Source organism: Mesorhizobium sp. M0968 (assembly GCF_040319065.1).
Classification (GTDB): Bacteria; Pseudomonadota; Alphaproteobacteria; order Rhizobiales; family Rhizobiaceae; genus Mesorhizobium.
This window is the reverse complement of record NZ_JAMYNL010000019.1, coordinates 57,672-98,853: the sequence shown is the minus strand read 5'-3', so window position 1 is coordinate 98,853 and position 41,182 is coordinate 57,672. Positions and strand designations below refer to the sequence as shown.

The following is a 41,182-nucleotide window of genomic DNA, read 5'->3' as shown; positions in this document are numbered from 1 at the left end:
CCCCCCCCCCAACCCCCCCAACCCTGGGTCCACAAATTAACCACAAAAACCCCGGGCCCCCCCCCGGGGCGGCCGGCGATTTCCTGCCTATTGCGGAGTCATCGATGTCCAGCCCGGAAAATCCGATCCTGTCGGTCAGTCGCGTGGAGGCCGTCTACAACGGCGCCATCGCCGCCCTGCACGGTGTCGACCTGTCGGTCGGCAAAGGCGAGATCGTCGCACTGCTCGGCTCCAACGGCGCCGGCAAGACGACGCTGCTACGCGCCGTATCCAATCTCCTCCCGGCCGAGCGCGGCACTGTTACCGCTGGTCGGATCACTTTCGACGGCGAGGATGTCTCCAGGGCAAGCCCCTCTCACCTCGTCCGCAAGGGTCTGGTCCAGGTCCTCGAGGGCCGACACTGCTTCCGCTCGCTGACGGTCGAGGAGAACCTTCTGACCGGCGCGCTCGGGCGTTCGTCCTCCCGCACCGGCGTCAAGGCCGACCTCGACCGCGTCTATGCGCTTTTCCCCAGGCTCACCGAGAAGCGGCGAACCCGGTCCGGCCTCACCTCCGGCGGCGAGCAGCAGATGACGGCGATCGGCCGCGGTCTGATGTCGCGGCCGAAACTCTTCGTGCTGGACGAGCCTTCGATGGGGCTGGCGCCGCTGATCGTCGACGAGATTTTCAGCGCTTTGAAGCGGCTCAATCGGGACGAAGATCTTTCGATCCTTGTCGCCGAGCAGAATTCGGCAGTGGCGCTGAAATATGCCGACCGCGCCACCGTGCTCGAAAACGGAAAGAGCGTGCTGGAAGGGTCGGCCGCCGACCTGCGCCAGCGCGACGACATCAAGACCTACTATCTCGGCGGCACGCCGCTTCCATCGCAACATTTTCCCCAGGAGACCGCAGCATGACCATCCAATCGAAGCAGCCGTCCGATATCCGCAGCGCCGTCCCCCCGGTTGAGCGTCCGTCGGCCAGAGCGCATGTCATCAAGACCGACGCCGAGGCGATCGCTGTGGCGGAAAAACTGGCCGCAGACTTCGCCAAGGACGCCTCCAGGCGGGACCGCGAGCGCATCTGGCCGAAGGAAGAGCTCGATGCGTTTTCGCAGAGCGGCCTGTGGTCGATCAACGTGCCGAAGGCCTATGGCGGACCGGAACTCTCCTATGTGACGCTGTCGAAGGTGATCACAATCATCTCGGCGGCCGATCCGTCGCTCGGCCAGATTCCGCAGAACCATCTCGGCGTCGTCGCCGCCATCCGCACCGTCTCTGATGAGGCCCAGAAGCAGTTGCTCTTCGCCGAAGTTCTGTCCGGCACGCGGTTCGGCAACGCGTTCTCGGAATTCGGCTCCAAGCGGGCGGCCGACTTCGAGACCAAATTCGTCGACGCTGGCGACCACGTCGTGGTCAATGGCCAGAAATTCTATTCCAGCGGCGCGCTGCTCGCCCATCTGGTGCCGATCGTGGCGCTCGATGACGAGGGCCGGGCCTGGTATGCCATCGCCGATCGCGGCGCGCCCGGACTGACGGTCATCGACGACTGGTCGAGCTTCGGCCAGAAGACGACGCTGTCCGGCACAGTCCTGCTGGACAATGTGAAAGTGCCGAAGACGCATCTCGTCCCCGGCTACAAGGGCTATGACCGGCCGACCGCCGACGGCGCCATCTTCCAGATCATCCAGGCTGCTGTCGATCTCGGCATCGCCAACGCGGCGATCGACGAAACCGTCAGCTTCGTGCGCACCAAGTCGCGCGCGTGGATCGACAGCGGCGTCGATCATGCCTGGCAGGATCCCTACACGATCCAGGCCGTCGGTGACCTTCGCCTGCGGGCCAATGCGGCGCAGGCCGTTCTGGACAAGGCCGGCCTTGCGGTCGACCGCGCCGTGGCCGATCCGAACGATAGGACCGTCGCGAAAGCGCAGATCGCGGTTGCCGAATCCAAGATCCTCACCACCGAGATCGCCATCAACGCCACCAACAAACTGTTCGAACTCGCCGGCACGCGATCCACACTGGCCGAGCACAATCTCGACCGGCACTGGCGCAACGCCCGAACCCACACGCTGCACGATCCGGTGCGCTGGAAATACGCGATCCTCGGCAACTATTACCTGAACGACGTCAATCCGCCGCTACACGCCTGGAGCTGAGCGAGAACGCCGTAAAGTCATAGAGGACTGTTCATGAGCACTGCCATCCCCGACAGGATCAAGGTCCTGTGGTTTCTTCCGACCCATGGCGACAGCCGCTATCTCGGCACCTCCGAGGGGGGCAGGGCGGTCGACCTGCCCTATCTGACCCAGGTCGCCAAGGCCGCCGACGCCATCGGCTATTACGGCGCGCTGCTGCCGACCGGCCGAAGTTGCGAGGACAGCTGGGTCGTGGCGTCGGCGCTGGCGCCGTTGACGCAGCGGCTCCGCTTCCTCGTTGCCGTCCGTCCCGGGCTGCAGTCGCCGACGCTCGCGGCGCGGATGACCTCGACGCTCGACCGCATTTCGGGCGGGCGCCTGCTCATCAACGTCGTCACCGGCGGCGACCCGGTCGAGAACAAGGGCGACGGCATCTTCCTCAGCCATGACGAGCGCTATGAGGTGACGCGGGAATTCCTCGATATCTACAAGGCCGTGCTCAGCGGCGAGACCATTGCCTTCGAAGGCAAGCACTTCCGCATCGAGGACGGAAGGCTGCTGTTCCCGCCTGTGCAGACGCCGCATCCGCCGCTCTATTTCGGTGGTTCGTCGGAGGCGGCGAATGCAGTCGCCGCCGAGCAGATCGACAAATATCTGACCTGGGGCGAACCACCGGTCGATGTCGCCGCAAAGGTCGACCATGTGCGCGGCCTTGCCGAGAAGGCGGGACGCGCGGTGAGCTTTGGCATCCGATTGCATGTCATCGTCCGTGAAACCAATGACGAAGCCTGGGCCGATGCCGATCGGCTGATCAGCCGTCTGGACGACAAGACGATCGCCGAGGCGCAGAAGGTGTTCGCGCGCATGGACTCGGTTGGCCAGTCGCGCATGAGCCGGCTGCATGGCGGCCGCCGCGACAAGCTGGAAATCAGCCCGAACCTGTGGGCTGGTGTCGGCCTGGTGCGCGGCGGTGCGGGCACCGCACTGGTCGGCGATGCGGCTACGGTGGCGGCACGGATCGATGAATACCGGCGCATAGGCATCGATACATTCATCCTGTCCGGTTACCCGCATCTGGAGGAAGCCTATCGCTTCGGCGAACTTGTGTTGCCGCAGTTGCCACTCGATCACGAGATCTCAACGCGGCCGACGGCCGTCAACATGGGCCCCTTCGGCGAAACCGTGGCCGGCGACCATCGCCCGTCGGCGATGCGCGCGAGCCAGTCTTGAGCGCCAGCGCACCGATCATAGCGATTGTCGGCGGCGGCTTTTCAGGTGCGGCGACTGCGTTTCATCTGGCGCGACTGCTCCCGGCCGGTGCATCCGATATCGTGGTCGTCGAGCCCCGCGAGGGGCTCGGCTATGGTCTGGCTTATTCCACGGCCGATCCGGCACATCGCATCAATGTGCCGGCGTCGAGAATGACGCTGATCTCCGGGCAGGACAGCCACTTTGCCGACTGGCTGGAGCAGACCAGAGCCATTGTAGACGATGCCGAGGCTATTGCCGCCTACGGAGCACTCTACCCGCAGCGTCGCGTTTTCGGGCGCTATGTGGGATCTCATCTCCGGCCCTTCCTTCTCAGCAAAACGATCCGCCATGTCAGGTCCGCCGTCGCATCGGTCGAGCGCACCGGCGAGGGCTACCGTCTGATCCTCGCTGATGGCGGGGCGCTCGCTGCCGACGCCGTGGTGATTGCGACGACGCATCCGCCGCCGGCCTTGCCGATGCCCCTGAAGTCCGTGGCTGGCACAGCCGGGCTGGTGGCCAATCCCTATGATCTCGAGAGGCTGGAAGCGATCGGCCGCGACGACCGTGTCCTGGTCGTGGGCACCGGACTGACGTCGGCGGACGTGATTGCAACGCTCGACCGCAAGGGGCATCGTGGCCACATCGTCGCGCTGTCACGCCACGGCTATCGCTCGCGCGGCCAAGCCGCGATGCTGGCCGATTCAATTGGCGATTTCACGACCCTGCCTTCACGCAGCGCAACGGCACTATTCAGGCGCATCCGGGTAACGATCCTTGATGCCAAGCGCCGGGGCGAAGACTGGCATCCGGTGCTCGATGCTGTCCGACGTCAGGGACAAACCATCTGGCAGGCCTTGCCGCTGGCCGAGCAGCGACGTGTGGCACGCCATCTTCGTGCGCTCTGGGACGTGCATCGCTTCCGCCTCGCGCCGCAAGTTGCGGACGTGCTCGATCGATGCGTCGCCGAGGGCAAGCTTGCCTATCGCGCCGCAACGATTGTCGGCGCCGAACAGGTCGACGGACGCATTTGCGTCAGGCAGCGACTGCGTGGCCAACGCAGCCTCGTTGTCGATGCTTTCGACAGTGTGATCGTGACGACCGGACCGGCGCACGCCGATATCTTGCGGACCAACACGGCGATTGCGGCGCTCGCGCGGATGGGATTGGTCCGGCTCGATCCGATTGGTCTTGGTTTGGATACGGACAGCCAAGGCCGTGCGGTCGGCACATCCGGGCGCCCGACCGACAGCATTTTCGTCAGCGGGCCATTGGCGCGAGGCAGCGTCGGCGAACTGATGGGAATTCCCGAAGTCACCGCACATGCCGAGCGCATCGCCGCCGAAATTCACCAATGGTTGGGATACCAAACGGCGTTGCGTCGCAAGGCATCGTGAAGCTGCAAACACGATGAGGCTATCCAGATGACACTGACCGAACGCGTTCCCCTAGTGGAAACCTTAGTGGAAACCCGGGTTCCCCTGAAATTTGCGATGCGACACCTGGCCGGAGCTGTCTCCGTGGTCACCGCAGGTGTTGGCGACGAACGGACGGGCGCAACCGTTACCACCGCCCATTCCCTATCGGTCGAACCAGAGGTGATGGTTGTCAGCATCAATCTGAACTCGTCTACCTGGGCAGCCATCTGCCGGCATCGGCATTTCTGCGTGAATGTGCTGCGTGCCGACCAGATCGCGATTGCCGACCGCTTTGCCGGGCGCGGTGGCCTGAAGGGGTCGGCGCGCTACGAGGGCGCTCGCTGGTCCAGCCTTGCAAGCGGCGCACTGGCACTCGACGAGGCGCTTGCCGCGGTCGACTGCACGGTTGAGGATACTATTATTCGCCACAGCCACGCGCTGATCCTCGGCAGCGTCCGGCATGTGGTGAGCGGAGAGCCCGGCCCGGCGCTGATCTATCATCACGGCGCATACGGATCGTCGTAAACGTATTTCGGTTCCTGGTGCTTGACGGCGCAGTGAAGGTCCAGGCATTCAAATGAAGGCTTGATCTAGAATGCCTTGGAGAGAAAACAGTAAAGGCGAGGCGGGTCTTTTGGCATCCCGCCAGAACCGCAGGCTAGAAGTGATTCCCAGCCATTTTGTCGCCCGTCACGACGTTACAAAACTCATCGTAAGTAATTGATTTTCTTAGGGACACTTAGCGTTCAATCCTCTCTCGCAGCACCAGATTGTTTCGCTGGCGCATCTTCCAAGGCCTCCTTGACCTGCTCGACGATGATTGTGCGCGGTTGGCGAGGTCGCCGAAAAATATGGCGCGCCGCGACCTGCCGAGTGACACGCGCACAGGCTCGTCAAAAGCTGTGATCTTGCACACTCACCTCACGGCGCTCGCATGCGCCATGATGCGTGGGGAATGCATTCTGGTCTGCCCTTGCTGCAGGCGGCTTAACAAAGCTTGCAGCCGGGAACAATCGTTCAACGACTCGCGTTTCTTGCCAAGGCCCGCTTCTTTTGCAACGGGGCGGCGGGCGTTGAAGGCTCGCAAATGTCGCGCCGGCGTTTCAATCGCACTCGCCTCAGCCCTCACGATTTGGCTATTTGTGAACGCGTGTTTGATCAGGTTTGCGCAGATGAGCACATTGACCCTCTAAGCCTGGATGCCGAAGCCTTAGCGGTGATGATTGTCGCAATCTTCCGAAACGTGACTACCAATGAGCGCGAACTGCTGGAGGAAGTTAGGTCTCTTCGTCGCTCAAAAGGGGCAGAGAAGGCGCACTAGCTTGGCGGGCGTTCCGAGGCGAATTGGCCTAGTCCCGCTTTGGCACAGCCGTTTGGCATCTGAATTGCCCATTGAGAATCGCCAGAGTGTAGCCACCGAGCTTGCGAAGGGGACGGAAATGGGCTTAGCCGAAGACTTATCGGATGTCGCGCTCACATTCGAATGTCCGGATTGCTTGCATCCGGCGGTAAGAAAGGGCTCTGCACTAAGAACAATCGCGCACTTCAGATGCGACGGGTGCAACGCCAAGGTGCGGATGACCTATCCGCAGAAGCTCGCGATCTTCGAAAAGCACAGGCTATTGGCCGCAGGCGACCGCCGCCAGCGAGGTCAGGAACACTACGGTGCCCGCAACATCGATCGGGTCGCCGATGCGGCCGAAGTGGCTTCGCGACCTCTGCCGCGTGCGGCGACGCGTGCTTAAGCCTTCCTCATCCGCGCGACCTTTACGCATGTTGACCATGACAATGCGGTCAATCGGAATAATTCGGGCGAAGGGCTCGTTAGTTCTTTAGGCGGTGCTAAAATACGGAAAAGTGTCCGAATGCCATTTCATGAAGCCCGCCAGACAGGCTGCGGCTCGCTCTGGCCTAACCTCGAAGGGAACCAGGGATGAAAATTTCGACTTCTCTGACAAGACGAAGTGTTGTCGCCGCGCTGGCGCTGGCCGCCGCATCGACGTCGGTATTGCCTGCCGACAAGGCGCTCGCGCAGACGAAGAAAACCACATCCGAGAAAAGTCTGTATGAGCGGCTGGGCGGCGTGTTTGCCATCGCAGCGGTGATCGATCACTTCAGCGACGCCGTCGTGAGGAACCCGATCGTCGGCCAAAAGTCCAAGAATCCGCAGCTGCGCAAATGGCACACCAAGAACCTTGAAAGGTTGCCCGGCCTCAAGTTCATGCGCACGCTGTGGGTCTGCGACGTTTCTGGCGGGCCCTTCAAGTTCGTCGCCACCAAGCCCGGCACGACGCCGCTCGGCCTCGAGGAGGCGCATCGCGACCTGCGGATTTCCCCCGCGGAATTCGATGAGGTCGCAGCCGAACTCGGGCGGACCTTGGATCATTTCAAGATTCCGAAGCCTGAGAAAACCGAAGTCCTGGAAGCTTTCGCCGCCCACAAGGACGAGGTCACCGCCGGCTACGTCAAGCGGGGCTGAAGCGCTTATATCGCGCGGGCATTCGTTCTGAGCATGGCGCGCGTCGCCGTGAGGCGCGGCCGCAGCTCAGCGCGCAATTTTCCGATGGTTCCTACTCCGAACCTGCCCGAGCTGTCTCCACTCTGAGCGACCCTACCGGCAACGGCCGCAGGAGTTCAGCCTCGGACCTCGTGAGATGGATCCAGGCCGCCCAGTCCGATGGCCGCAGCACAACCACTTGCCGGTTGTGATATGGCGCCACGTCCGGCCCTGGCTCGCTCGTCAGCATCGTGAACGTCGGCGGCTTGTTGCCGACACCCTCGCGCCACAGCCCGGCAATCGCCATGAACGAATGGCCATTCAGCGTGAACCTGTGCTTGGTTTTTGGATATTTCGTTCCCGTGAATTCGAAGAATGCCGACGCCGGAACGAGACAGCGCTTGCTGTTGCTGAACTGCCGGCCCTCCGAGCGAAAGTTGAATACAGGTCCGCCTTTTGGCCCGGCCGGGGGAAAGCCGAATGTCATCGACGCCAGTTCGATTGCGTCGCCGGCGGCGCGCATTACAGGTGCGGGGTCGTTGATGTGGATGTCATCCGCCTGCGGCAGATCCAGTTCGGTTTGATGGCTGGGGATTTTGAGCGCCAGCGATTCCATCGTCCGGCAGTATTCGGCCCAGGCGATGTGCTGCTCGTAGTCATTGCACATGGAAAGGCTCCGTACGCTCGACCGAGATCAGTTCAATATAGCGTTTATCGGTTGGCGCCGATTGCTGGCGGATTTGATATAAGCCTATTTGGGCCGGCGTGCGGCAGCGATGGCCTGCAACAGATTGATGCTGTTCACGTCGGGTTCGCTGGATGCGGCAACGGCAAGTGCGGCGGCCTCGGCTATTTTGGCGACGTCGTCGCTGCTGATCGTTCCGCGCTTTTCCAGCAGATTTACGAGTTCGACAACGAGAAGAAAGGCGTTCACACCATATCGTTCGGCTCTGAGCTCGAACTCGCCTCGAGCCAATTTCTCCGCGTCTCCTTCAGCCCGTTTGTCCACGTTGGCGTCCTCTCCTATGGCTACAAGCTATTAACGCTTAGCACGAATGGTTTAATCCTTCGAACTGGCCACAACCTTCGCCAATTGCCGGGCATAGTGTCGCCGGTGGCAAGGGCATGGGTTCAGCCAAGGATGAGACCAACCAACAGAACGGTAAGAATAAAGGACAACACGACGGCAAGTAGCCCGCATGCTTCCAAAGTGTTGGTTTGCCAAGCTTTCGTCGGGCGCCTCCGGTTTGAATTGCCGTTTCGCGAAACAACTTCATCGGGCACCAGATCGGACGCGGAGCCGGCTTGAACTTGGCAAAGCGCTCCTCTTCATCGGCCCGGAAGGCATCTCCGCGAAACTCCGGAGCACCGTATGCGCGGCGCCGGCCTGCCTTTCATCGACGCGGGCCATCACCAGTACGACACCTTCTGCGATCTTCGGCTTGCGCGGCTTCTGGGCAGAATTGGCGAAAGTTCCGAGAAGCACGCCGGCAAAGCCGCCCCACGCCGCACCGACCAGGGCCATGCCGGTCATCCCCGCGGGATCAACGTCTTGAACTCCAAAAGCGCTGAAGCCGGCCAATAGACCAGCCGTGGCGCCAAGTGCGGCACCAGCAATCGCACCCCGCCAGAGAGCGCTCATCTCATCGTCGTAATATCCAGCAACGCTGATCGGTTCATCATTGTCGTTGTAAGATCCGACCACGCTGATCTGGCGGCGGCGAATCCCGGCAGCCTGAAGTCTGGCCACGGCACGTGCTGCCTGGGCATGGGAATTAAACAGTCTGCTGATTGTTTGCATTACGCCCAGGCCCGACGCCTGTTCGGAGCGTCGGGCCTCTCCTCCCTGGCTTTGAACTCTTCCGCCCGGACGCATCTTCGTCGCGCCAAAGCTCACCACAACGTGAACCAGCCGGCTACGTTCCTCAGCGGGGGCTTCGGTCCAATCCTGGAGTATCCTGCTTGGGACCTAAGTCTGACCAGCTTGGGCGCGCTGAGGCCATGCCGAGCGGGGACGGTCGCCGGCTCGAAGAGAGGGTTCAGATGCTATCGCAGACCCAAAAAGCTCAAAATGGCGATTACGATCACGATCGCGCCGACCAGCCAGATAATGTTGTTCATCATTGCACTCCTTCGCCTCCGGGCGGGGCGCACGCCGGGGCGAAGCCCGCCACGCAAGTAGAATATTAGATACGGCTAAAGGTTCCTCGCGGGGGCCTCACTGTCGAAAGAGCCCACCGCACCAGTCGGCACGGCGGGCGACGCAAAGTTTCACCCCGGTGGGGGCAGAAGACGGAGTTGCGTCCAGGCTCAGCTGATGCTCCTGGACCAGTTATCAACCTGGCGCTCTGCCTCTTCCTTGGCGATGCCATATCGCTCCTGGATACGCCCCAAGAGCTGGTCCCGGTTGCCCTCGATCCGATCAAGATCATCGTCGGTGAGGTCACCCCACTGCTCTTTCGCCTTGCCTTTGAACTGCGTCCATTTTCCCTTGATTTGATCCCAGTTCATATGTTCCTCCTTGCTTCCTAGGCCCGCACTGAAGCGGAGCGCGGACCGATCAGCATTCGATCTCGGTAATGCATGAAGATTAGCAGCCGCTAAAGGTTCCGGTGCCGGCGCAAAAAGCCCGCCGTGCCCGTGCCTGACTGCGAGCTGATGTTGATGATGTCCGGAGCTTGATGCTCTTTCGCGGCACTATCTTATGCCGTTGAAGGCGCTGACCTTCTTGCCGGTTGGCCTTGGCTGGCAAGCCTCGAAAGGCTACCCGGCAGCATTGTTCTGTCCTTGCCGATCATCAGCACGCCGCTGTCGGGCGCCAACAGTGCCGAGAACGGCAGCATCGCCGCGCCGATCGGCGAGGCCTCGGGGCCGAATTGTCCCGAGACGATTTCCGGCGCCACGATGCCGATGGCGCTGATCCTGTTGAACTGGGTCTGCACCTTTGCCAGCAGCTCGAGATGGATCGGCCGCGGCAGGATGCTGTCGAGGACGATCGCCTCGATGTCGATGACGGAGGTGATGGCGATGATCGCCTCGACCAGCGCATTGGCGCAATCGTCGATCCATTCGGACAGCGGTTCGCGCGCCCCTGGCGGCAAGGGGTCGAGTTCGCGCACGCGGTTGATCTCGATGCCGCGCGATTTGAGATGATTGACCAGCACATAGATCGAAGCGCGATGCAGCAGGCTCTGGTAGCGCGCCGGCTTGGCCGCCACCGAATCGAGGCTTGAAGGCGAGACCGGCAAAGGACCGAGCGCGGCGCTGTTGCCGTGCGGCCCGGTGTGGACCTTGCCGCCTTGCACCAGTCCGCCGCCGACAAAGGTGTCGATCGAGATATGCATGAAGTCCCGGAACCGCGCGCCGGTCCCCTGGATGAGCTCGGCGAGTGCGGCCGATGACGCGTCGTTTTCCACGAAGACCGGGGTCTTCGGCTTTGTGGCAAAAAATGTCGTCAGATCGATTGCTTCCCAGCGGCTGCCGAGATCGTCGGGAAAGCCGAGTTCCTCGCTCCAGCCGCCGAGGAAATATGGCGAGGCGATGCCGACGCCGACGATGCTGGCATCGCCAAGCCCCTCGACCAGCTTGTCGAAATTGGCCAGGGACATGTTGCCGGCCTTGAGCACCATGTCGGGATCCGGAAAGCGATATTCGTGCGACTCGCGCGAGCGGACCTCGCCGGCAAAGTCGACGAGCACGGCTTCCAGCGCGCGCCGGCCGATCTTGATGCCGACGCTGTAGATACGCTCAGGTGCAAGTCGGTAGAGAGTGGACGGCGATCCGCGTTGCCCGAACCTTTTTCCCACTTGCTTTACGAATCCGGAAGATTCCAGCCCGTCGACAATGGTGGCGACCGCGGCCGGCGTCAGATTTGCGGCGCGCGCCAGATCGGACTTGGATGCCTCCTTCAGGCGGCGAATGGCATCAAGCACGAAGCGCTCGTTATAATGCCGAACCTTGACCGAATTGCTGCCTTTTCCGGACAAAACCGGCGCCTCCCCATTCATTCCCGCAGAGCCATTCCATCCGCTTGCAGCTTTGAGGCTGCCGCGGGGTCGAGCACTCCAATCGCACCCGTGCGCGACGCGACAGTGCCCTTCGCGGCCATGGAAGTCAATTTTCCAGTTGCGGCATTCGGCCATTTAATATAGCAAATTGAAAAAACAGGACCAGGGAGGAAAGGTGCTGCACTTGGGCGCATTAGGCGAAGCCGACGCCATGGTGAAGAGCGACGCGGCTGTCCCCGTTGCCCTGGTTCAGGCGACAAAAGCCTTCGGCGGCACAATCGCCCTCAAGGACGCGTCCTTCGAATTGCGCTCAGGCGAGGTGCTGGCTCTGCTTGGCGAAAACGGCGCCGGCAAGAGCACTTGCGTAAAGCTGCTGGCCGGCGTGTATCTCCCGACCGGCGGCCATGTCGAAGTCGATGGCAAGCCTGTGGTCTTCCATTCGCCGCACGACGCCCAGGCTGCCGGCATCTCGGTCATGCACCAGCACCCCGGTCTTTTCCCTGATCTTTCGGTGGCGGAAAACATCTATCTCGGCCATATGCCGCGCGACCGCTTCGGCGGCATCGACAGCGCCGCCATGCTTGCCGGCGCGCGCAGGGTGCTGGCGACAGTCGGCCTCGACGTGCCGGCCGAAACCCGGCTCGGAACGTTGCGCACCTCCGAACAGCAACTGGTTGAGATCGCCCGCGCCCTGTCGCTCGACGCGCGGGTGCTGATCATGGACGAGCCGACGGCCGCCCTGTCGCAGCGCGAGGTCGAGCGGCTGTTCACCGTCGTCGCCGACCTGCGGCTGCACGGCGTCGCGATGATGTTCGTCGGCCACCGCATGGACGAGATCTTCCGCATCGCCGACCGCATCGCGGTGCTGCGCGACGGGCGTCTCATTGGCATCAAGCCGAAGGCCGAGCTTGGCCGCGCCGCTGCCATCGGCATGATGGTCGGCCGTGAGGTCACCGACCTCTATCCGCAACGAAGCCACGCCACCGGCGCACTGGTGCTGGAGGCGAGGGGGCTTTCGCACGCCGGTGGCTTTTCCAATATCGACCTCAAGCTCCATGCCGGCGAGGTGCTCGGGCTCGGCGGCCTGGTCGGCAGCGGGCGGACCGAGATCGCGCGCGTGCTGTTCGGAATCGACCAGCCCGATGCCGGCGAAATCCTGATCGACGGCGAAGCAGTGCGCTTCGCCTCGGCACGCGACGCCATGGATGCGCGTATCGCCTATGTCTCTGAAGACCGCATGGGCCAGAGCCTGGTGATGGATTTTTCCATCCTCGACAACGCTGTGCTGCCCGTCCTCGACAAGGCAGCCCGCTCCGGCTTCTACGGCACGAACCGCGCGATCAATCTGGTCTCGGACTGGCTGAAGCGCATGAAGCTTCGCTTTTCCGGCTACGCGCAGCCGGTAAAGGAACTGTCCGGCGGCAACCAGCAGAAGGTGGTGTTGGCCAAATGGCTGCGCACCGAGCCGCGCGTCCTCATCCTCGACGAGCCGACGCAAGGCATCGATGTCGGCACCAAGGCGGACGTGCATGCGATGATCGCCGACCTTGCCGCCCAGGGCATGGCAATCATCCTGATCTCCTCCGAAATGCCCGAGCTCATCGGCATGTGCGACCGCATCATCGTCCTGCGCGAAGGCCATCGGACGGCCGAATTTGCCAGGGGCGAAGCCACTCAGGAAAAGGTGCTGGAAGCAGCGACCAAGGCCGGCGAAAGCGCCGATGCGGCACAGGCCACCGGCGAGGAGAAGAGAAAAGGACCGCTCGACATACTGAAGCGGCGGGAGTTCGGTCTGCTCGCCGCGATGCTGGCGGTCGCCATCCCGGTCACCATCATCAACCCGCGCATGGTGAGCGCTGCAAACCTGACCGCCGTGTCGATGGATGCCGCCCTGCTCGTCGTTGCGGCACTCGCGCAGATGCTGGTGCTGATCACCCGCAACATCGACCTTTCGATCGCTGCGGTGATCGGCCTGTCGGCTTACATGGCGGCCAGCATGGTCCAGGCCTATCCAGGGCTCGACATCGGCATTGGCCTGATAACCGCATGCGCCGTCGGTGGCGTCGCCGGCCTGATCAACGGCCTCGTCGTCACCAGGGGAAAGATCCCGGCGATCGTCGTCACGCTGGCCTCGATGTCGATCTTCCGCGGCTTCAACTCGATCTGGGCAGCCGGTGACCAGATCAGCGCCGACGAAGTAACGCAAGCCTGGCTCGACATGACCGGCCTGAAGATCACCGGCGTGCCGCTGATCGTCGTCATCGCGATCGTTATCCTGTGCCTGGGCTACGTGCTGCTCTATCGTACAGCCATCGGGCGCGAACTGTTCGCCGCCGGCTCCAATCCCGACGGCGCGCGTCTTATCGGCATCCCCGTCGACCGCCGCATTCTGTTGGCCTTTGGCATGGCCGGCCTGCTCGGCGGCCTGTGCGGCGCGCTGTGGGCATCGCGCTATGCGACCATCGATGCACGCGTCGCGCTCGGCTTCGAACTCACCGTGATCGCGTCGGCGGTGGTCGGCGGCGTCGCCATCCGCGGTGGTTCGGGCACGCTGCTCGGTATCATCCTCGGCGCGCTCACGCTGCTCGTCATCAAGAACGGGCTGACGCTGGTGCGCGTCGACCCGCTGTGGCTGCAGGGCGTCTACGGCCTCGTGATCCTGGTCGCCATCGGCATCGACACCTTCATCGTGCGGCGGGCCGAGCAGGCAAGACAGGCGAGGGCGCGGTGAAAAAGTTCCTCCGTTCGATCGACTTCTGGGATCTGCTGCTGGCGACCTCTTGCGTGGCCATCTTCCTCTACGCGGCGATCTTCGTGCCGAATTTCGTTTCCGGCTTCAATCTCTCGCAACTGGCCGCCAGCGCCTCGGAAAAGGCATTGCTGATCCTGCCGATGGCGCTGCTCATCATCACCCGCGAGATCGACCTGTCGATCGCCTCGGTGCTGGCGCTGACGTCCGTCGTCTTTGGCTTGCTGGTCCAGGCCGGTGTGCCGACACTTGCCGCAATCCCGCTGACGCTCGTCATCGGCGGCCTGCTCGGCGCCTTCAACGGCTATCTGGTCTCGGGCCTTGGACTGCAGTCGTTGGTTGTGACGCTCGGCACCATGGCGCTCTATCGAGGCATTGGCTACATCCTGCTCGGCACCGGCTCGGTCAACATCCTGCCGCCCGCGGTCGTCGATTTCGGCATCAACAACCTGCCTGGCACCGAGATACCGTGGACCATCGTGCCCTTCCTGGTGCTGGCGCCGGTGTTTGCGGTCGTGCTGCAGAAGACGCCGACCGGCAAGCGCATCTACGCGCTCGGCGGCAGCCCCGAAGTGGCGCGCTATTCCGGCATAAACACGCGCCGGATGGTGCTGAACCTGTTCGTCGTCTCGGGCGTCGTCGCGGCGATAGCCGGCATCGTCTACACCGCGCGCCTTTCCAACGCCCGCGCCAACAATGCGCTCGGCATGGAGCTCGACGTCATCACCATCGTGCTGCTCGGCGGCGTCAGCGTCTTTGGCGGCAAGGGCCGCCTGACCGGCGTCATGCTGGCACTGGTCCTGATCGCCATCATCCGCAACGTGCTGGCGCTGAACCAGATCGGTGGCGACGCGCAGGGCATGATCATCGGCCTGCTTTTGATCGGCTCGCTGCTGGTCGGCAATTACTGGCGCTCCACACAGGAGATGCTCAGCAGATCCCGCGCAATGCGCGAGACAAAGGGGTGATCTCGGGCCCCTTCCTTCAAGCCCGAATTTTGACGGAGGAGTCACAATGAAAGCGTTTAGATTAGCCCTGCTCGCATCCGCGGTTCTGCTTGCGCCAAGCTCGCTGGCCTTCAGCCAGGAGTGCGCCAAGGAACCCGTAACGGTCGGTTTCCTGCCCAAGCTCGACACGGATCCCTACTTCAAAGTGGCCTTCGGAGGCGCACAAGAGGCAGCCAAGGAAATTGGCGGCACCGCTACCCAGGTCGCCCCATCGCAGGCGACCGCCGAGGCGCAGATCGAATTCATCAACAGCCTTGTCTCGCAGAAGGTCGGGGTCATCGCAATTGCCGGTAACGACGCCAATGCCGTCGCGCCTGCGTTGAAGCGCGCCGTTCAGCAGGGCGTCAGGGTGATTTCGTATGACTCCGATGTGGCCGCCGATGCGCGTGCGGTGTTCGTCAATCAGGTGAAGGGCGACAGCCTCGCCGAGATGATGCTCGAAAGTGCATTCGCCCTCAGCAGCGGTGAAGGCGAATTCGCGATCCTGTCGTCGACGCCGACGGCGACCAACCAGAATGCCTGGATCGACTTCATGAAGGCGAAAATGGCGGCCGAGCCGAAGTTCTCCAAAATGAAGCTGGTGCAGGTGGCCTATGGCGAAGAAAGCGAACAGATCAACCAGCAGCAGGCATTGGCGCTGGTGCAGGCGTTTCCCGATCTCAAGGTGATCATCGTCCCGGCAGGCATCGGCCTTCCGGCGGCCGCGCGTGCACTCGAGGAAGCGGGCATGATCGGCAAGGTCAAGCTGACCGGCCTCGCGCCGGCCACTCTGATCTCGAAATACATCAAGGACGAAGCGGCTCAGGATATCTGGTGGAACGTCACCGATCTTGGCTATCTTACTTATCAGACGGCCCAGGCGTTTGCGCAATGCAAGATCACCGGCAAGGAGGGTGAGAAGTTCACGGCAGGCAGGCTCGGCGAATACACGATTGGCGCCGGCGGCGAACTGATCCTTGGTCCGGCCAAGATCGTGACTCCCGAAAATCTGGCCGAGTTCAAATTCTGATCCTATAGAGCTTGAGTTCTAGGGGGCGCCGGTCCATCCGGCGCCCTTCCCAAAAACCTCTCGAATGAAACAGTGCGGGGCGGCAATGAAGATATTGCTTGCAGGCGAAACCTTTGCAGCGACGACGTCGATCGCCATCGGTAGCGACGTGCTTACAAGTGCGGCCTCGACAAATGGCGCGACGGCCTTCAATGCCGCGCTGGCCACTGAAGGCATCGCGGTCACGCAGATCGGCGGCGAGCGTTGCAGCGCGGAGTTTCCCTATGACCTCGATGGGCTCGCTCAATATCGGGCGGTGGTGATCTCCGACGTCGGCGCCCTGACATTGCTGGTGACGCCGGATGCCCGCGCCGGGCGTGTCGGCGTCAACCGCCTCGATGTGTTCAAGGCCTATGTCGAAGGTGGCGGCGGGCTGATGCTGGCCGGCGGTTATATGGGCTTTCAGGGCATGTTCGGGACGGCACGTTTCCACGACACCCCGGTCGAGGACGTTCTGCCGGTCCGTTGCCTACCCTACTGCGACGGCATGGAGGTGCCGCAAGGCCTGCAGGCCTCCATCCTGCAGTCGTCGCATCCGATTTTTTCCGGGGTGGAGGGGCCTTTGCCGCCGATTCTCGGCATGAACAAGCTGGAATTCAGGCGCGACGGTTCGTCCCGGCTTCTGGCGACCTGCCACCATCGCGGCACCGACTGGCCGCTCCTTGCCGTCGGTAGCCATGGCCGCGGCCGCACGATTGCCTGGGCAACCGATATCGGCCCGCATTGGCTCTCGCAGGATTTCCTCGCATGGCCGTTCTACGGAAGACTGATGGCGAATATCGTCCGTTGGCTTGCCGGCAATGAATGAGGAAGCCGGACACTAGGTTTGACCCAGTGCGGTTGTCCTGGCGCGGCCGATGCCGCGCGAGGCGCCGGTGACCAGCACCACCTTGTCGGCCAGGTCGAATTTCGGCGTGAACTCATTTGCCATGCAATTCCACCTTGTTCTTCAAATCGGACCGGCTGCCATGTCGAACCGAATAGGCTCGCGTGAATTCGGCGCCCAGCAGAAATATCTCCGCTGAATAATAGACCCATAACAGCACGACGAGCAGGGCGCCGGCCGCGCCGTATGATGATGAGATGGCGCTGGTTCCGATATACCAGCCAATCAGCGACTTGCCGATGGTGAACAGAAACCCGGTGACCGCGGCGCCGATGCCGACATCGCGCCATTGCAGGCTGCGGTCCGGCAGCACCTTGTAGATTGCGGCAAACAGCAGTGTGATCAGGGCAAACGAGACGATCCCGTTGATGGCGCTCAGGATGACGGTGCCGAACGGCAGGTCGGCGTTGATGACCTCTCCGAGCGCCGAAATTGCAGCGCTTACGACCAGCGACACCAGCAGCAGGAAACCAAGCGCGGCGACCAGGCCCAGGCTTGCAATGCGTGCCCGCACCATTCGTGAAATCGTTGCCCCGCTCGGTTTGACTTTCCAGATTTCGTTCAGCGCCAGCTGCATTTCGCCGAACACGCCGGATGCGGCGACGAACAGCGTGACCAGCCCCAGAATGCTGGCAAGGGTTCCCGCTTCCTTCTGCGAGGCGTTCTCGATCGTCGCCTGCAGCAGCTCGGCACTTTGCGGCCCCATCAGGCCAGCGATCTGTGCCGAAAGGGCGAGTTGCGCCGCCTCGTGCCCGAAGGCCATGCCGGCAATTGCGACAACGATGAGCAGGATCGGCGCAAGCGAGGTCGTGGCATAAAACGCTATCGCCGCCCCATGGCTCAGCGCATTGTCGTCGATGAAGCCGATGACGCTCTGCTTGAGGAGCCTCCAGCCCTCTGCTGCCAAATTCCACATGTAGGCCTCGCATGCCTGTCAACAAACAAGTAGCGGCCGCGCAGCGCTGGGCGAGGGGCGGGGGCTCGGCCGGAACAAAGCCGGCAACGGCACGCTGTACAAGGCGATCGCCTATAAAGGCGGCGTGCAGCGAACATCCTGCGAAAGGTGGCCGCTCGACTGGCCGGGGACGTGCTCACGATGCAATCAGGGGAACTGTGACAGTTGTCTGATAATTTATCGGATATCGGTTGAAATACGGGAACTCGATCACGAACGCATATTGGGCGGTCAGATGTGCCATGCGAAAGCCGCCGCTGGGGGCGTCGATTGCTATTGTTACATCGACGTCTTTCAATCCCAAATCCAGTAATTTTTCCGTGGCAATGGCTTGGATCTGGGCCTGCGTCAGCGAGTTCTTCATTTGAAGCGCACGTGACGACGTTTCCAGCGTGTACCGAACACTCGACATAGCATTCAGAGCCCAGCCGAATGCAAAGATGCCGATCAAAAGCATTATCAGAAAAGGCGCGATCAGCGCGAACTCTAATGCAGCTCCGCCTGATGCATCCCCCGTGAAAGCTCTCGACTTAGCGGACACGAATCACCTGTTGATGACTGAGTTCGCGCGAGAGGGAAAACGCGCCAAAACTGAAGGGCGGTGACCAGGTGGCTGTCGCCTGTATTACGAGGAAGACCGAGGGGGCTTTCAAAGTGTCGCACAGGACCGATGGATCGGCCACGATGTTCCCGCACATGTATTTCCGACTCACTGCCACCTGCGCGCCATCAGGATGGTTTTCCCAGCTCGAAAGAGCGACAGCTTGGATGGTCGTATCCTCGACTGCTCCTTGCATCACGAGGTTCGCCGCGGTTTTGACGCCTGCACGCATCGACAATGCGCTCGAGACAAAAGACCAGCCGTCGATGATGCCAAGAAGTACCAGGCAAAGGGCGGGCAGAACCAGCGCAAACTCTACCGCGGCAACACCCGAATCACTCCGGAACATCCGGACTTGTAGCCGATCCACGAAAACTACTCGACAAGCTGAACGGTTTGCGTGGCCGGAATGTCTCGCATTCCAAGGCTCGTGCAATCCTGAATGATGTTTGCGTTGCCGGACCATTGCACGGTACTTGCGACGACCTGCGTGCAACCACCTTTGCCCGAGAAATTGCCGAGATAATTGACGCCCTGTGTTGGAAAATACAGAGCGCCGGTCAATAGCGAATCCGCCGTGCCATTAAACGTGTTGGATCCCCCCAGGTTGGCTCTGTCGCCATAGAACAGCACACCTGAATAGGTGCCCGACGTCGGTGCGCTGAGCTTGACGGTCGCCGTGCCGTTCATGCTAACGCCGGAGGTATCGGCCAGATAAATGACGACACCCTCGCCGGAAATATTTGCATTCGAGCTCGCTTTGAAATCGCCTCCCTCAATGACGTATATCCCGGGCGAGAGGGTTACATTGCCGCTCAAGCTGAGCCCCTTGCAGTATGTTCCAGGTTGCAAGGTTGACTGATTGCCGTTTTGACAAGGGTTCGTGGCCGGCGGCGCCGGCAGGTCGGCAAAAGGATCAGCAGCGGGCAGCGCCTGAGTTATCAGGCTGGCGCAAACGGTCTTCACGACGTTGCTCAACGAAACACCGCCTGCCGATATCAGGCAATCGACATCAAGGCTTGCCGATCCCTGAAGTTTGATGGCGTCCGGAGCTATCGAATTCGACATGACGGAGCAGCCTGTCAGTTTTGTGGTCGAACTGCCGGAAAAGAGCGCCGCTTTCGAAGCGGAAGGATCGACCGTCAAAATGCAGGCTTTTGAAGCATCCGTAATAAGAGCCACCGCCCTTGCTTGTGCGCCAACTGCGTTTTGCGTGAATATCGACGTAAAGAACCGATCGAGGTTCTGATGAACGACCACCTCAACCGCCTTTTTTCCGACATTTGGACCGGCTGACGGAGGCGAGAAGACCTCTATTGTACCTGCTGACGGTCCCCAGCCGTTCGTGGTCGCTGACGCTGTCGCTGCGGAGACAATCTTTGGCGTGTCGGATCCCGAAACCTTTTCCAAAGCGCCAGCATAGGCCGCCGCATCCGCCACCGCTTGTAGCTTCAGGCTGCTGTAATACCAATAGGAAGTCTCGATACCGAGGCCCGCACCGCCGACGACAATCGGCAAAGACAGAGCAAAAATAGTAGCAACGTTGCCGCTCTCGCCGATCGGTCGCATAGCGCGGAAAAAACACTTAAAAATGCGGGCACGCCAGTCCATTTCCCTATTAAAGCAGGATTGCATAAAAGAATGACTAAGAATTTCCGTACATTTCTTGGCTGCGATCCATCCGGGCTTAACGGCCTGTTGCGCCGCTTCAATGCGGGCCTTTGGCGCCACAGGACCCTCGTTAGTCCTTCGGCCGGGTGCATGTCTTCATAGGAACAATTCTGGTTTCCGGGGTCATGCGCAAGAAAAGACCGCCGCGGCCGGTTTCGATTGGCAATGGGTTGCCGTTCCCTGCTATTCCCGCTTCATTATGCATGTCGCCCAAAAGTGTGCCGCGGTTTTGGGACAACGACATGCATAAAAACAAAGACTTAAAGCAGTGGACGTTCCAGTATGACCAATGTCGCCTTGACCGGGCTTGCCCGCGATCTTGCCAAGCGCGCTGCGGAAGGCCGCCCGGTGCGCATCGGCGTTATCGGTTCGGGCGAGATGGGCACCGACCTGGTGACGCAAGGCATGCTGATGCCGGGCATTTCGGTTTGCGCGATCTCGACGCGCCGCCCGCATACGGCGCGTGACGCCATCCGCATTGCTTATGGCGATCAGGCGATGGCAGCCGAAGCGGACAGCGCTTCGAAGGTCAGCCAGGCCATCGAAAGCGGCAAGATCGCCGTCACCTCGAACGAAATGCTGGTCACCAATCCGCTTATCGATGTCGTCATCGATGCCACCGGCAAGCCCGGCGTCGCCGCCGATTTCGACCTGATGGCGATGCAGCACGGCAAGCACCTGGTGATGATGAATGTCGAGGCCGACGTCACCATCGGCTGCTATCTGAAGCAGCAGGCGGACCGGCTCGGCGTCGTCTATTCGGTCGGCGCCGGCGACGAGCCGTCGAGCTGCATGGAGCTGATCGAGTTCGCCTCGGCGCTCGGCTACACCATCGTCTCCGCCGGCAAGGGCAAGAACAACCCGCTCAACCACGACGCCGTTCCCGACGACTACCGCGAGGAGGCGCTGCGCCGCAACATGAATCCGCGCATGCTGGTCGAGTTCGTCGACGGCTCGAAAACCATGGTCGAGATGTGCGCCATTGCCAACGCCACCGGGCTGGTGCCCGACGTTCCCGGCATGCACGGCCCCAAGGCCGATCGCGACGAGCTGGTCAAGGTGCTGGTCCCGCGCGAGCAGGGCGGCATCCTGTCGAAGAAGGGCGTCGTCGACTACACCGTCGGCAAGGGCGTGGCGCCCGGCGTCTTCGTCATCGTCGAGGCGACGCATCCGCGCATCATCGAGCGCATGGACGATCTGCATATCGGCCACGGCCCCTATTACAGCTTCTTCAGGCCCTACCATCTGACCTCGCTGGAAGTGCCGCTGACGGCGGCTCGCATCGCGCTTTACGGCAAGCCCGACATGGTGCCGCTGCCGCGGCCGGTGGCCGAGGTCTGCGCCGTGGCCAAGCGCGATCTGGCGGCAGGCGAGGTTTTCGATGCGATCGGCGAGACCTGCTACCGCTCCTGGACCATGACCGTCGAACAGGCCCGCGCCCATCGCGCCGTGCCGGTCGGTCTGCTCGAAGGCGGCAAGGTGCTGAAACCGGTGAGGAAAGGCGAATTGCTCACCGCCGACAATGCCGCGCCCGACCCGACGACCAGGCTGTTCGCCTTGCGCCGGCTGCAGGACGAGATGCTGTATGGGAATCTTGGTGATGGCTGAGGTCCGTGAATCCGAGTTGAAGCGGGAAAATGGACGCCTTTCTCTGGCAGAGCGGCTCGCGGCCATTGTCGATGATCTCAAAGCCAAAGCCGGCAAAGACGGGCGGCCCGTGAACAAGGACGAGATCGACGACTTGTGGGGACATCGCTGATATCTGTCGACATTCTAGGCTATCGCGATTTTGATGTCGGCAGGACAGTGGAGGGCGCGAAGGAACGCCGCGTAACGGCTTTCTACCGGTAGCTAATGCCGAAAGGAACGGTCGACCGTCACCGCCGACCGGCTCCCCCAGAAGCCCTACCTCCCCAGCTCGATAGACCGCAGCCGCGCCGCTTCCACCGCCTCGGTGAGCAGGCGCGTCAGCCGGTCCTCGCCCATCAGTACTGCAAGGGCCGCAGCCGTGGTGCCGTTGGGGCTGGTCACCTGCTGTCTGAGCACGCCCGGCTCCTCGCCGCTTTCGGCGGCCAGCGAGGCGGCGCCGTAGACCGTCTGCATTGCCAAGAGCTTGGCAGTCCCAGTCGGCAGGCCGGCTTTCTCGGCGGCCACGGTCAGCGCTTCGATGAAATGGAAGATATAGGCCGGCCCCGACCCGGAAACCGCCGTCACCGCGTCCATCAGGCCCTCGTCGTCAATATCGGCCACTTGCCCGCTCGCCGAGAGCAGGTCGGCGACGAAACGTTTGGTCTCGTCGGAAACCAGCCTGTTGGAAAACACCACCATCATGCCCTTGCCGATCGCCGCCGGCGTGTTGGGCATGCAGCGCACGATCGGCGCGCGGTCGCCGAGAATACCTTCAAACGCGGCCACCGGCGTTCCGGCGGCGATGCTGAGGAAGGTGGTCCGGCCATCGTTGAAGCGGATGTAGCCAGCCGTCACGTCGCGGATCACCTGGGGCTTGACCGCAAGGACGACGACGGCCGGCACGGCGTCCGCCGGGATGGCGCCAGCATCCGCGCCGGCAGCGCAGCCCAGTGCTTCGGCACGCTTGCGCAACTCGGCATTGGGCTCGACCACGAACACCGCAGCCGGAGCGAGCTTGCCGGCTTTCAGCCAGCCCGAGAGCATGGCGTAGCCCATATTGCCGCAACCGGCGAGAACAAGCCTGATCGTCATCGAAAGCCTCCCATAGAGATGGCTTCCCCATAGACGTTCGCGGCAGGACGGGGAAGCCCTGTTGGGACCGTGATCGGGCGGAAACCCCGACCTTGCGGTTGGGATGCGCATGTAGTCGCGCAGTCGCGCGGCGACCAAATTAACCTTTTATTTCCTATGCCTGTTTAGCATCGCTTAAGCAGTGGCGGTCGCTACGCCCCAGCCCGAGGGGAAGGCTCCAGAAACCATGGCTTATAGGAAAAATCGTGAACACTGGAGGAACCAGCAGTCCTTGCTGTCGCTCGTCGAGGCGGTGCGCGGCGGGGACGAAGCATCGCTGGTTTCGCTAGAGGACCGCGCAGGCCCGTCATGGCGCGAGGATGCCGCCACACGCCATCGTCTTGCCCGCTCGCGCCGCGAAGCGTGTGCCAGTCCGATCCTGTTGGCAGCCGCCGGCATAAGCCAGCCCGATCCTGATGAGCCAAAGGCCGGCACCATACTGATGGAAGAGGCTGCAGCGGCCGATGGGTTTTTCGACCCCGCTGGCCCCCTTGGCGGCCCCGATGCCGGTTCCGCCGATCACGCAGCATACCGGGCAGCGCCGCCTCCCGCTTCGCCGGTCGAGGTCGCGCGCCCAGGGCCGATCGGTGCCGTGTTGTCGGCGCTGCGCAGGCTCATGCCCGGCAGCGCGCCGGAGGAGGTGGCGTCCGGCGAGACTTCTGCCGCCACAAATTCCGGCGCAGCCATGCCGCCCGCCTTCCCTCCACAGCCGCTCTATGCCGGACAGGCACCTTATCCGCAGCAACCCGCGCCGCCGCATCCGACCTATACTCAGGCCCGGTCGAGGAAGGCAAATCAGGCCTCGGAAGCCGCCGATCAGCAAAGCCAGATCGAGGAAATCCGCGCCAGCCTGCGCGAATTCCGCGAGGCGGTTCGCGAGCTCACCGAAAACCGCACGCATCGCCGCTATTTCTGAGCGTCGAATAAAACATGCCGGTTTCGAGTTAACGGCATGGGACGGCGCATTGACGGGATTGCCCGGCTCGATTTTCGTGAAAATGCCGCGCTGCATGTCCGCCCGCAGCACATGGTTCTGGGCAACGGCCTGCATAAAAGATATCTGGAGCGCGCCGCATGGATGTTTTAACGCGGCAGGCTTACGCGATAGGCGTCGAGGGTGGTTCATGGCTGAGTTGATTGACGGAAAAAGCGTCGCCGAAGACGTGGTGCGGCGGGTCAAGGCCCTGACCGCCGAACTGGCGGAAAAGGGCGGACGGCAGCCCGGTCTCGCCGTGGTCATCGTCGGCGAGGATCCGGCGAGCCAGGTCTATGTCGCCTCCAAATCCCGCACCGCCAAGGAATGCGGCTTCCATTCGGTTCAGCACACGCTGCCGGCCGAAACCTCCGAGCCGGACCTGTTGAAGATCATCGGCCAACTCAACGCCGATCCGGCCATCAACGGCATCCTCGTGCAGCTTCCGCTTCCCGGCCATATCGATTCCGGCAAGATCATCCAGACCATCGCGCCTGAGAAGGATGTCGACGGCTTCCACTTCATCAATGTCGGCAAGCTCGGCACCGGCGAGCTCGAGACCGCCTTCGTGCCTTGCACGCCGGCCGGCTCGATGCTGCTGATCGAACGGGTGCGCGGCAAGGACCTGTCCGGTCTCAATGCGGTCGTCGTCGGGCGTTCGAACATCGTCGGCAAACCGATGGCCAATCTTCTGCTTGCCGCCAACTGCACCGTCACTATCGCACACAGCCGGACCAGGGACCTGCCGGCGCTTGCCCGCACCGCCGATATTCTGGTCGCCGCCGTCGGCCGGTCTGAAATGGTCCGCGGCGACTGGGTCAAGCCTGGCGCCACCGTTATCGATGTCGGCATCAACCGCGTCGTCGCACCTGAAAAGGGCGAAGGCAAGACGCGCCTCGTCGGCGACGTCGCCTTTGCCGAAGCAGCGAAAGCGGCCGGCGCCATCACGCCGGTGCCTGGCGGCGTCGGACCGATGACCATTGCCATGCTGATGGCCAACACGCTAGCTTCCGCCTATCTCGCAGCCGGATTGAAACGGCCTTCCTTCTGACCAGAAAGCAGCGTCCTTGCCGAACCTCACTGTTCCCTTAGAACGGCCGGTCACCAATGATCCCGTTCAGGGCGGGCGGCAGTTCGGGTTTCTGTTGGTCGACAAGTTCTCCATGTTCTCGCTGGCCGCGGCAATCGACACGTTCCGGTCGGCGAACCGGCTGCTCGGCCGCGATTTCTATGGCTGGACTACGGTGTCGGCCGACGGCGACGCCGTCATGGCGTCCAACGGCCTGCCGCTCAAGATCGACTACGCGGTTGCCGATCTGCCGCCGGTCGATATCCTGTTCGTCTCGGTCGGGCTGACGACGGAATTTCCCGGCAAGAGCAAGGTGCTGGCAGCGCTGCGCAGTTGGGGCCGGCGCGGCAATGCGCTCGGCGCGCTTTCGGTTGGCTCTTACCTGCTTGCCGAAGCAGGCCAGCTCGATGGCTATCGCTGCACCATTCATTGGGAAAACCGCGCCGGCTTCCTCGAACGCTTTCCGGACATCAACTGCACCGGCAACGTCTTCGAGATCGACCGAAAGCGCTACACCTGCGCCGGCGGCACCACATCGATCGACCTGATGCTGGAGATCGTGCGCGGTGATTTCGGCTCGAGCCTCGCCAATGGCGTCGCCAACCAGTTCCAGCATGAGCGCATCCGCTCGGCCGGGGACCGCCAGCGCGTCGGCCCGGAACGCGACCTGACCGGCAAGTCGGAGAAGCTGCGCCGCATCGTCGAGCTGATGGCCGACCATCTCGACGAGCCGCTGTCGGCGGTGCAGCTCGCCAAGTCGGCGGGCCTGTCGGTGCGCCAGGTCGAGCGCCTGTTCCTGCGCCATCTCAGCGTGACGCCCGGGCGCTACTATATGCGGCTTAGACTCGAGCGGGCGCGCGAACTGCTGCGCCAGACCAACATGCCGATCCTCGACGTGGCGATCGCCACCGGCTTCACCTCGCATTCCTATTTTGCCCAGAGCTATCGGCTCCAATTCGGCCGGCCGCCTTCCGAGGAACGCCGCACGACCTATTGAGGGTTGCACAGAGGTGGCGCAGCTTCGTACTCCACCCGGGCTTGTGTCGCGACGCAGCGTCAAATAGCTTTCCGGCGCCGAGCGGCGGCGACTGACGGGGGGATTTTTGATGACGGGATTTGTGCAGAGCGTCGCTGCGGCGGCCCTGTTGCTGTGGACGACAGGGTTCGGCTTCGCCGCCGATCGCGTCATCGTCATTCTCGATGCCTCCGGCTCGATGTGGGCGCAGATCGACGGCAAGCCCAAGCTCGAAATCGCCCGTCAATCGCTGCGGAACGTGCTGCAATCGGTCCCGGCCGAGGAGGAAATAGGCTTCATGGCCTATGGCCATCGCGAGAAGGCCAATTGCGACGACATCGAACTCATCGTGCCACCGCAGGCAGGCTCGGCAAGTGCGATCTCAGCCGCGGCCGACAGCTTGAAATTTCAGGGCAAGACGCCGTTGACCGCCGCGGTCAAGCAAGCGGCGGAAGCATTGAAATACACCGAGGACAAGGCGACGGTCGTGCTCATCACCGATGGCATCGAGACATGCAACGGCGATCCCTGTGCGCTCGGCAAGGAACTGGAGGCTGCTGGCGTGGACTTCACCGTCAATGTCGTCGGCTTCGGCCTGACGGCGGCCGAAGGCAAGCAGATCGGTTGCCTCGCCGACAATACCGGCGGCAAATATATCGAAGCGTCGGATGAAAAGGCATTGCAGGACGCCCTCGTCGAGACCGTCGCGCCTCCGCCACCCGCCCCTGAACCGACTCCCGCCCCGCAGCCTGCTCCCCAGCCGGCGCCCGCTCAGCCGGCGGAGTCCAATTTCGTGCCCACCGTCGTGCTTGCCGAGGGTGGCGATCCCGTCACCGACGGCAATGCCTGGGAGATCTACAAGGCGAATTCCGACGGCACGCGCGGCGATCCCGTCACCACCGAATATGGCACCTACAAAGGCAATCTGGAGCCGGGCGACTATATCGTCGTCGCGCGTGCCGGCGAGGCCAGGGCCGAACAGAAGATCACAATAGAGCCTGGCCAGGTCGCCAAACCGCACTTCAACTTGAATGCCGGCACGCTGGTCATCCACCCCAGGCCGAGCGAAGGAGCGGACGTTGATGACGGCGCGGCTGTCGTAATCGACTATCCCGGCGTCGACACCCCGGCGACCTATTACGGTGATACGAAAGTCGTGCTGCCGGCCGGTGACCAGAAGGTGACGGTCACGATCGGCCAGGGCATGGTTATCGAGACGATCCCGCTTGCCGCCGGCAGGGTCATCGACAAGGACATCATCGTCGGCGTCGGGCGTGTCGTCGCCAACGCCTATTATGCTGCCGGCGGCGACAAGGCCGAGGGTTCGGGCATCGGCTTCAAGGTGCTCCAGGCGAAAAAGAACATCGACGGAACCAGGCAGGAGGTGACCTATGCCTACGGTCCGGACAGCAAGTTCGATCTGCCGCCCGACGATTATGTAATGGTCGCGACGGTCGACCTTGCCGTGGCCGAGCAGCCGTTCAGCGTCAAGGTTGGCGACCATCAGGATCTGAAGATCGCGATGAACGCCGGCATGCTGACGATAACCGCGCCAGGGGCCTCGAAGATCGAGATATTCGAGGCCAGGAAGGCCATCGACGGAACCCGCAAGTCGGTCGGCTACGCCTACGACCAGAAGTATCAAGCCACCCTGCCGGCCGGCGACTACGCGGTGGTTTCGGAGAAATCGGACAACAGCTCGAGGGAAGGCACCGTAACGGTCAGGGCCGGCGCGCGAGCCGAGCTGACGGTTCAGTAGATCTAATGCATGTCGCGCAAAAGTGTGCAGCGGTTTTGCGATAACGACATGCATAAAAACAAGATCCTAAAAGCGCGTCGCGTGAGGCCGATCGAACGCCACGCGCTTTAGGAGAGCGGCCACCAGCCGCTCTTCCATGGTCGAAAAGTCACGCCGTACCGAAGGCGCTGGCGCCATGGTCGGCGCGTCCCACCAACTGCCGGAACCCGGCGAAAAGCTCGCGGCCGAAGCCGAATTCATTGCCTATGAGGTCGCTGTCCGCGGGGCGGCGCAGTGCGAAATCGCCGGCTGGCACCAGTACCTCCAGCGTCCCGGCCTCGGCGTCGAGCCTGATGATATCGCCGTCGTGGATCCTGGCGATAGGCCCGTCCTCCGCCGCTTCCGGCGTCACGTGGATCGCCGCTGGCACCTTGCCTGAAGCGCCCGACATGCGGCCGTCGGTGACCAACGCCACATGCTGGCCGCGGTCCTGCAGGATGCCGAGCACGGTGGTCAGCCTGTGCAATTCCGGCATGCCGTTGGCCTTCGGTCCCTGGAACCGAATGACGGCGATGAAGTCGCCGGTCAGCGACCCCGCCTTGAACGCCTCGTTCAGGCCTTGCTGGCTGTCGAACACCTTGGCCGGCGCCTCGATGACGCGCCGCTCCGGCTTGACCGCCGATGTCTTGATGACGGCGTGGCCGAGATTGCCCGAAAGCACTTTCAGACCGCCGCTCGGCTGGAACGCCTTCTTGAACGGTGCCAGCACCTTCTCGTCCCCGCTCTCGCGCGGCGAAGCCTCGCGCACGACGCCGCCGTCGGCGCCGAGCCTGGCCTCGACCGCGTAGGGGCGCAGCCCTTCGCCCCACACCGTCTGCACATCCTCGTGCAGGATGCCTGCGTCGAGCAGTTCGCGGATCAGGAAGCCGAGCCCGCCGGCGGCGTGGAAGTGGTTCACATCGGCAAGGCCGTTCGGATAGACTCGCGCCAGCAGCGGCACGGCTTCCGAGATGTCGGAAATATCCTGCCAGGTAATGGCGATGCCGCCCGCCGCTGCCATGGCGATCAGGTGGATGGTGTGGTTGGTCGAACCGCCGGTGGCGTGCAGGCCGACGATACCGTTGACGATCGAGCGCTCGTCGATCATCCGCCCGACCGGCGTGTAGGCGTTGCCGAGCGCGGTGATCGCCAGCGCCCGCTTCGTCGCTTCCCTGGTCAGCGCGTCGCGCAACGGCGTGCCAGGATTGACGAAGGAGGCGCCAGGCGTGTGCAGGCCCATGATCTCCATCAGCATCTGGTTGGAATTGGCGGTACCGTAGAAAGTGCAGGTTCCCGGCCCGTGATAGGATTTTGATTCCGCTTCGAGCAGTTCGGCCCGTCCCGCTTTGCCCTCGGCATAGAGCTGGCGGATCTTGGCTTTTTCGTCGTTCGGAATGCCGGTCGTCATCGGCCCGGCCGGGATGAAGACCGCCGGCAGATGGCCGAAGGTCAGCGCCGCGATCACCAGCCCCGGCACGATCTTGTCGCAGACGCCGAGATAGACGGCGGCATCGAACATGTTGTGCGACAGGCCGATTGCCGCGGCCATGGCGATCACGTCGCGCGAGAACAGCGACAGCTCCATTCCGGGCTGGCCCTGGGTGACGCCGTCGCACATCGCCGGCACGCCGCCGGCCACCTGGGCGATGCCGCCGGCCTCGCGCGCCGCATCCTTGATCAGCGCCGGAAAGGTCTCGAAAGGCTGATGCGCCGACAGCATGTCGTTATAGGAGGTGATGATACCGAGGTTCGGCACCCGGTCGCCGCCAAGTGCCACCTTTTCGGAAGGGCTGCAGACGGCAAAGCCGTGGGCCAGGTTGCCGCAGGACAGCACGGCCCGGTTGGCGGTGCGGTTCGAGGCTTCGGCGATGCGGCCGAGATAGGCCTCGCGACCGGGCTTGGAGCGCTCACGGATGCGCTGGGTGATGGCTTCGATATCGCGTCTTGCGGTCATGGCGGTCGGTCCTTTCAGGCGAGGTCCCGCAAACACCTTCCGGCTGTTGCCGGGACCTGCAGCCAAGTTGAGATCAGGGTGCCCAGAAAACCTCTACGGGCTTTTGAGTGGCATCGAGCACGGCGCGAATGGGCTTTCGTGTTCCAGGTCCAAGCGCGGCCTCGAATGCGCTGCGTTTTTCCGCGCCCTCGATATGCAGCGCGATGAAGGCGGCATTGATGATCCGCCCCAGTGACAGCGTCAGCCGTGGCTCGCCGGCGCTTGCCGCGTGAACCGGAAGCACGATCCTTTGCGACGACGGATCGAGCAATCTTGCCAGGTTGTCGGCATCCGGAAAGAACGAGGCGGTGTGGCCATCAGTTCCCATGCCGAGCACAACGACGTCGAGTGGCCAGGGCAGCACTTGCAGCGCCTCACTGTCGGAGACCGCTGCACCCTCGATACTTGCCGCGGCGTGGTAGAGCGGCACGAAATTCGCGGCGGCGGCCGCGTTCTGCAGCAGGTTGGCGGCAACCAGGCCGGCATTGGAGCGCGGCGATGAGGGCGGCACGAAGCGCTCGTCGACCAATGTTATCGTCACCTTTTCCCAGGCGATCGGAACGGTCGAAAGCGCCGCGAAGAATTTCGCCGGCGTCGTGCCGCCCGAGACCGCAAGCAGCGCCGTGCCGCGCTCGGCGATCGCCTTTGACAGACGGCCGGCGACGTGGCCGGCAAGCGCTGTCGCCAACTCCTGACGTCCGGCAAATTCGTGCCAGTTGTAGGCGCCGCCTAATTGCTCTCGTGCCATGTCCGCCCGTCGCGTTCGATCAGCGCAATCGAGGCCGAGGGACCCCATGTGCCGGCGGTGTAGCCTTGCGCCTCTTGCCTGCCGCTCTCCCAGGCGTCCTGGATCGGGTCGATCCATTTCCACGCCGCCTCGACCTCGTCGCGGCGCATGAACAGCGTCTGGTTGCCACGGATGACGTCCATGATCAGCCGCTCATAGGCATCGGGGGCGCGGCCGTCGAAGGATTGCGCAAAACTCATGTCGAGCGGAATCTGGCGCAGCCGCATGCCGCCCGGCCCCGGATCCTTGATCATGATGAACTGCTTGACGCCCTCGTCGGGCTGCAGCCTGATGACTAGCTGGTTGGCGGAAATCGGCCCGGCGCTCTCGCCGAAGATCGAATGCGGGATCGGCTTGAATTCGATGACGATCTCCGAAACGCGGGTCGCCAGCCGCTTGCCGGTTCGGAGGTAGAACGGCACGCCCGCCCAGCGCCAGTTGCCGATCTCGGCCTTGAGCGCAACGAAAGTCTCGGTGTTGCTGTTCTTGCCGAGTTCCTCGACATAGCCTTTCACCGGCCCGCCGGCCGAGGCGCCGGCACGATATTGCCCGCGCACCGTGTGCTTCGGCGCTTCGTTGCCGTTGATGCGCTTCAGCGCCCGCAGCACCTTGAGCTTTTCGTCACGGACGGCATCGGCGTCCATCGACGACGGCGCCTCCATCGCGACCAGGCAGAGCAGCTGCAGCATGTGGTTCTGCACCATGTCGCGCAATGCGCCGGCCTTGTCGTAATAGGTGACGCGGTCTTCCAGGCCGACCGTCTCGGCCACGGTGATCTGCACATGATCGACATTGGCGGAATTCCAAAGCGGCTCGTAGAGTGCGTTGGCAAAGCGCAGCGCCATCAAATTCTGGACCGTCTCCTTGCCGAGATAGTGGTCGATGCGGAAAATCTGGCTTTCATGGAAGTCGTCGCCGACCAGGTCGTTGAGCGCGCGCGCCGAAGCGAGATCGCGGCCGATCGGCTTTTCCAGCACGATGCGCGAATTCGGCGTGATCAGCCCGTGCTCTTTCAGCTTGTGCGAGATGTCGCCGAACAGCGCCGGTGCCACAGCCAGATAGAAAGCGCGGATGTGTTCGCTGTCGCCGATCGCCTTCTTCAGCCTGTCGAAGCCGGCACCTGTGGTTGCGTCTGCCGGGATATAGGAGAGCCGCGCGAGGAACGTCTTCAGTTCCGTGGCGTCGATATCCTCCGGTTTCACATGATCGGCAATCGCCTGCCTGGCGAACGACTGGAATTCCTCGTCGGTCATCTTCGAACGCGATGTGCCGATGATGCGCGTCGGCTCGGAAAACTGGTGGTCGCGCTGCCGGTGGTACAGCGACGGCAGAAGCTTACGTTCCGAGAGGTCGCCGGTGCCGCCGAAAATGATGAAGTCGAAAGGGTCGACGGGAATGATCTGGCTGGTCATGGTCTGTCCGCTGTGACGCCGGTCGCGATAACGCGGCTGATATAATCTAATCGATTTAAACTTGCCAGTGCCATTGCGTCACATCCGCGTGTGCTCTTGACACCGGCGCTGGCCGGAGGCTTGTCGGCAAGCGATGCTTCCGGAGCCTTCGCAGTTGCAGCATAGAGCCGGATGGCAGCGAAAGCCAAAGGAGAAATCGTCGATGGACGCACATCTTTCGATGGCCTGGCCAAACGCGTCATCGATCGCTTTCAACGATGAGTGAGAAAAGCATGCGCCTCAAAAATAAGGTCGCAATCATCACTGGCGCTGCCTCGGGCTTTGGCGAGGGCATGGCCAGGCGCTTTGCCGAGGAGGGCGCGCGGGTAGTCGTCGCCGATCTGAACGCCAAGGGCGCAGAGCGCGTTGCCGGCGAGATCGGCGAAAAGGCGATCTGGACCCAGACCGACGTCTCGCTGCGGTCCGAATTCGACGACATGGTCCATGCCGCAATGAGCGCCTTCGGCCGCATCGACATCATGGTCAACAACGCGGGTTACACCCATCGCAACGGTGACATGCTGGAAGTCGACGAAGCGACCTTCGACCTGATCACATCAGTCAACATGAAGGCGATCTACCACGCAGCGCTTGCAGTGGTGCCGGTCATGGAACGGCAAGGCGGTGGCGTCATCCTGACGACGGCCTCCACGGCCGGTATCAGACCGCGGCCCGGCCTCACCTGGTACAATGCATCGAAGGGCTGGGCGATCACCGCGACCAAATCGATGGCGGTGGAACTCGCGCCGAAGAACATCCGCGTCAACTGCCTCTGCCCAGTTGCCGGCGAGACCGGCATGCTCGCGAAATTCATGGGCGCCGACACACCCGAGATCCGCGAGAAGTTCCGCGCGTCGATCCCGCTCGGCCGGCTTTCGACGCCGCTCGACATAGCCAATGCCGCGCTTTGGCTTGCTTCGGACGAAGCGGCTTTCATCACTGGCGTGGCGCTGGAAGTCGACGGCGGACGTTGTATTTGAACGGCCGGGGCCTCCGGCGGAGGACTGGCTGACGGCGAGCGACCCGCAATCGCTCTGCCGGCCCTACGCCCCGGTTTTGACGTAGCTCTTGTAAATCCAGCCGCGCTTGCCGTTGTAGACGATCTGGCACCATTGCTTGCAGCTCATCACTTGCACCGAGGTCTTGGCCGGCACGGTGAGAATGGCGGCCGCATTCTTTTTTGGGCCGGTGCGCATGGTGACGGATCTCAGGATGCGTCCGGTACCGGCAGTATTGGCTCTTCCGGAATTTGCCTTGGTGCTGTTGTCGTCTTCGCTCGCGGTCTGCGTCGGCAGTTGCGGCTTGGGCGTGGGGATGGCGGCGGTCTGCGCGCCATCGGGCCCGCTGTTTTTCGTTGAGCTGCCGGGAGCCGCGACCTTGGCAAACAATGCCGCAGCGTCGGGTTTTGCTGCCGGGTCGGCGAATGCCACCGAAGCAGACGATTTATCGGTCGCCTGCTCGGTCTGGCTTGCCAGCTGGTCGGATGCTGCCGTGGCGGCGGCCGATGCCGTCTTTGGCCCTGTCCAGCGCGGATCGTTGGGAGCCAGCGCTGGTATCTCGGCTTCCGCCGCGGCCACCGCTGGGGAAACCGCATCTGCCTTGCCCGTCGTCCGCGGCGCCGCAGCAACCTTGGCAGGCATGATCTTCGTCGTCTTGACCGGGATGGTCGGAACGATCTGCTCAGGACTTGCGGCCGCTTGTCGCTCATTTGCCGGCAATGCCAGCCACAGTGCCACCGCGGCAACGCCGAGCAGTGCGACCGTGCCAAGCGCGGCTATCACCAGATGCGCGTTCGACCGGACCCCGTGCCAGAACGTCGGCCGCATATCGTAACCGAATTGCATCGCAAGGCGCCGTCGTTCCGGCGCGCCGAAACTGAAGGGCTCTCTCACACTTGCCACCTCCATTTGCGGGCCGATGTTCTTACGACCCATGCCGGAGAGCCGGCATTTCGATCGGCATCGGTCCCAAACCAAAAGCGGGCAGGCCCGCAAAAATTCCCCGTTCAGCTGCCCACGAGCATCATCTTTCGCCCGCGATTGTGGCATCACTGCGCCCTTGGCGGGAATTCTGCGCCCTGGTTAAGGATTCTGCAACGTCTGGTTAGATCCTGTCCCGCAACGCGTACCAGTTGAGCGCAAGGAAGAGCAGTGGCGCGCGCAAACGCCGGCCGCCGGGGAAGGGTGGAATTTTCAGGTCCTCGATCAGCTTCAGCCGGTCGCGGTTGCCGGCGACCTTCTCGGCATAAAGCTTGCCGAAAAAGTTCGACAGCATGACGCCGTGGCCGGAATAACCGCCGATCGAGGTCACATTGGGCATCACTTCGCGCACGAACGGCTTTCTCGGCACGGTGATGCCGACATAGCCGCCCCAGCCATGAGTGATCTCGACGTCCTTCAGTGCCGGATAGATCTCGGCAATCTGCCGGCGGATGTGGATGTGGATGTCCTTGGGATCGTTGACCGCATAGATCTCGCGCCCGCCAAACAGCAGCCGCCCATCCTTCGATTTGCGGAAATAGCGCACGACGAAGCGCGAATCGTCGACCGCCTCGCCACCCGGCAACACTTTGGAATCGGCTCCCAGCGGCACCGTCGCGCCGATGAACGAGCCGATCGGCATAATATGCGCGGCACTCACCGGTTCGAGCGTGCCGCCATAGGCGTTGACCCCGATCAGGCATTTAGCGGCGGTGATCGTGCCCTTCGGCGTCACAACCCTGACCTTGCCGCCGCCGGAGGTGATGCCGGTCGACGGCGTCTGCTCGAAAAGCTTTGCGCCGGCCTCTGCCGCGACTTTCGCGGTGCCGATCACCAGCTTCAGCGGATGGACATGGCCGGTGCCGGTGTCGCGGGTGCCGCCGAAATAATGCGTCGAGCCGAGCCGCTCGGCAGTCTCCGCGGCATCCATGAATGAGATGTGCGGATAACCGAACCGGTTTGCCATGATCTCGGCATGCGCCTTGTAGTCGTCGACATAGCGCTTCTTGTGCGCCACCGACATCTGGCCGGGCATATAGTCGATCTCGATCTGGTGCATCGCGGCAAAGTCGAGCAGATGCGCCTTGGCCTCTTCGGCAAGGTCGAACAGCGCCTTGGCGCGGGAAAAGCCGTATTCCGCTTCCAGTTCCTCTGCCCAGGCCCGTTGTCCGGTGCCGAGCTGGCCACCATTGCGGCCCGATGCGCCGTCACCGAAACGATGCGTTTCGATAAGCACGACATCCGCGCCTGTCGTGGCGAGATGAGCCGCCGCCGACAGGCCGGTAAAGCCGCCGCCGACAATCACCACATCGCATGTCCGGTCGCCGTCGAGCGCCGGATATTCGGGCCTTGGCCCGGCCGTGTCTTCGTACCAGGAGCGGCCGGGGGAGATTGGGGATTGGTAAGTCATGATGCTCGGCTAGGGGAGTAGGGCAGTAGGGCAGTAGGGCAGTAGGGCAGTAGGGGAGTAGGGCAGTAGGGCAGTAGGGCAGTAGGTGTCTATTCAGCCGACAGCTTGCGGATCAGAAGCCGCAAGAGCTTTCCTACGCTCTCGCTGTGGGGCATCAGTGACTCGACCGCCTCGCGAGAGGTAATTCCAACCCTTTGCGCGATTAAAAGGTGTGTCTCCAGTTCCTTGAGTGATCCCTGGGCGATCCTGAGAAACTGCTGGTAGGAAGCTCGGCTTTCTCGGCCGTAACCCTCGGCGATGTTGGCGGGCACCGACGTTGCTGCCCGACGCACCTGACCCGTCAGCCCGTAGATCTCGTCTTTCGGCCAAGTCCTTGTCACCTGGTAGATTGCAACTGTTAGGTCCATGGCTTGCTGCCAAACGATCAGATCCCTGTAAGATGCGATCTTGTCCGTCATCCTTGCCCTACTGCCCTACTGCCCTACTGCCATATTGCCCTACTCCCCTACTCCCCTACTACACATTCAGCAGCAAATACTCCCTCTCCCACGGGCTGATCACTTCCATGAAGGTTTCGAATTCCGCTCGCTTGATCGCCGCATAGGTGGCGGCAAATGACTTGCCGAGCAGCGCGCCGAGTTCTTCGTCTGCCTCGAACAGGTCGACGGCTTCGAGCAGGCTGCGCGGCAGGTCGATCTGGTCCTCGTTGGCGGTCGTCAGAACCGGCGGCTCGGCCTTGATCTTGTTGGTCATGCCGATCAGTCCGCAGGCAAGCGATGCCGCCAGCGCCAGATAGGGGTTGGCGTCGGAGGAGGGGATGCGGTTTTCGACGCGCCGCGCCGCCGGGTCGGAGCGAGGCACGCGGAAGGCCGTGGTGCGGTTGTCGTAGCCCCATTTGTTGTTGACCGGCGCCGAGGCCGACTGCGTCAGCCGCCGGTAGGAATTGACATAGGGCGCAAACATCACCAGCGCGTTGGGCACATGTTTCTGCATGCCGCCGATGAAGTGGAAGAAGGCCTCGGTCTCCGAGCCGTCCTCCGCCGAAAAGACGTTCTTGCCGGTCTTCTTGTCGATGATCGACTGATGGATATGCATGGCCGAACCGGGCTGCCCTTGGATCGGCTTGGCCATAAACGTGGCGTAGATCTCGTGCTTGAGCGCCGCCTCGCGGATGGTTCGCTTGAACATGAACACCTGGTCGGCGAGCTCGATCGGATCGCCGTGACGCAGATTGATTTCGAGCTGGCCGGCGCCCTCCTCGTGGATCAGCGTGTCGATCTCCAGGCCCTGGCTTTCGGAGAAATGGTAGATGTCGTCGATCAATTCGTCGAATTCGTTAACCCCGGCGATCGAATAGCCGGCGCCGCCGCCGATCGGCCGTCCCGATCGACCTACTGGCGGGGTCAGCGGATAGTCCGGATCGGGGTTCTTGCGCACCAGGTAGAACTCGATCTCGGGTGCCACGACCGGCCTCAGCCCACGCTTGTCATAGGCGGCAAGCACGCGCTTCAGCACGTTGCGCGGCGTGAACTCGACCGAGCGGCCGTCCTGGTGGACGAGGTCGCAGATAACCGCCGCGGTAGGGTCCTCCTCCCACGGCACCACCGTCAGCGTCGAGAGGTCAGGCATCAGCTTGAGGTCGCCGTCGTCCTCCGGATAGTGGAAGCCGTTGCCGTCCTCCGGATAGCCGCCGGAAATCGTTGTCATGAACACCGCCGAAGGCAGCGCCAGCGAGGTGTTGGAGGTGAACTTCTTCGATGGCATCATCTTGCCGCGCGCAACCCCGGCCTGGTCGGGTGTGATGCATTCGATATCTTCGATGCCGCGCCATTCCAGCCAGGCGCTGACTTCCTTCCAGTTCTTGACGCCACGTTGGTTTTTCACGAAGGCAGGCGTGCGGGCGCGTCCTCCGCGGCTCGACGGACGGACTTCCTTTTTTGCAGGCGGCATCAATCACCAGATTTGTTGCAGATTGTGGAGTATAGCCGTTGCCGGCGACGAAAGGGAAGGGGAGCCGGCTGGCGTCCGCCTCGACTAGCCGGGGAAACACAACGACTTCCGGATAAAAACATCCTGGTCTAGGGTCGGCGTCCCGCAACGCCGCAATTGAAGACGTCGAATGCAACACAGCCGCAAACTGACAACGATCGGCTTCGATGCCGACGACACGCTGTGGCAGAACGAACAGTTCTTCCGCGTGACCGAGAAGCGCTTTGCCGCACTGCTCGCCGATCACGCCGAGGAGGACCGGATTTCAGCAAGATTGCTGGAGGCCGAGAAGCGCAACCTCGCGGTCTACGGCTTCGGCATCAAGGGGTTCACGCTGTCGATGATCGAGACGGCGATCGACGTCACCGACGGCCAGGTGCGGGCCTCGACTATCGCCGAAATTCTCGCCGCGGGCCGCGAGATGCTCAGCCATCCGATCGAGCCGCTTCCGCATGCGCGCGAAACCGTGGAAAAGCTGGCCGGCGCCTACCGCCTGGTGCTGATCACCAAGGGCGACCTGTTCGACCAGGAACGCAAGCTCGCGCAATCCGGGCTGGGCGAGCTGTTTGATGCCGTCGAGATCGTCAGCGACAAGAGCGCGGCCACCTATAGCCGCATTTTCACCCGCCACGGCGACGGCCCGGAAAAGGGCATGATGGTCGGCAACTCGCTCAAATCGGACGTCGTGCCGGCCATCGAAGCCGGCAGTTGGGGCATCCACGTTCCGCATGATCTGACCTGGGTGCTGGAACATGTCGAGCCGCCGGTCTCGGCACCACGCTTTCGCCAGATAGCCAATCTCGGTGAACTGCCGGGCTTGATCGAGCGTATCGGCGAGATTGATTGATCAGGTCTGCAGCCGAGGCATCACGGTAGGCGTCAATTGCGGCTAATTGCGATCAGCCGGTCGATCACCGGCTGCAGCCGTTCGGTGGTGATCGGCTTGACGACCACTGCGTCGATGACGCTGGACAGGCCCAGGCTCTCCGGCGTGCCGGTCTTGACTGAAAGCAGGATCACCGACGGAAGCGATCTGCCTGACGCCCTTCGCAGTGCATCGATACCCGACAGCAAGGCGTCGCAGTCCCCGTTCTCCGCACCGCCGTCGAGAACGACAGTCCCGGGAATCAGCGCGTGCAAGGCCTTTGCCGCGGTTTCGGGAGTTTCCGAGATCGGTTTGAGGCCGGACCGCTCCACGATTTTTGAAACCACGACGCGGTTGATCGGTGATTTTCCGACCACCAGCACCCGCGAGAAATCCGGGAGCATCCGCGTCTCTACGTCCCGGCTGACGAAAGGCAGCTGTTTTGCAGTCTCGATGTCGCGATTCGCAGGGCACATGGCGGGGCAGGCCGTTGTTCAATGTTTCAATGCAGGGTTGAAACTCGAGAGGTAATTGGCGTGAGATCACTGCTCATGTCAAGCTCAAATGGCGTATCAGGAGAATATCTCAAGAAACATTAAAATTAAAATTAAGTGCTTTTCTTTGCCGCCGCTCGAAAGGAGAAGTCGCCACCACAACCGGGCAGGCTCAGCTAAGTTTGGCTGTGCAGCGCGAACGCGTCAACTAGCAGCTATAGCCAGATTGACGAAAGGTTGGATGAAGTCGAGGCAAGTCTGTCGCGAGCTTGTCGCATCGCCTCGCCGGACTACCCTTCCTCGTTGGCTACGTCTCTTTGATCGACGGGAGATGACAATGGAACTCGTGACTCACAAGAAATTCAAAAATGGCCGGTTGATGCCATGGGGAAAGGGTACGGTCGTTACCGGCGCGAAGGGGTTTGTCTACCTTTCCGGAAACACCGCGACCGCCGAGGACTACGATCCGATCGGCAAAAGCGGCGGCGGCGCGGTCGGCGGTGCGGCCGCGCAGTGGCGCGCAATTCTCACCAACATCAAATCAGATCTGGAAGAGCTTGGCACTGCGCTCGAGCATCTCATCCGGCTGACCTTCTTTGTTAAGGGGCCATTTCCCGATGGCGGCGTTCTGAGCTCTCCTAATTTTCGCCTGGACGTCTTGGACGAATTCTTTGCCGAGCACTGCCCGAAGCACTGCAGCTACAACAACCCGCCGCCCTCGGAAGTTATCGGCGTTGCAGCACTTGCGCAGCCTGATCTTGTCATTGAAATCGTTGCACTAGCGGCTCTGCCGAACTAGGCAGAGCCGCGGCGTGCGGGGTGCGATAACATGCGCTCAAAAAAGGCGCGGTGCGGTAGAATTCATCAGTCGTGGCTCCGTTGCGTGACGATGACCGGGATCAGCAGATCGCCCCAGTTGCCATCGCCGCCATGGTGCCGTGCCGAGCGCACCAGTTCGACCGAGACGCCGGCCTCGACCGCCTTCATTACCGACTGATTGAGCCTGTGCAGATCGTTCGCCAGCATGCGGATGGTCGCCTGCTGGTCGACATTCATGCTGGTGGCCTGCTCTTCGGCCCGTTCCTTGACGCGGCTTATCGATGCCATTGGTCTTCTCCCTGTGTTGCCTTGCCTGTTGTGTTGCCATGCCCGCTTGGGCGTTCCCTCTGTTTGTCTGCTGTTCCGCTATTCCGCCGCCGGCCTGAATTGGGCGTGCTCGGTCGATCCATGCATGGCCGTGGTCGAGGACTGGCCACCGGTGATCGCCATTGAGACGGCGTCGAAATAGCCGGTGCCGACCTCGCGCTGGTGCTTGGTGGCGGTGTAGCCATTGGCTTCCGCGGCGAATTCCGCCTCCTGCAGTTCCGAATAGGCTGCCATCTGCCGCTCCTTGTAGCCGCGGGCGAGCTCGAACATGCCGAAATTGAGCTGGTGGAAACCGGCCAGCGTAATGAACTGGAACTTGTAACCCATGGCGCCGAGTTCCTTCTGGAATTTCGCAATCGTCGCGTCATCGAGATTCTTCTTCCAGTTGAAAGACGGCGAGCAATTATAGGCAAGCAGCTTGCCTGGATGATGCTTGCGCACGCCCTCGGCAAACGTCCTGGCCTGCGCCAGATCGGGCTTGGAAGTCTCACACCAGATCAGGTCCGCATAGGGCGCATAGGCGACGGCGCGAGCGATGCAGGGCTCGATGCCGTTGCTGACATGGTAGAAGCCCTCCGCCGTGCGGCCGGCGCCATAATCGACGAAGGGCCGGTCGCGTTCGTCGATGTCGGAGGTCAAGAGCTTTGCCGCTTCAGCGTCGGTGCGCGCCACGACCAGCGTCGGCGTGCCCATGACGTCGGCGGCAAGCCGCGCCGCGTTGAGGTTGCGGATGTGTGCGGCGGTCGGGATCAGTACTTTGCCGCCGAGATGGCCGCATTTCTTCTCCGAAGCCAGCTGGTCCTCGTAATGGACACCGGCCGCACCCGCCTCGATGAACGCCTTCATGATCTCGAAGGCGTTGAGCGGCCCGCCGAAGCCGGCTTCGGCATCGGCGACGATCGGCGCGAACCAGGTGTCGACCGACAGCCCCTTGCCTTCCGAAGTCTCGATCTGGTCGGCGCGCTGTAAGGTGCGGTTGATGCGCTTGACCAGCTCGGGCGCCGCATTGGCGGGATAGAGCGACTGGTCCGGGTACATCGCGGAAGCGGTGTTGGCATCTGCGGCGACCTGCCATCCCGACAGATAGATCGCTTTCAGCCCCGCCCGCACCTGCTGCATCGCCTGGTTGCCCGACATGGCACCCAGCGCGTTGACGAAATCCTCTTCATGGATGAGCTGCCACAGCCGGTTTGCCCCCATTTCGGCGAGGCTCTGCCGGATCTGCACCGAGCCGCGCAGCCGCTTCACCTCCTCCGGCCAATAGGGC

Annotated in this window: 42 protein-coding genes (1 of these 42 running past the window's edge); 22 read left to right on the top strand and 20 right to left on the bottom strand. The window is 62.5% G+C overall.

What is annotated here, in order from left to right; all coding sequences use genetic code 11:
• Positions 1-104: 104 nt before the first annotated feature.
• The 8 genes from NKH67_RS25535 (at position 105) to NKH67_RS25500 (ending at position 7,264) form a co-directional block, all read left to right on the top strand.
• Positions 105-896, top strand: a complete 792-nt coding sequence (locus NKH67_RS25535; protein WP_352475067.1) for an ABC transporter ATP-binding protein — start codon at positions 105-107, stop codon at positions 894-896.
• On the top strand, positions 893-2,140 hold the full coding sequence (locus tag NKH67_RS25530) for an SfnB family sulfur acquisition oxidoreductase (protein ID WP_352475068.1): 1,248 nt from the start codon (positions 893-895) through the stop codon (positions 2,138-2,140). Before NKH67_RS25535 ends, NKH67_RS25530 begins: the two co-directional genes overlap by 4 nt.
• 33 nt (positions 2,141-2,173) lie before the next feature.
• Positions 2,174-3,349, top strand: a complete 1,176-nt coding sequence (ssuD, locus tag NKH67_RS25525) for an FMNH2-dependent alkanesulfonate monooxygenase (RefSeq protein WP_352475069.1) — start codon at positions 2,174-2,176, stop codon at positions 3,347-3,349.
• Positions 3,346-4,764, top strand: a complete 1,419-nt coding sequence (locus NKH67_RS25520) for an FAD/NAD(P)-binding protein (RefSeq protein ID WP_352475070.1) — start codon at positions 3,346-3,348, stop codon at positions 4,762-4,764. Before ssuD ends, NKH67_RS25520 begins: the two co-directional genes overlap by 4 nt.
• Positions 4,765-4,791: 27 nt before the next feature.
• On the top strand, positions 4,792-5,310 hold the full coding sequence (locus tag NKH67_RS25515; RefSeq protein WP_352475072.1) for a flavin reductase family protein: 519 nt from the start codon (positions 4,792-4,794) through the stop codon (positions 5,308-5,310).
• Positions 5,311-5,782: 472 nt separating this feature from the next.
• The gene (locus NKH67_RS25510; protein WP_352475073.1) at positions 5,783-6,106 is read left to right on the top strand and encodes a hypothetical protein; all 324 of its coding nucleotides are present in this window, start codon (positions 5,783-5,785) and stop codon (positions 6,104-6,106) included.
• A gap of 118 nt (positions 6,107-6,224) precedes the next feature.
• Positions 6,225-6,530 carry a hypothetical protein gene (locus NKH67_RS25505; RefSeq protein WP_352475074.1) on the top strand — a complete coding sequence of 102 codons (306 nt, stop codon included), beginning with the start codon at positions 6,225-6,227 and terminating at the stop codon, positions 6,528-6,530.
• A gap of 188 nt (positions 6,531-6,718) precedes the next feature.
• Entirely contained in the window at positions 6,719-7,264 is a 546-nt protein-coding gene (locus tag NKH67_RS25500) for a group I truncated hemoglobin (RefSeq protein WP_352475075.1), read from the top strand.
• Between the two features lie 91 nt (positions 7,265-7,355).
• On the opposite strand, the gene NKH67_RS25495 is transcribed toward NKH67_RS25500, so the two are convergent.
• The 5 genes from NKH67_RS25495 to NKH67_RS25475 all read right to left on the bottom strand — a co-directional run bounded on the left by NKH67_RS25495 (position 7,356) and on the right by NKH67_RS25475 (position 11,268).
• Positions 7,356-7,949 carry an SOS response-associated peptidase gene (locus NKH67_RS25495; protein WP_352475076.1) on the bottom strand — a complete coding sequence of 198 codons (594 nt, stop codon included), beginning with the start codon at positions 7,947-7,949 and terminating at the stop codon, positions 7,356-7,358.
• 84 nt (positions 7,950-8,033) lie between these two features.
• Positions 8,034-8,291 (bottom strand): hypothetical protein, encoded by a 258-nt coding sequence (locus NKH67_RS25490; RefSeq protein WP_031211977.1) that lies wholly within the window; start codon positions 8,289-8,291, stop codon positions 8,034-8,036.
• Positions 8,292-8,555: 264 nt separating this feature from the next.
• Positions 8,556-9,179, bottom strand: coding sequence for a hypothetical protein (locus NKH67_RS25485; protein WP_353032001.1), 624 nt, complete (start codon positions 9,177-9,179; stop codon positions 8,556-8,558).
• A gap of 413 nt (positions 9,180-9,592) precedes the next feature.
• Positions 9,593-9,793: a CsbD family protein gene (locus NKH67_RS25480; protein ID WP_023719429.1), complete on the bottom strand. Its 201-nt coding sequence runs from the start codon at positions 9,791-9,793 to the stop codon at positions 9,593-9,595.
• A gap of 191 nt (positions 9,794-9,984) precedes the next feature.
• Positions 9,985-11,268, bottom strand: coding sequence for an ROK family transcriptional regulator (locus NKH67_RS25475; RefSeq protein WP_352453632.1), 1,284 nt, complete (start codon positions 11,266-11,268; stop codon positions 9,985-9,987).
• Between the two features lie 196 nt (positions 11,269-11,464).
• On the opposite strand from NKH67_RS25475, the gene NKH67_RS25470 reads away from it, so the two are divergent.
• The 4 genes from NKH67_RS25470 to NKH67_RS25455 all read left to right on the top strand — a co-directional run bounded on the left by NKH67_RS25470 (position 11,465) and on the right by NKH67_RS25455 (position 16,901).
• The gene (locus tag NKH67_RS25470; RefSeq protein WP_352472731.1) at positions 11,465-14,020 is read left to right on the top strand and encodes an ATP-binding cassette domain-containing protein; all 2,556 of its coding nucleotides are present in this window, start codon (positions 11,465-11,467) and stop codon (positions 14,018-14,020) included.
• A complete protein-coding gene (locus NKH67_RS25465; protein ID WP_352457057.1) occupies positions 14,017-15,006 on the top strand; it encodes an ABC transporter permease in 990 nt (329 codons plus the stop codon). The genes NKH67_RS25470 and NKH67_RS25465 overlap by 4 nt, the downstream gene beginning before the upstream one ends.
• A 46-nt stretch (positions 15,007-15,052) precedes the next feature.
• The gene (locus NKH67_RS25460; RefSeq protein WP_352472730.1) at positions 15,053-16,054 is read left to right on the top strand and encodes a rhamnose ABC transporter substrate-binding protein; all 1,002 of its coding nucleotides are present in this window, start codon (positions 15,053-15,055) and stop codon (positions 16,052-16,054) included.
• Positions 16,055-16,139: 85 nt separating this feature from the next.
• Positions 16,140-16,901, top strand: a complete 762-nt coding sequence (locus NKH67_RS25455) for a glutamine amidotransferase (protein WP_353031998.1) — start codon at positions 16,140-16,142, stop codon at positions 16,899-16,901.
• Positions 16,902-17,013: 112 nt separating this feature from the next.
• Here the strand turns inward: NKH67_RS25455 and NKH67_RS25450 are convergent, their stop codons facing one another.
• The 4 genes from NKH67_RS25450 to NKH67_RS25435 all read right to left on the bottom strand — a co-directional run bounded on the left by NKH67_RS25450 (position 17,014) and on the right by NKH67_RS25435 (position 20,266).
• The gene (locus NKH67_RS25450) at positions 17,014-17,895 is read right to left on the bottom strand and encodes a YihY/virulence factor BrkB family protein (protein ID WP_352472728.1); all 882 of its coding nucleotides are present in this window, start codon (positions 17,893-17,895) and stop codon (positions 17,014-17,016) included.
• Positions 17,896-18,070: 175 nt separating this feature from the next.
• Positions 18,071-18,475: a TadE/TadG family type IV pilus assembly protein gene (locus NKH67_RS25445; RefSeq protein WP_023677423.1), complete on the bottom strand. Its 405-nt coding sequence runs from the start codon at positions 18,473-18,475 to the stop codon at positions 18,071-18,073.
• Positions 18,465-18,884: a TadE/TadG family type IV pilus assembly protein gene (locus NKH67_RS25440; protein WP_023677424.1), complete on the bottom strand. Its 420-nt coding sequence runs from the start codon at positions 18,882-18,884 to the stop codon at positions 18,465-18,467. The genes NKH67_RS25445 and NKH67_RS25440 overlap by 11 nt, the downstream gene beginning before the upstream one ends.
• A 26-nt stretch (positions 18,885-18,910) precedes the next feature.
• Positions 18,911-20,266, bottom strand: coding sequence for a pilus assembly protein TadG-related protein (locus tag NKH67_RS25435; RefSeq protein ID WP_352472727.1), 1,356 nt, complete (start codon positions 20,264-20,266; stop codon positions 18,911-18,913).
• Positions 20,267-20,488: 222 nt separating this feature from the next.
• On the opposite strand from NKH67_RS25435, the gene NKH67_RS25430 reads away from it, so the two are divergent.
• Together NKH67_RS25430 and NKH67_RS25425 are read left to right on the top strand one after the other, a co-directional pair.
• A complete protein-coding gene (locus NKH67_RS25430; protein WP_352472726.1) occupies positions 20,489-21,814 on the top strand; it encodes an NAD(P)H-dependent oxidoreductase in 1,326 nt (441 codons plus the stop codon).
• Complete coding sequence (locus tag NKH67_RS25425; protein WP_352472725.1) at positions 21,807-21,965, top strand: hypothetical protein; 159 nt, start codon at positions 21,807-21,809, stop codon at positions 21,963-21,965. Before NKH67_RS25430 ends, NKH67_RS25425 begins: the two co-directional genes overlap by 8 nt.
• Positions 21,966-22,111: 146 nt before the next feature.
• On the opposite strand, the gene proC is transcribed toward NKH67_RS25425, so the two are convergent.
• Entirely contained in the window at positions 22,112-22,927 is an 816-nt protein-coding gene (gene proC / locus NKH67_RS25420) for a pyrroline-5-carboxylate reductase (protein WP_352472724.1), read from the bottom strand.
• Between the two features lie 226 nt (positions 22,928-23,153).
• Here proC and NKH67_RS25415 point away from each other — a divergent pair, with 226 nt between their 5' ends.
• The 5 genes from NKH67_RS25415 to NKH67_RS25395 all read left to right on the top strand — a co-directional run bounded on the left by NKH67_RS25415 (position 23,154) and on the right by NKH67_RS25395 (position 27,782).
• A complete protein-coding gene (locus NKH67_RS25415; RefSeq protein ID WP_352472723.1) occupies positions 23,154-23,882 on the top strand; it encodes a hypothetical protein in 729 nt (242 codons plus the stop codon).
• A 36-nt stretch (positions 23,883-23,918) separates the two neighbouring features.
• Complete coding sequence (locus NKH67_RS25410) at positions 23,919-24,053, top strand: hypothetical protein (RefSeq protein ID WP_352472722.1); 135 nt, start codon at positions 23,919-23,921, stop codon at positions 24,051-24,053.
• A 37-nt stretch (positions 24,054-24,090) separates the two neighbouring features.
• A complete protein-coding gene (folD, locus tag NKH67_RS25405) occupies positions 24,091-24,990 on the top strand; it encodes a bifunctional methylenetetrahydrofolate dehydrogenase/methenyltetrahydrofolate cyclohydrolase FolD (protein ID WP_352472721.1) in 900 nt (299 codons plus the stop codon).
• Between the two features lie 16 nt (positions 24,991-25,006).
• Positions 25,007-26,005, top strand: a complete 999-nt coding sequence (locus tag NKH67_RS25400) for a GlxA family transcriptional regulator (protein WP_254820541.1) — start codon at positions 25,007-25,009, stop codon at positions 26,003-26,005.
• 109 nt (positions 26,006-26,114) lie between these two features.
• Entirely contained in the window at positions 26,115-27,782 is a 1,668-nt protein-coding gene (locus NKH67_RS25395; RefSeq protein WP_352472720.1) for a vWA domain-containing protein, read from the top strand.
• Positions 27,783-27,930: 148 nt separating this feature from the next.
• Here NKH67_RS25395 and edd read toward each other — a convergent pair whose 3' ends face one another.
• The 3 genes from edd to zwf all read right to left on the bottom strand — a co-directional run bounded on the left by edd (position 27,931) and on the right by zwf (position 31,992).
• Positions 27,931-29,754, bottom strand: a complete 1,824-nt coding sequence (gene edd, locus NKH67_RS25390; RefSeq protein WP_352472719.1) for a phosphogluconate dehydratase — start codon at positions 29,752-29,754, stop codon at positions 27,931-27,933.
• A gap of 73 nt (positions 29,755-29,827) precedes the next feature.
• A complete protein-coding gene (gene pgl, locus NKH67_RS25385; RefSeq protein WP_352472718.1) occupies positions 29,828-30,541 on the bottom strand; it encodes a 6-phosphogluconolactonase in 714 nt (237 codons plus the stop codon).
• A complete protein-coding gene (zwf, locus tag NKH67_RS25380) occupies positions 30,523-31,992 on the bottom strand; it encodes a glucose-6-phosphate dehydrogenase (protein WP_352472717.1) in 1,470 nt (489 codons plus the stop codon). Before zwf ends, pgl begins: the two co-directional genes overlap by 19 nt.
• A 272-nt stretch (positions 31,993-32,264) precedes the next feature.
• On the opposite strand from zwf, the gene NKH67_RS25375 reads away from it, so the two are divergent.
• A complete protein-coding gene (locus tag NKH67_RS25375) occupies positions 32,265-33,011 on the top strand; it encodes an SDR family oxidoreductase (protein WP_023677438.1) in 747 nt (248 codons plus the stop codon).
• A 63-nt stretch (positions 33,012-33,074) separates the two neighbouring features.
• Here NKH67_RS25375 and NKH67_RS25370 read toward each other — a convergent pair whose 3' ends face one another.
• The 4 genes from NKH67_RS25370 to NKH67_RS25355 all read right to left on the bottom strand — a co-directional run bounded on the left by NKH67_RS25370 (position 33,075) and on the right by NKH67_RS25355 (position 37,371).
• A complete protein-coding gene (locus NKH67_RS25370) occupies positions 33,075-33,875 on the bottom strand; it encodes an SH3 domain-containing protein (protein WP_352472716.1) in 801 nt (266 codons plus the stop codon).
• Between the two features lie 259 nt (positions 33,876-34,134).
• Positions 34,135-35,421, bottom strand: a complete 1,287-nt coding sequence (locus tag NKH67_RS25365; protein ID WP_353031993.1) for an NAD(P)/FAD-dependent oxidoreductase — start codon at positions 35,419-35,421, stop codon at positions 34,135-34,137.
• Between the two features lie 89 nt (positions 35,422-35,510).
• The gene (locus NKH67_RS25360) at positions 35,511-35,879 is read right to left on the bottom strand and encodes a four helix bundle protein (protein WP_352502066.1); all 369 of its coding nucleotides are present in this window, start codon (positions 35,877-35,879) and stop codon (positions 35,511-35,513) included.
• A 58-nt stretch (positions 35,880-35,937) separates the two neighbouring features.
• On the bottom strand, positions 35,938-37,371 hold the full coding sequence (locus NKH67_RS25355) for a glutamine synthetase family protein (protein WP_352457076.1): 1,434 nt from the start codon (positions 37,369-37,371) through the stop codon (positions 35,938-35,940).
• 169 nt (positions 37,372-37,540) lie between these two features.
• On the opposite strand from NKH67_RS25355, the gene NKH67_RS25350 reads away from it, so the two are divergent.
• The gene (locus tag NKH67_RS25350; RefSeq protein WP_352472713.1) at positions 37,541-38,257 is read left to right on the top strand and encodes an HAD family hydrolase; all 717 of its coding nucleotides are present in this window, start codon (positions 37,541-37,543) and stop codon (positions 38,255-38,257) included.
• Positions 38,258-38,289: 32 nt separating this feature from the next.
• On the opposite strand, the gene NKH67_RS25345 is transcribed toward NKH67_RS25350, so the two are convergent.
• Positions 38,290-38,679: an ANTAR domain-containing protein gene (locus NKH67_RS25345; protein WP_245274728.1), complete on the bottom strand. Its 390-nt coding sequence runs from the start codon at positions 38,677-38,679 to the stop codon at positions 38,290-38,292.
• 427 nt (positions 38,680-39,106) lie between these two features.
• Here NKH67_RS25345 and NKH67_RS25340 point away from each other — a divergent pair, with 427 nt between their 5' ends.
• Complete coding sequence (locus NKH67_RS25340; protein ID WP_352472712.1) at positions 39,107-39,568, top strand: RidA family protein; 462 nt, start codon at positions 39,107-39,109, stop codon at positions 39,566-39,568.
• 65 nt (positions 39,569-39,633) lie between these two features.
• Here NKH67_RS25340 and NKH67_RS25335 read toward each other — a convergent pair whose 3' ends face one another.
• Both NKH67_RS25335 and aceA read right to left on the bottom strand, forming a co-directional pair.
• Positions 39,634-39,876: an SMc00767 family acetate metabolism repressor gene (locus NKH67_RS25335; RefSeq protein ID WP_023719402.1), complete on the bottom strand. Its 243-nt coding sequence runs from the start codon at positions 39,874-39,876 to the stop codon at positions 39,634-39,636.
• A 78-nt stretch (positions 39,877-39,954) separates the two neighbouring features.
• Positions 39,955-41,182, bottom strand: partial view of an isocitrate lyase gene (gene aceA, locus NKH67_RS25330; protein ID WP_352472711.1) — the 3' portion only. It continues 62 nt past the right edge of the window; only the last 1,228 of its 1,290 coding nucleotides appear in the window; its start codon lies off the right edge, out of view; the stop codon is at positions 39,955-39,957.

Excerpts from the sequence above, each read along its gene's own strand:
- pgl (WP_352472718.1), bottom strand. The coding sequence starts at position 30,541 with ATGGCACGAGAGCAATTAGGCGGCGCCTACAACTGGCACGAATTTGCC.
- NKH67_RS25370 (WP_352472716.1), bottom strand. The coding sequence starts at position 33,875 with ATGCAATTCGGTTACGATATGCGGCCGACGTTCTGGCACGGGGTCCGG.
- NKH67_RS25495 (WP_352475076.1), bottom strand. The coding sequence starts at position 7,949 with ATGTGCAATGACTACGAGCAGCACATCGCCTGGGCCGAATACTGCCGG.
- edd (WP_352472719.1), bottom strand. The coding sequence starts at position 29,754 with ATGACCGCAAGACGCGATATCGAAGCCATCACCCAGCGCATCCGTGAG.
- NKH67_RS25535 (WP_352475067.1), top strand. The coding sequence starts at position 105 with ATGTCCAGCCCGGAAAATCCGATCCTGTCGGTCAGTCGCGTGGAGGCC.
- NKH67_RS25440 (WP_023677424.1), bottom strand. The coding sequence starts at position 18,884 with ATGTTCCGGAGTGATTCGGGTGTTGCCGCGGTAGAGTTTGCGCTGGTT.
- NKH67_RS25505 (WP_352475074.1), top strand. The coding sequence starts at position 6,225 with ATGGGCTTAGCCGAAGACTTATCGGATGTCGCGCTCACATTCGAATGT.
- NKH67_RS25500 (WP_352475075.1), top strand. The coding sequence starts at position 6,719 with ATGAAAATTTCGACTTCTCTGACAAGACGAAGTGTTGTCGCCGCGCTG.
- NKH67_RS25515 (WP_352475072.1), top strand. The coding sequence starts at position 4,792 with ATGACACTGACCGAACGCGTTCCCCTAGTGGAAACCTTAGTGGAAACC.
- NKH67_RS25480 (WP_023719429.1), bottom strand. The coding sequence starts at position 9,793 with ATGAACTGGGATCAAATCAAGGGAAAATGGACGCAGTTCAAAGGCAAG.
- NKH67_RS25425 (WP_352472725.1), top strand. The coding sequence starts at position 21,807 with ATGGCTGAGGTCCGTGAATCCGAGTTGAAGCGGGAAAATGGACGCCTT.
- NKH67_RS25340 (WP_352472712.1), top strand. The coding sequence starts at position 39,107 with ATGGAACTCGTGACTCACAAGAAATTCAAAAATGGCCGGTTGATGCCA.
- NKH67_RS25415 (WP_352472723.1), top strand. The coding sequence starts at position 23,154 with ATGGCTTATAGGAAAAATCGTGAACACTGGAGGAACCAGCAGTCCTTG.
- NKH67_RS25360 (WP_352502066.1), bottom strand. The coding sequence starts at position 35,879 with ATGACGGACAAGATCGCATCTTACAGGGATCTGATCGTTTGGCAGCAA.
- folD (WP_352472721.1), top strand. The coding sequence starts at position 24,091 with ATGGCTGAGTTGATTGACGGAAAAAGCGTCGCCGAAGACGTGGTGCGG.
- NKH67_RS25355 (WP_352457076.1), bottom strand. The coding sequence starts at position 37,371 with ATGCCGCCTGCAAAAAAGGAAGTCCGTCCGTCGAGCCGCGGAGGACGC.
- NKH67_RS25410 (WP_352472722.1), top strand. The coding sequence starts at position 23,919 with ATGGGACGGCGCATTGACGGGATTGCCCGGCTCGATTTTCGTGAAAAT.
- NKH67_RS25395 (WP_352472720.1), top strand. The coding sequence starts at position 26,115 with ATGACGGGATTTGTGCAGAGCGTCGCTGCGGCGGCCCTGTTGCTGTGG.
- NKH67_RS25530 (WP_352475068.1), top strand. The coding sequence starts at position 893 with ATGACCATCCAATCGAAGCAGCCGTCCGATATCCGCAGCGCCGTCCCC.
- NKH67_RS25345 (WP_245274728.1), bottom strand. The coding sequence starts at position 38,679 with ATGCTCCCGGATTTCTCGCGGGTGCTGGTGGTCGGAAAATCACCGATC.
- ssuD (WP_352475069.1), top strand. The coding sequence starts at position 2,174 with ATGAGCACTGCCATCCCCGACAGGATCAAGGTCCTGTGGTTTCTTCCG.
- NKH67_RS25350 (WP_352472713.1), top strand. The coding sequence starts at position 37,541 with ATGCAACACAGCCGCAAACTGACAACGATCGGCTTCGATGCCGACGAC.
- zwf (WP_352472717.1), bottom strand. The coding sequence starts at position 31,992 with ATGACCAGCCAGATCATTCCCGTCGACCCTTTCGACTTCATCATTTTC.
- NKH67_RS25430 (WP_352472726.1), top strand. The coding sequence starts at position 20,489 with ATGACCAATGTCGCCTTGACCGGGCTTGCCCGCGATCTTGCCAAGCGC.
- NKH67_RS25375 (WP_023677438.1), top strand. The coding sequence starts at position 32,265 with ATGCGCCTCAAAAATAAGGTCGCAATCATCACTGGCGCTGCCTCGGGC.
- NKH67_RS25460 (WP_352472730.1), top strand. The coding sequence starts at position 15,053 with ATGAAAGCGTTTAGATTAGCCCTGCTCGCATCCGCGGTTCTGCTTGCG.
- NKH67_RS25455 (WP_353031998.1), top strand. The coding sequence starts at position 16,140 with ATGAAGATATTGCTTGCAGGCGAAACCTTTGCAGCGACGACGTCGATC.
- NKH67_RS25450 (WP_352472728.1), bottom strand. The coding sequence starts at position 17,895 with ATGTGGAATTTGGCAGCAGAGGGCTGGAGGCTCCTCAAGCAGAGCGTC.
- proC (WP_352472724.1), bottom strand. The coding sequence starts at position 22,927 with ATGACGATCAGGCTTGTTCTCGCCGGTTGCGGCAATATGGGCTACGCC.
- NKH67_RS25335 (WP_023719402.1), bottom strand. The coding sequence starts at position 39,876 with ATGGCATCGATAAGCCGCGTCAAGGAACGGGCCGAAGAGCAGGCCACC.
- NKH67_RS25365 (WP_353031993.1), bottom strand. The coding sequence starts at position 35,421 with ATGACTTACCAATCCCCAATCTCCCCCGGCCGCTCCTGGTACGAAGAC.